Raw genomic sequence first — 49,815 nt, 5'->3', positions numbered from 1 at the left:
CCGCCGCCATCTGGCACAACAACAAAACCGGCGCACCCGTCACCCGATCCCTGATCGCCTACGACCACTGACCGATTTCGGAACTACTCGTCTAGCGACCCACACGTACGCGGTCGGCGGCGTACAGCTCGCGGGAGCCGGCGGCCCGGAAGACCACAAGCACCGGGACGCCTTCGCCGATCTCCAGCTCACGACGCTCAGCAGGCGTCGGCATCCGTGCCGAGGCGGTGTCGCCCTTGAGGAGGGTCACCGTCTCGGTCGGCTCACCTGCCCGGACGAAGGTGCCGCGCGGCGGTTCTACGATCACGAGCCCTTCCGACCGGAGTAGCGCTATCGCCTGTCGCACACTCGTGCGGCTCAGCCCGTGCTCCTGAGCCAGCCGCAGCTCACTCGGCAGCGACGCGCCGGGCGCGAGGTCGCCAGACGTGATCCGGTCTCGCAGGAGGTCTGCGAGCTGCCGGAACACGGCCCGATCCGAGCTGGGGTCGATCACGAATGTGACGCTACGTGTCCAACAGTTCTACATCTTATTGTATCTACAGTCCTACGTCGGTACGGTGAATGAGCAGGCGCGGCGGTCGGATGACCAGCTAAGGCCCGGCCGCCGCGCCGTCGACCCATGCCCGAGGGGAGATCCGGTGCCGCGCGTCTCGTACGAGGAGTACCTGATAGCCGTCGCGCTCACCCTCGCCCGCCGGCACCGGCCGGTCTGGTCCTGGCGAAAGTGGCGGCGGATCTGCCGCTGCGGAGCCGATCTGCCCTGCCACACCCGGCACCGCATCCCCATCAACCGCGGCCACTGGCCAGGAGAGGAGGCGCAGTGAAAGCCGACCAGGAGCACGTGATTCTGGCCGTACACGTCCGAGGGATCGACGGCATGTGCGTCGGCTGCCGCGCCTGGTGGTCGCGCCTGGCCCCGTACCCGTGCTGGCAGGTGGACTGGGCGACCCAGCCGGCAGGCCCGGACGATCACAACCCGCTTCCTCGGCGGTGTGCGGTGACCACCCACGGCCCCGTCATGCCGATCTGGAGCTGCGGCGGCTGCAACGCCGCCTGGCCCTGCCCGACCCGGCGGCGGGAACTACAGGCCGAGTTCGCCGACGCCCCGGTCTCCCTCGCCCTCTACCTCGGCTCCTACCTCGTCCAGGCCGCCGAAGACCTGACCTGGGTGCCGGCCGGCGCCCTGCACCGCAGGTTCCTCGGGTGGACACGGGAAACGGGCCGAACCCGCCAGCAGTACAGCAGCGCAGTACAGCAACCGTGCCAGCCGAACCCGACCGAGAAGCGCGCCAGCAGCCGGGATGACCTGCCGGCTCGCCGGCAATCCATGGGTTCAGGGTTCGAGTCCTGGCGGCTCACTCCATAACCCGACACGCGCCGGGGTTCGAACATCAGCACCCTCAAGGAGCTCCGGCCGAGGTCTGGACGCGACGTCGCCATTCGGGTTCTGTTCGTCTTTGATCCCTGGTCGCTGGCGGTGCTGTTGGTCGCCGGCAACAAGGCCGGAGACTGGACGCGGTGGTACGAGAAGGCGATCCCGATGGCCGAGGTTGCGTACGAGGGTTGGCTTGCCTTCGAGAGGAAACGGAGGGGAAGGCTGATGCCGAGGCATGGGTCAGCGCCTTCCACCTCGCCGAGGAGCGCAAGCGTCTCGGCCTCACCCGGCGTCAGGTGGCCGAGCTGATGGGGGGTCACGCCCGGACGGGTACGGCGGCGACCTCCGTCAGATCGCCTCGCATAGCCCCGCCTGGACCGGGCGGCCACGCTTGCGGCCGTCCGGGCACCTGCTGCTACCGTCGTCAGGGTGATCCTCGAGGAACACTGGTGGAATGGGGACGCGACGGCCCGAGGGCGCCGCGACGTCTATATCCGGACCGATGGTCAGCGCTGGGAAGTTCAGGCGCAAATCGGTGGCGCACAGGGCCGTTCAGAGGTGCTGGAGTGCTCCAGCCGCAGCTCAGCGAGCATCCTCGCGGGGGCTTGGCGCGGCGGCAGCCCGGGCTGGCGCGAACTGCCGCACTAGGCACCGGCAGGCGCTGCCGCCGTGGCCCACACTCAGCCGGCCTGCCGGACGGTGAGCGTCGCCGAGCCGGTCTCGGGTGCCACCGGATCGAGCACGAGGTGTACGCGCCGCCCTCGGCAACGGACCCGTCTCGAACCGAGCGGTCTCGCCGATGACGCAGCCGTTGCCCACGGTGTCGCCGTCCGGGCCGGTCAGCAGCAGGATCCCGCACCGGTCGGGCACGCTGGCGGCGGTCACCTCGACGGTGAGGCGTCGACCGGCGTCGGCGGTGAACCGCAGCCGGCTCACCGCGCCGGGGCGGCTGACGGTCATAGTGGCGGCCCGCCCGTCCGCGACCGTGTCGGCCTGCTCGTCGTGGGCGTCGCGGAAGTCACCTGTGCCTAACCCAACGCCGGCAGATCAGGTGCGCTGCGGACCGCGCGCCCGGTCCAGCACCTCCTCCACGGTGAGCGGGCTGCGCGGGTGGTGGCTCAGCGAGAGCGGCGTCCGAATCTTCCGCGGTGCGGCGCCCTCGGCGGCGAGATAGAACTCGCCCACGGTCAGCCGGGAGATGTCCGGCACGTCTCCCCCCTTGGCCCGGGCCATCTCGCGCGCCGCCTCGATCTGGATCGGGCTGTTCATCAGGCCGTACAGCTGGGTCGCCGCGTTGCCGGGGATGCGGTTGTGCAGTCCCTTCGGCGCCTGGGTGGCGAAGATCAGCCCGAGTCCGTACTTGCGTGCCTGGGCGGCCAGGGCCAGCGTGCTCTGGGTGCAGGCGGTCATCGCCCCGGACGGGGCGAACGTCTGGGCTTCGTCCATGATGAGCAGCCCCAGCAGCGGCCGGTCCCCGGCCGGGTTCCTCTTGATCCAGGCGAAGAGCGCCATCTGGAGCTGGTTGACGAAACTCTGGCGTACGTCGTCGGACGGCAGGCCCACCAGGCTGACGACCGAGACCCGGGCCCGCTTGCCGGGGGCGGGGGTGAGCAGCGCGCCGGGATCCATCGGCGTGCCCTCGCCCCCGAAGAGCGGGTCGTTCACCATGGCGGCGGTCAGGGTCTGCGCCAGGCCGAGACCGATCTTGTCGGCGTCTTCGAGGTCGATGATGCCGTCCGGCAGGTCGGCCAACGTGTCGACGAGGCCCTTCAGCCGGTGACCGCCACGCTGGCCGTAGTGCTCGACGGCCTTGCGCAGCACCGCCAGCCCCAGGTGCGCCCTGGTGGCCCGGCCGGTGACCATGGCGCGTGGCGCGAGGGCCGCGACGGCCGCCTCGACGGCCTCGCCGAACTCGTCCGGGTCGTCGCGCACGCTGGTGAAGTCGGGTAGCGGCTGGAAGCTCAGCGGGCGGCCCGCCGAGCGGCGCGGCGTCCAGACCACGACATCGGTGTGGGCCAGGTAGTCCGCTGCCCTGGCCGCGTCACCCGGTCGCCACTGTGCCGGTGGCTCGGGCCACCCCTCGCCGAGGCGGGCGAGGTCGTTGTTGGGGTCGAGCACGATGGCGGAAACCCCCGCGAGGGCGCACTCCTCGACGATGCGGCGGATGAGTACGGTCTTGCCGGAGCCCGAGCCGGCGAAGATTGTGGTGTGCTTCCGGAGTGCCTCGAGGGCCAGCGGGACCGGCGTCCCGTCGTCGTACCCGTATCCGACCACGAACGCCGGCTCGGTCGCGGCGGCGGTCGTCGGCTTGGCGGCGGCGGTGGGCGTTGCCGGCTCGGTCGGGGACGGGGTCGCCGAGACCGGAGCAGTGGCCGGCGGCGCCGGCTCGGTCGCCAGGGCCGGCGTGGGTTCCGGTGGCGGCCCGTCCGCCGTCCAGCGGTCGACGTCCGCCAGCGCGTGCTGGAGGAACTTCAGCTCCCGGGTGGGGCGGCGGTCGGTCAGCCACCCCTGCAGGTCCATCGTCGCTTCGGCGAGCATGACCCGCAGCGCCGAGAGGATACGCAGGTCCTCCTCGTCCAGGCCGATGGTCTGGCCGCCCGCCTCGGTGAACGTGCCGATGGTCTTCCGGGTGGCCGCGCTGGTCGACCACTCGCGGTTGCGCAGCAGGAAGAGCTTGCGTTTGGCCAGGCCGGTGTCGAGGGCGGAGGCCACGCACGCCTTCCGGAGCCGGGCCAGCGCCGCGTTGCCGTGGTGATTGTCGCTGATCGCCCGGAAACACCAGTGCACCTGGTCCTCGGTGCGCTCGTCCAGCGTCAGGCGCAACCGGGCGTGCAGCGGCGGGTCGGTGCTCGGGGGCGGGTCGACGCTGAACGCCGCCCCGGCGTCGCCCCGTTCCAGGATCCAGGCGGTGAGCCCGGCAGCGAGCAGCGGCGGCATCACCTCGTCCTCCGACGTCCGCTCGCGCGGGGTGGTGACGTTCGCAACGCGCCTCAGCTCGGCGAAACGGGCGTCGTAGCGGTCCAACTCCTCGGTGGTGGCGGCGGTGGGCGGGGTGGGCCGGGGCTCCCGGGGCTCCGCGGCGGGCGGCTCGCCGAGGCTGGTCAGCTCCCGGACCTCGTCGTCGGCGAGGCAGGCGCGGATGTGCCGGTCGATCTCGATGAGCAACTGGCGCGGGGTGAACGCTCCCGCCTCGGCGAAGGCGCGCGGGGACACCGGCCACGAGGGGTACGGCGGCGCGAACCCGACCTCCTGGTAGCGGAGGTTGAACCGCTTCTCGATGATCGCCCGGGCGAGGTCGGCATCGTCGATCCGGCGCAGCGGCGGCGCCTCCCGGAACCGGTCGGCAACCGTGTCGGCGGCGGTGGACCTGATGATGGTCCACGAGTTCGGTATGCAGGCGAGGAGGGTCAGCGTGCGCCGCGTCGTCTGCCGCAGCGACATGAGGCCGTCCGCCATCCGGGCCAGCATGAGCGCCTGCTCCGGACTCATCGCGGCGGCACCGACCAGCGAGGGGTCGCTCTGGATCGCCAACTGGGCGATCAGCGTGTCGATCTGGTCGATCGCCACGACCGACGGACCGGTGAGCGCCAGCAGCCAGGACAGGTCCTGCACGATCTGCTGGGCCGGGCGGGGAACCCGGCGCATCCCCCAGGTCGCGCGTTCGCCCGGAACGACCTCCTCGCCGGAGAGGAAGTAGTTCTCCGCCACGTCGCGGTGGGAGATGTCCTCGGAGGCGCTCAGCGCGAGTGCCCGCGCGGTCTCCTGGCACGTCCGGGCCGCGTGCCGGTCGAAGTCGCCGAGCCCCTCCAGGAACGCGTCGAGCGCCGCCCGGGTCAGTTCGGTGTCGCCCATGACGGCTCGGCGTGCCGTCCGGGGCGCGCCCACCAACGCCGACAACCGCCGCAGCAGCAGCTTGAGCTGGGTCTCGCGGCTGCCCGGCACCGGTCGGGCCAGGCCGTCCAGCATCGCGGCCAGCACACCGTCCCAGAAGCCCTCGGCGTCGAGCAGGCCGACCAGGAAGAAGTAGCCGCCCTTCTGCTGCACCTGCTGGCGGATCACGCCCAGCAGGTGGGTCTTGCCGGACCCCCGCTGGCCCTGGACGACCAGGCCGAGCGGGCTGCCGTGCGGGTTCGCCGTGGCCTCGTCCACGCCGGCGAGCACATCCCGGACGGCCGGGACGTGCAGGCCGTCGACGTGGAAGGGCAGCGGACGCCACACGTCGTCGGGAACCGGCGCCCAGTCGAACCGCAGGGCCGCCAGCGCGGTCCCTTCCGCCTCGTCCATCACACGCCGATCGCCAGCAGGTGGTTCTCCTGCCCGCCGAGCCGGAGCGCTGCCGTGATGTCCGCCTCGGTGAGCGTCTGCTGATTCGACTCCGGAGCGATGGTCACGCCGTCGGATCGGCTGAGCCGGCGCAGCGACTCGTCCAGGTCGTCCCGTGGCACGTCGGCGAAGAACGGGCGGAGTCGGCGCAGGCTGACCCACGCCCCGGGCTCGTCGGCGAGCGCCCGGTACGCGCTGACGATACGCGCCCGCAGCGACCCGGACGGGTCGGCGGCCGGGGCGGAAGCCGGCGCTCGTACGTCGGTCAGGGCGAAGAGTTCGGTCAGCGTGGCGCAGCCGCTGCGGGCCAGGACGCGATCCCGCAGGTTGGCCTGCAGAGCGGTCAGCGCGGCACCGAGCGCGGACGCGCCGCGCAGCGTGAAGTCGAGGTCGCTCTGCACCCGCACCCAGCCCTTGTCGTCCAACTGGAGGGCGTACGTCGATCCGCTCTTGCGGCTGGCGACGTAGTGCAGGCGGGTGAGCTTGTCGCGCTGCGGCTTGCGTACGTCCAGGTTGTAGCGCTCGCGGAGTTCGGTGTTCAGCACCTCCCGCGCCTCGGCCATGAGCACGACGAGGATCGCGCTCTCGGATGCGGTCAGCTCATCGCCGGCCATGATGCCGTCCTTCCGCCATGTCCCGGCGACGGGCCCGCAGATACGTACCGATCTGCTGGACCACGGCGCCGACGTCGTGGGTTACCCGGGCGTTGGTGAAGCGTAGGACGGCGTAGCCGTCCAGTTGCAGCTGGACGTCGCGCTGCCGGTCGGCCTCGAAGTGGACCGGACGGCAGTGCTCCGGCCCGTCGATCTCCACCACGCACCGTTCGTCCGGCCACAGTAGATCGAGCCGGACCGGCGCGGCCAAACCGTGGGACTGGTAGCTCTGGTTCCACCGCCGCCCGGCCGACCAGCTCTCGGCGGCGAGCGCCGCCTCCAGCCTCTTCTCGACGTCGCTCGCCGGATGCGGCCTGCCCACCACCGTTCCGGCGGCGGGGGGCACGTCGCGCGGCACGGGTGGCGACTCGATCCGGAACTCCGGGAGCCCTTCCAGCCCGGCCGCAGCGGCTCCGATCAGCCAGCCGGCCGGGCCGCCGTGCTGCCCGAGCCAGGCGGCGCCGGCCGCGACCACCGGGCCGTCACCGCCGGACGGTTCGACGAGCAGCACCATCCTCTGCCGGCCGAACGCGCCGGCCACGAGACGCGCCAGCGCGGCCGTCCGGGTACGCAACGGTAGTGGCGCGGCGGTGGCGCGGCGTCCGGTCACCGCGAAGACGGCCAGATCCGGCAGGAAGGTGCCGGGAAAGCGGTCGCGACGGGCCCGTGCGGCGGCTGCGGCCCGGATCGCCGCGAGCCCGGCCGTGTCGGGACGGACTCCTTCCACGGCCTCGGGCAGCCAGGCCGGCAGCAGCTCGACGGCGACCTGTTCGAGCCGGTCCAGCGCGGCGTGCACGAAGTCCACCGGCAGCGCGTGTCGGGCGGTCGGGCGGTGCACCACGGCGGCCAGTTCCGCATGGTTGCGGGCGATCAACATGGCCAGTGCGTCGATGTTCGCGTCGGGCAGGGCGACGACGCGATCGAACGGGACGTCGGCAAGGCTCCGGTTCAACAGCAGCGTCAGCCCCTCCTCACCGTCGGCCCGAGCCGTCCCGGAACAGAGTACGAATCTGCTTCGGGCAGCGCCAGACCGTACGCCGGTAGTGGAGAACGAGGGCCCGGCGCCGTGCCGCCATAGCGCTTCGTCAGGCGCGACACCTCGATCGTCCGGTGGTCGCCGGTCACGCCCCGGCCGCCATCGCCCGCCCGATCGCCTCCGCGAGGCCCGGCGCGGCGGGGGTGGAGAGCACGACCTCGTCGAACTCGCCGCCGGCCGCCGCCCGGTCCAGCACCAGGTGCAGTCCGGGCTCGCCCCGGCGGGCCGCCACGAGCTGCCGGGGGCCACCGTACAGACCCCAGACGCCGACCTTGGCGAAGCCGGACACGACGTATCCCCGTCGGGCGCCACGGGCCAGCCGGAGCGGGTTGTCCACTCCGGCGGCGTGCCGTACCGCACTGAGACGCAGTGCGAACCGCTCCCGCCCGACCCAGATCCGCTCCCATCCGGTGAACCGGATGTCGATCAGGTCACCGGTGACCGTTACCGCTGCCATCAGTCTCCCCCTTCTGTCGCGTCGGCGTCGTTCGCCGACCCCGGTTCCTGCTTGTCGCCGCCGGTGGCGGCCGGCCGGTCGGCCGGCATCAGCACGGTCGCCAGCAGTCGCGGTATCCGTCCGTCGCCGGGCTCGTTGCCGAGCAGCGGGCCGACCAGCGCGTTGAAACCGGCGGCGAACTCGCCCAGCTCGGCGTCCGTCAGGTGCAGCACGAGTTGCTGGTAGCCGACACCGTCGGCGACGAAGTCGATCCGCTCCCGGGCCAGGTAGCGGGAGAACTCCGACAGCAGACTGGACACGAACGCCGTGAAGTAGCGCGCGTGGTCCTCCGGCGTGGCCGTGGCCAGGGCCGCGGCGTTCAGCGTCGCGCCGTGCGCAGGCAGCGCATAGACCCGCTCGACCGCGCCGCGCACCTTGCGCTCCTCGACCACGTCGAGCAGCCCGGTCTTGACCAGCACCGCCAGGTGCCGGTAGAGGGTCGCGTGCGGGATGTCGGGCAGCAGCTCGACCAGGTCGTGTGTGGTCAGCCGGGAGCCCGCGACCGCTCGCAGGATCCGGATCCGCACCGGGTGCAGCGCCAGCTCGGCCCAACGCTCACTCGACATCCCCATGGCCCAACGGTATCACTATCGAGAGTGATAGCAATATCGCCGGGAAGCCTGCGGGCGGCAGGTTTGAAATACGCGGATATCGTCGCCCCTGCGCCGGATGGCGCGGACGCGCATGCTTGGTCTGTTCTGGCGAAGGTGGGGAATGCACGGAGAAAAGCAGGGCCAGCCTCGGGTACCGCGACGGCGGGGGCGACGGCCGACGCGCCCCGACCCGGATTCGGGACCGGTGGGCGCCTTCGCCGATCACCTGTTGCGATTGAAGGAGGAGGCGGGCGACCCCTCGTACGAGGAGATGTCGTTGCGCCTGGGCGCGGCCGCCTCGAAGTCGTCGCTGGCCGCCGCGGCGCAGGGTCGGAGCCTGCCCAGTTGGGAGACGACATGGGAGTTCGTGCGAGTGCTCGCCGTCGCCCGGCTGGGCCACGATCCGGTGGAGACCGAGCGGGCGTGGCGGGAACGCTGGGCGCACGCCAAGAAGGGAACGCCGCAACCCGAGACCAGCGCGATCGAGGAGACAAGGCCGGCCGGGGAAACCGGCCGAGCCGGCGACGACGCTGAGATGCGAGGTGCACCGGGGCCATCGGCAGCCGTTGAGCCTGCACCACCCCGGCTACGCGATCGGCGACATATCGCCATCACCGGCGTGGCTGCGGCGATGGCTGCCCTCACCGGCGCCGGAGCCGCCTTCGTCGTTCTCGATCGGCGGCGGGACGAGACCGACAGCGGCGTGACACCCGCGGTGGTCGCTCCACCCGTTCACGACGACTCCCGGTTCGAAGGCGACATCACCTACCCCGACGGGTCTCTGGTACCGCCGAACACCCCGTTCACGAAGATCTGGAGGATCCGCAACACGGGCGCAGTGATCTGGGCCAATCGCTTGCTGGTCCGGGTCAACGAAACACCGTGCCAGGCGCCGGCTTCGGTCACCATCCCGCAGACGATGCCGGGAGAGGCCGTCGACATCGAGGTGTCCGTCCGGACCCCCAGCGAGCCCGGGGGCTGCAAAATCTACTGGAAGATGGCCGACGAGGACGGGCGGATGTTCTTCCCGCTCAAGCGACCCGTCTTCCTGGACGTGCGGGTCGGTGGCTCGTGAGGTCCGCGCGGAGCCGCGCGGTCCTTCTCACCCACCGGTCCGGCTGGCACCGGAACCGCATCGTGAGGCGGCGAAGCCCTGCCGGTGCGGCATCGCGCCGGCAGGGCTTCCCCCGTCGATCCGCGTCGGGTGGAGCAGCTAGCCGTTCGGACGGATCAGCCGCAGTTGGTGCCGCGCTTGCCGCCTTCGGTGCCGCTGATCCGGCCCATCCAGTCCACGCACTTGTTCGCCGCCGACAGGTAGATCGGGCCGGCGTAGGACGTGAAGTAGTTGCCCTCGTAAGCCGGCCAGTGGCTGCCGACCGGGTTGATCCCCAGGCCCACCTCGATGAGCACGGCCGAGCCGGCGGTGTTCCGCTTGGCGATCGCGCAGTTCTTGCCCGTCGACGAGCTGTAGGTGAGGAACACGGTCCCCTTGGTGCCGATCGGGGCGCTGTTCACGACGCTGTAGCCGGACCCGCACTCGCCGCCGTAGGTGGCGGCGTACGCCGGGGTCGCCGCAGCCAACGCGCCGGCCATCGCGGTGGCGGTCAGGGCGACGGTTGCGGCGGTGGTCTTGACGAGCTTCATGGCATTCTCCTCGGATGCTTGCGGTCGTCTGCGGTCAGCCGCAGTTGGTGCCGGTGCGGGTCTTGGAGGCCGTCCCGATGGTGCCGCCCCAGTCGACACACGAGCCCGCCGCCGACACGTAGACCGGCCCCGCGTAGGTCGTGAAGTTGCCGCTGTCCTTCTCCCACTTCGTGGTGCCGGAACGGCGGAGGTACGCCTCCATGAGCGTGGCGGTGCCCGGCTTCTCCCGGATGGTGACGACGCAGTTCTTCCCGCTGGACGAGCTGTAGGTCAGGTAGACCGTGCCGCGGAGGTCGGGCAGGTCGATCAGGTTGACGACTCCGTAGCCGGAGCCGCACTGACCGCCGTAGAGCGCGGCGTACGCGGGTGAGGCATTGACCACGGCTCCCGCCGTCACGGCAGCTGCCGTGAGTCCCAGCGCGGCGATTCTCTGCCGAATGCGCATGAAGTTCCCTTCCACTGTGGATTGCCGGGAAGGACGCTGCCAGGCGGAGTCCGCCGACACCAAACGATCTTCGTCCAGTGATCTTCCAGTGGACTATTCAGAGAAATATCCCCCAGGTCAGCGGCTCGAACGAAGGGTGCGACGCGCGGCCCAGAAGGTGACCGGTCAGCCCAGCCGGTCGAGGAACTCCCGCGACCGCCGCAGCACCAGCTCCGCCGCCGCCGCGTCGTATGACGGCAGCGTGCGGTCGGTGAACAGGTGCCCGCCGCCCGGGTAGGTGAACACCTCCGCCAGCTCGGGCCCGGCGACCTCGACCAGCTCCCGAGCCGCGTCGAGGTCGCCCTCCAGCGCGAAGAACGGGTCCTTGTCCATCCCGTGGATCTGCACCGGTACCCCGGCGGGCCACGGGCCGACGGCCCACTCGCCGGTGACGGGGAGGCACGCCTCGTAGAGCAGCGCACCGCGGGCGCCGGGCCGGGTCTGGGCAAGCCGTTGGGCGATGGCGGCGCCCCAGGAGAAGCCGGCGTAGACCAGCGCGTCGGGCAGGTCGGCGGCGATCCGGTCGGCGCGCTCGTCGAGCACGTCGCTCCCGATCCGCTTGGTGATCGCGAAGCCGTCCTCGAGGCTCGCCGCCATCCCGCCGTCGAACAGGTCCGGCGTGTGCACGGCGTGCCCGCCGGCGCGCAGGTCGTCGGCGAACGCCCGGACGCCGTCGGTGAGCCCCTGCACGTGGTGGAACAGCACGACCTCGATCATCTCTACACTCCTGTTATCGGACCACGCCACTCGAATGAACCAGAATTCTAGAACGGTCGAAAAATGTCGGTCAACAGGCAGATCCCGGACTACGACCTCGACGACATGCTCGTCGTCACCGCCACCGAGCAACTGCGCGCCCTGGCCGATCCGCTCCGCGAGACCCTGCTGGAACTGCTGCTCGAACGGGCCGCCACGGTCACCGAGTTGGCCCGCGCCGTCGACCGGCCGAAGAGCAGCGTCGCGTACCACGTGAACCTGCTCGTCACCGCCGGGCTGCTCCGGGTGGTGCGCACCCGGCGGGTGCGCGCGATCGAGGAGCGCTACTACGGCCGGGTGGCCCGCACCTTCTACGTCGGCGCGCTCCACCAACCAGCGGACCGGCAGATCGTGGCCGGCATCAACGGCGTGGCCCAGGCGGCCGCCGAGTCCGCGGCCGCACACGCCGCCGACGACCTGCGGTGCACCCTCGTCCACGCCCGCATCCCCGTCGAGGAGGTACGCAACTTCTGGGCCGAGGTCCAGGAACTGGCCCGCCGCTTCGCCCAGATCCCCCGCTCCGGCGACCAGGTGTACGGCTTCGTCGCCGGCCTCTATCCCACCGACGCCCCCACCCTCCCCGAGGCCGAGGAGGGCCGGGCCGACTGAGCACGCGGCGGCACACCCTACCGGCGTACGCCCACCCCGCCGTAGCCGTGCGACACCCCGGCCTGCGGTTCCCCGTCGGGCCGCCACTGGGCGAGCTGGACCAGGCCGGGCGGGACCAACTCGTACCCGGCCAGGAAGCGCTCGGTCTCGGCGTACGTGCGGGGCGTCAGCGGCGCGCTGCTGCGCTGGTAGACCGCCTGCCCCTGCGCCGCGGCCACGGGCGGGACGCCGTCCAGGGTCAGGTGGGACAGCACCAGCATGCTGCCCGGCACGGTGGCGTCGCGCAGCCGGGCCACCGCCGCGTACGGATCGTCGGCGTCGGGCACGAAGTGCAGCACCGCGACCAGCAGCACCGCGACCGGCTCGCGCAGGTCGATCAGGCGGCCGACTTCCGGGTCGGCGAGGATCTCGCCGGGCCGGCGCAGGTCGCCCCGGATCGCCGCGGTGCGGTCGTCGCCGGGCAGCAACCGCCGGGCGTACGCCACGGCGACCTCGTCCGAGTCGACGTAGACCACCCGCGACTCCGGCGCCACCGCGCGCACCACCTCGTGCACGGTGCCCTGGGTGGGCAGGCCGGCTCCGACGTCGAGGAACTGGCGTACGCCCTGCTCGGCGGCGTACCGGACGGCCCGGCGGAGGAACGCCCGGTTGGTCTGCGCGGCCACCCCGGTGTCCGGAAAGATCTGCAGCACCCGCTCGGCGGCCTCCCGGTCGGCGGCGAAGTTGTGGCAGCCGCCGAGGTAGTAGTCGTACATCCGGGCGACGTTCGGCCGCGCCTGGGCGTCGGTCGGGCTGGTCGTCGGCTCATTGGACACGCGGGCTCCCTCCGGCACGCCACTGCTGGCGTCCCCTGTCTAGCACCGCCGGCGCCCCGCGCGCTGACCCGTACGTCACCGGGCCACCCCCGTGCCGTGCCGGCCGGCCCTGTCGTTGATCCGGCTGCACGGGCCGCGGGCCCCGGCCCACGGTGAGGGCACCGATCGTCGAGGAGGGATGCCGATGACCCGTCAGCGGGAGACCGTGGAGGTGGACCCGGCCCTGTTCAGGGCCGTGTACGACTCACCCGCCGCGCTGCCCGGCGCGCATCGCTGGACCACCGGCGAGCACGACGTACGCCGGATCGAGAAGCTGCTGAACATGCCGCCGGGCAGCATCGGCGCACCGCTGTGGGTCAGCGGTGACACCCCGGACTGCCCGAAGTGCGGCCGCCGGGTCAACTGGCTGGACATCGTCTCCTCGGCGCTGTCCGCGGTGCACGACCGGAACATGATCGCCACGGTGATCCTGGGCGACCGGAAGTACGTCAACACCGAGGTGCCGGACGCCATCGCCGGGGTGCACTGCGTCGACTGCCGCACCCGGATCGAGGGGCTGCGCAGCTTCAAGTGCCACAACTGGGCGTACGCCTTCGAGGCGCTGGAGGCGGTGCGGGAGCGGATGGCCGGCGGCCCGGTCCCGGCCTGACCTGCCACCCGCCCGCCGCGCCTCAACCCAGCAGGACGGCGGCGATCGTGCCGAGCACCAGGTACGGCCCGAACGGCAGGTGGCTGGACCAGCGCACCCGACGCGCCAGCAGCAGCGCCAGCGCGACCACCCCGGAGAGCACGCAGGCCAGCGCGGGCCCGACCACCAGCAGCGGCCAGCCGTACCAGCCGAGCAGCGCCCCCGCGCTCAGCGCGAGTTTCGCGTCGCCCAGGCCGAACCCGCGCGCACCCAGCAGCAATGTGGTGCTGGCGAAGAAGAGGGCGAGCAGGGCGGCGCCGGCCACCGCGCGCAGCCACGGCCCGGGACCGGGGCCGGTGGCCGCGGCGAGGCCGAGCAGCGCCCAGGTGCCGGCGGCGGCGGGCAGGGTCAGCCGGTCGGGCAGCCGGTGCACGGCGACGTCCACGAAGCAGAGCGGCACCGCCCAGCCGAGCCACCAGGCCAGCGCGAGCCGCCCGGCCGGCGGTCCGTCCGCGACGGCCACCACCGCCAGCGCCAGCACCAGGGCGGCCTCGACGGTCCACGGTGGCGCGCCGACCCGCCGCCGGCAGCCGGGGCAGCGGGCCGCCGGGCCGAGCGCCGGCCACGGCCGGTCCAGCCGGGTCGGCGCGCCGCAGCCGGCGCATCCCGCCCGGTCCGGCGACCCCGCGGGTACGGCGTACCGAGCGACCGCGAGCCGGCAGGCGGGGGCGACCGCCAGGGCGGCGAGCAGGGCGGTGGCCCGGCGGGTGGCCGGGGCGGGGGCCAGCGAGGTGGACACGGAAAGTAACCTCACGATCGCTCAGGTGTGGCGGATGGCGCGAGAAACGGCGCTCCGGGCGGCTTGGGTCGGCGGCGGCCGGGCGCCGTGGCCGCCGACCGTCGAGCCCGGCCGGCCGGGGTGACGGATCGGACCAACGCCATCGATCGACCCCATACCTCCGGCCGGTGACGGCGCGGTTCGCGGCAAACCGGCCCAACCTGCCGGACCGGGCCGCGACCGGCGGGGCGCAAGCCCGGAACGCCCGGTTCGCGCACCGCCCGCCACCACCTTTCATCACTCTGCGCATTCGAATGAATTGCCTCTGTTGCATCGGCGGACGTCAGCCTATGCTCGCCCCTTGGGTACGACGCAACCCCGACAACCGGCGTCGCGGACCACAGGAGACATCGACTTTCCACACCTGGCAGAAATTCCACAGCCGTAAATGCGGAGACGCGCCTTTCCGGCCCGGCCGACCCCATCCGGGCGCGCTTCCGCATGCCCGGAACCGCACCATCCCGCAGGTCGCCGGGCTGCCATCGAGGAGGACCGGCGTTGCGCGTACGGCATTCCCGCCACCGGGCGGCCTGCCTGGTCGTCATCGCCGCCGTCGGGATCACCGGCGGGTGCGGTGGTGCGCCGGAAAACGCCCCCGGCCCCGTGTCGGGCGCGGCGGCCGCGGCCCACCCCCCGGCCGACGCCGCCGCCGAGGCAGCCGCGGAAAAGGCAGCGCTCGCCGCCTACTCCGGATATCTGGCCGCCTCCGGCACGGCGAGCCGGCGCGGCGATCCCCGTCATCCGGAACTGACCCGCTTCCTGGCGGACCCGCTGCTCACCCGGGTCCGGCTGGCCATTCGTGAGGCGAAGGAGCACGGCGCGATGCGTACCGGAAAACTCGTCTCCGATTCCACCGTGACCTCGGTCGACCTGGCGGCGGAGCCCCCCACCGTGGAGATCCAGGACTGCCTGGACGCGACCGGCTGGCGGCTGGTCTACGCCCGGGACCGCAAGCCGGTGCCCGGCTCCCGGGGCGGCCGCTGGCTGTCCACCGCGACCGCGACCCGATTCCCGGACGGCCGCTGGCGGATCAGCGCCGGCCAGACGCACCAGGACCAGCCGTGCTGACCTGGGGAGGAAGAGGCGCCCCGGCTCGGCGGGTCAGGGCCGGGGCCGCCCGCCGCCCGGCGGCCGGCGCGCTGCTGGCGCTGCTGCTGATCCTCGGCGCGGCCGGCCCGGCGATGGCCCGGGCCGGCGGCCCGGACGTCAACTGCCCACCCACCCAGTACGACTGCGACATCTGGGACGACGACCCCGGTGACCCGGGCGGTCCCGGCGGGCCGGGTGGCGGTGGCAACGGCGGCGAGACCGGCGGCGGGGGCGGCCCGGCCGCGAAGTGCCAGTGGAACGGCCGGCCGCTGCCCTGCTACGACGAGTTCCTCGGCTGGTTCAACAACGGCGACGGCTGCTACTACAAGCTGGCCGAGCCGCAGCCCAGCGTGGTCGAGGGCAAGCAGTGGTACGTCCAGACCTGCAACGGCGGTGACCTCGGCGCCCAGGATCAGGTGCTGCTGGACGCCGCCCCGGCCGGCTTCGAGGCGCCGCCCGACCCGGCCGAGCTGGCCCGGCAGGCGCTGGCCTCGATCCGGCTGCTGCCGCCCCGGCTGAAGGTGGCCCCGCGCCGCAACACCGGCCCCGGGCTGGTCGGCCTGCCGGTCTGGATGTGGGCGAGTCCCGGGCCGAACTACTTCGGACCGCTGCACGGCAGCAAGAGCGACCGGGGGCTGACCGTCGAGATCAGCGCCAAGGTCGACCGGATCGTCTGGGACATGGGCAACGGCGACACGGTCACCTGCGACGGTCCCGGCACCCCGTACGAGGTGGACGGTCCACGGGCCGGGCTGACCTCGCCGGACTGCGGATACGACGACGGCTACCGGGCCACCGGCACGTACCGGATCAGCGCCACCACCCACTGGACGGTGAGCTGGTCCGGCGGCGGTGAGAGCCAGAGCTTCCCGCTCACCCGGACCAGCAACGCGGTGCCGATCGAGATCGACGAGCTCCAGGTGGTGACCGGGTGAGGAGCCCGGCCCGCCCGGCGGCGAACGGAGATGACGCGATGACCCTGGCGACGCAGCACAGCACCGGCCCGGTGGACGCGCCGGTCGCCCCGCCGAAGGTGCTCCGCCAGCGCCGGACCCGGCCCGGGCTGCTCGGCCTGGCCGTGCTGCTGATCGCGCTCGGCGGGCTGGGCGCGGCGTTCGCGGTCACCTCGGTCCGGGCCACCGGCAGCTACCTCGCGGTGGCCCGGCCGGTGGAGGTGGGCCGGGTGCTCGGCGCCGACGACCTGGTCCCGGTGCAGGTCGCGGGCGGGCAGGGCCTGGCGCCGGTGCCGGCGGCGCGGATCCGGGACGTGGTCGGCAAGCGGGCCGCGGTGTCCCTCGTCCCCGGCACCCTGCTGACCATGGGCCAGCTCACCGAGGCTCCGCTGCTCGGCCCCGGGCAGCAGCAACTGTCGCTGGGCCTCCCCCCGTCCCGGGTGCCGGCCCGCAAACTGCACCCCGGCGACAAGGTGCTGCTGGTCGCCACGCCGGCGAAGAACGACGACGGCGCCGCCCGGGCGACCACCCGGTTCCCGGGGACGGTGATCGACACGTACACCCCGAAGAGCGGCGACGTGGTGGTCTACCTGGCGCTCACCACCCGGGACGTGCCGGCGGTGGTGGCGCTCGCCGCCCAGGACCGGGTGGCGCTGGTGCTGACCGAGGCGGCCTGAGCATGGCGATCATCGCGCTGGTGTCGGCGAAGGGCTCGCCGGGCGTCACCACCTCGGCGCTGGCCTGCACCCTGAGCTGGCAGCGCCGCCTGGTGCTGGCCGAGTGCGACCCGGCCGGCGGGTCGATCCTGGCCGGCTACCTGGGCGGTGCGCTGGACGGGCCGCGCGGCATCGGCGAACTGGCCGTCGGCGAACTGCGCGACGGCAACCTGGAACAGGCGTTCTGGTCGCAACTGGTCGACCTGGACGCGCCGAAGCGGGAACGGCTGCTGCTGCCCGGCGTGGTCGACCCGGTCCAGGCCGGCAGCGTCACCCCGCTCTGGCAGCGGTTCACCGACTTCTTCGCCGACCTGGAAAAGGGCCACCCACCGTACGACGTGCTGGTCGACTGTGGCCGGTTGCCGGTGGTCGGGCCGCCGTGGCCGCTGCTGCGCGCCGCCGACGTGGTGCTGCTGGTGACCCGCGCCCAGTTGCCCGGCCTCTCCGACACCCGGGCGATGATCCGGACGATCGAGCGGGACTTCGCCGAGCACCGGGTGCCGCCCGGCACGCTGCGGCTGCTGGTGGTCGGGGACGGGCACGGCAACGCCGAGATCGCCAAGGCACTTGGCGTACCGGTGATCGCCCGGCTGCCGGCGGATCCGCGTACCGCGCAGGTGCTCAGCCTCGGTGGCACCGTACGCGCCGGGCGGCCCCTGCTGCGCGCGGCCGCCGCGCTGGAGACGCCGATCCGGTCGATCCTGGACCAGCGGCGGGCGCGGCTGGCCTGGCCGGCCGTCGCCCAAGGGGTGCCGGATGCGGTTTGAGCCGGTCTACCACGACCCGCGCGGGGAGCAGCCGGGCGCCGCGTCGATCGTGCCGCCGGTCAACGGCCGCTACCCGCACGCCACCGCGCCGATGCCCGGCCAGCCGGTCGCCGTGCTGCCGCCCGCCCCGCCCGAGGCGGCGCGACCCCGAGTGGACTTCGCGGTGGTCCGCGAGCTGCGCCGGGAGCTGAGCGAACGGCTCGCCCTGTGGCAGCGGGGCCGGGAGTTCGACCCGGACGAGGAGGAGGTCGAGCGGGCCCGGCTGGCGGTCGCGGTGGTCTCCGCGTACGCCGACTCGGTGCGCCGGGCCGGCACCCCGATGCCCGCCGGCGAGGAGCGGCTGCTGCTCGACCAGGTGACCGCCGAACTGGTCGGGCTGGGCCGGCTCCAGACGCTGCTGGTCGACGAGAGCATCGAGGAGGTGCACATCCTCGGCTGCGACCAGGTGCGCGTCACCCGGCACGGCGGCGGGGTGGACTGGCTCGAACCGATCGCCGACAGCGACGACGAGCTGGTGGAGATCCTCCAGGCGGCGGCCCGCCGGGCGGGGGCCACCGAGCGTTCGCTGTCCACCTCCAAGCCCACCCTGGACCTGCAGCTGCCCGACGGCAGCCGGCTGGCCGCCGTCTTCCTGGTCAGCCACCGCCCGTACGCGGTGATCCGCAAGCACAACACGCTGGACGTGAGCCTGGACGACATCGCCGGCGAGCGGCCCGACCTGGACGAGATGATCGACCCGCTGCTGCGCGACTTCCTCCGCGCGTCGCTGCGGGCCGGGCTGAACATCATGGTCGCCGGGCTGGCCGGGGCCGGGAAGACCACGGTCATCCGGGCACTGATGGACGAGATCCCCGCCGACGAGCCGTACGTGCTGCTGGAGGAGAGCCGGGAGCTGCTGCCCACCCGGCGCGGGCTCAAGCACCGGGCGGTGATGAGCTTCGAGGCCCGGGAGGGCCACGGCGAGCGCGGGGCGGACGGCCGGCCCGCCGGCGAGGTGAGCATCGCCGACCTGATCCCCGTCTCGCTGCGGATGGGCGTGCTGCGGATCATCGTCGGCGAGGTCCGCTCCCGGGAGATCGTGCCGATGCTCCAGGCGATGACCACCAGCCGCGGTTCGATGTGCACCATCCACGCCCGTACCCCGGCCGGGGTGAGCGAGCGGATCATCGAGCTGGCGCTGGCCCACGGCCGGGAGATGACGGTGGAGCAGGCCCGTCGGATGGCCGGCAACGCCCTGGATCTGATCGTCTACGTGACGGTCGAGGACGAGACCGCGATCGGCGGCCGCAAGCACCGCTTCGTCTCCCACCTAGAGGAGGTGATCGGCGTCGGCGAGGGCAACCGGATCACCACCACGACGGTCTTCGGCCCCGGGCCGGACGGCCGGGCCGTCCCCCGCCACCTGCCCGAGCGGGTCCGCGACCAACTGCTGCGGGTCGGCTACGACGCCCGACGGTTGACCCGGTTCATCGAGGCCGGGCAGGGCGCCTGGCGGCGTCCCCGGCGCAGCCGGCTGGCCGACCGGGGGGAGAGCCGATGACCAGCGACATCGAGCTGATCGCCATGGTCTCCGGCGCGGCCTGCGTGGCCGGTCTGGTGCTGGCGGTGGTGGCCCTGGTCGGCACCCGCCGGCCACCGGGTCCCCCGCCCGGGGCCCGGCGTCCGCTGCGCGGCCTGTGGTCGGGGCCCGGCGGCAACCCGCGCGAGCAGCGGCGGCACCGGCTGCTGGTCGGCGGCGCGCTGCTGGCCGGCGCGCTCGCCTTCCTGCTCACCGGGCTGCCGGTGGTGGGGCTGCTGGTGGCGGTCGCCGTGCCGGGCACCCCGTGGCTGCTCGGCGTGGGCAAGGCCGAGCAGCGGGCCATCGAACGGATCGAGGCGGTCGGCGAGTGGACCCGCCGGCTCAAGGACGTCTCCGCCACCGGGCAGGGCCTCCAACAGTCGATCGTCGGCACCATCAACACCGTGCCGGAGGAGATCCAGGACGAGGTACGCCTGCTCGCCGCCCGGCTCCAGGCCGGCTGGCTGGCCCGCTCCGCCCTGCTCGCCTTCGCCGACGAGATCGGTGACCCGGTCTGCGACCAGGTGGTGGCCGCGCTGATCCTGCACCTGACCGACCGGGGCGAGCGGCTCGGTGACGTGCTCGGCTCGATCGCCGCCGCCGCCGCAGCCGAGGTGGCCACCCGGCGGGAGATCGAGGCCAAGCGCACCCAACCCCGGTTCGCGGTCCGGTTCCTGACCGGGATGACCCTGGCCACCCTGGCGTACGGGCTGGTGAACACCGAGTACATCCGGCCGTACGGGACGCCGGTGGGGCAGCTCGTGATGACCTTCCTGGGGGCCGCCTTCGTCGGCCTGCTGGTGTGGGTGCGGTCGATGAGCCAGCCGCCCCGGCCGGCCCGCTTCCTGCCGACCCCCGACCCGGCGGAGGTGATTGCGTGAGCGCGAGGAGTGAGCTTGCGAGCCCCGCAGTCGCGAACGAAGGGGGGCTCGCGTGAGCGCGCTGTTGAACTGGCAGCTGAGCCTCGCCGTGGTCGGCGGCTCGGTGGTCGGGCTCGGGCTGTTCCTGCTGGTCCGGGAGGCGATGCCGGCGGCGCCGGCGCTCGGTCCCGCGCTACGCCGGCTGCACCAGCCACCGGGCGTCGGCCCGGTCGCCCCGACCGCGCGGCGGCTGGAGTGGCTGGGCGGGTTGTCCCGCTGGCTGCGCCCACCGCACCGCCAGCTCGCCCTGATCGACCGGACGCCCGAGCAGTACACCTTCTCGCTGCTGCTCTCCGCGCTGATCGGCCTGGCCACCCCGGCGGTGGCCGGGGCGGGACTGTTCCTGATGGGCGTCCGGCTGCCGGTGGCCGTGCCGGTGCTGGGCAGCCTCGGCATGGCGGCGTTCGCCGCCGTGCTGGCCCACCGCGCGGTACTGACCCGGGCCGACGCCGCCCGCGAGGAGTTCCGCCAGGCCGTCTGCACCTACCTGGACCTGGTGGCGTTGCAGCTCTCCGCCGCGCACGGCCCGGTGCAGGCCCTGGAGCGGGCGGCCACGGTCTGCGACGGCTGGGTCTTCGACCGGATTCGGGAGTCGCTGCGGATCGCCCAGATGCAGATGCACTCGCCGTGGGACGAGCTGCGCGACCTGGCCGACCGGATCGGCATCCCGGAGCTGGGCGACGTGGGCGCGATCATGCGCTCGTCGGGCAGCGAGGGCGCCCAGGTCCACGAGACGCTGCGCAGCCGCGCCGACTCGCTGCGGGACCAGATCCGCACCGACAACCTGGCCCGCGCCGAGGGCATCACCAGCCGGCTGGACATCCCCGGCGCGCTGCTGGTCTTCGTCCTGCTCGGCTTCGCCGTCTATCCGTTCATCGCCCGACTGTGAGCAACCCTGACAGAAGGAGTACGCCATGCACCTCTTCGCCTACCTGCACGCGGCGCTGAGCGCGCGGCTGGCCGAACTGCGCCACACGGGTGAGCGCGGCGACAGCCCGGTGCCGACCGCCGTCATCATCTTCGGCCTGGTCGCCGCGGCCATCGTGGTCACCGGCCTGGTCATGACCCGGGCCACCGACTGGATGGACTCGGTGCCGGAAGCCCCGGCCGGCCAGTAGGTACCGCACGATGCGCCGAGCCCTCCCCGCCGGCCCCGACCGGGCGACCACTGCCGGGCCGGTCAGTGCGCCTCGCGACGACCGGGGCGCCAACCCGGTGGAGCTGGCGGTGGTGATGCCGGTGGTCTTCGTGCTGCTCTTCGGCTCGATCCAGGTGGCCGCCTGGTTCGTGGCCCGGGCCACCGCGCTGAACGCGGCGCAGAGCGCGGTCACCGCGCAGCGGGTCTACCAGGCGCCGCCGGGCGCGGGTGAGCAACGGGCCGTGGCGTTCCTGACCGCCGCCGGGGACTGGCTGGTCGGCTGGCAGGATCCGGGGCCGGCCTGCGTCACCGAGGACAACCAGGTGACCTGCACGGTCACCGGGACGTCCCTGTCGGTCGTACCGGGGGTCAGCTTCGCCGTGCGGCAGACCGCGCACGGCACGGTCGAACGGTGGACCGTCCCGTGACGGGGCGCGCCGTACGCGGCTCGGTCTCCATCGAGGTGGCGGTACTCGCCCCGGCGTTCATCGCGCTGCTGGTGCTGGCCGGGGTGGCGGGGCGTACCGCGATCGCGCAGGAGGCGATCGGCTCGGCGGCGCACGACGCGGCCCGGGCGGCGTCGATCTCGCGGAACGCCGACGCGGCGCGGGACGCCGCGACCGAGGCGGTCCAGACGTCGCTGGACTGGCAGCGGCTGAGCTGCACGGGCGCGCCGCAGTTGGCCTTCAGCGGTTCGGTGGCCGGCATCCCGACCAGCTTCGACGCGGCGTTCGCCGGTGGCACGGGCACCGTCGCGACGGTCACCGTGCGGGTCAGCTGCGTCGTCTCGTACGCCGACATCCACCTGTCCACGGTGCCGGGGATGCCCGACGGCACCACCGTGTCAGCGACCTTCACCTCCCCACTGGACCGCTACCGGAGCCGGGGATGAGGCGGGCGGCCACGCCTGGCGGTGGGCCGGGCGCGGGTGACGCCGGCCGGATCAGTCTCTTCCTGGCCGCGGCGATGACCGGTGTCCTGGTGGTGATCGGGTTGGCGTTCGACGGGGCCGGTCAGCTCCGGTCCATGCAGCGCGCGGACAACCTCGCCGCCGAGGCGGCCCGTTCCGGCGGCCAGGCCATCGACCGGGCCCGGGCCATCGCGGGCGGCCCGAAGGAGATCGACGAGGACGCGGCGCGGGTGGCCGTGGCCGGCTACCTGACCGTCGCGGACGTCGACGCCCACACCGTTACGTTCCCGGTGGTGGACGGCGAGAAGCGGGTCCGGGTCCGGGTCACCGTGACCTACGACCGCTACCTGCTCGGCCTCTTCGGCTTCGGCAACACCGTCACCGTCTCGGGCGAGGCCACCGCCCGGACGATCACCGAGGAACCGTAGGAAGGAAGGCAGCCATGGCCGCATCCCGTGGTTCCGCCGTACGGCGGGTCGGGCAGGTCCTCACCGGGTTCGGCGCGCTGGTCGTGCTCTGTGCAGTGCTGGTCGGGGCGCCGGTGGCGCTGCTGGCCCTGGCCGGCAATCCGCTGCCCGACCACGTGCCCACCCTGGCGGAGATCGGCACCACGCTGACCAGTCGGGACGACGGCCAGCTCTTCCTGCGGGCGCTGGCGGTGCTGGGCTGGTTCGGCTGGGCGACGTTCGCCTTCTCCGTACTCGTGGAGCTGGTGGCGCAGGTGCTGCGCCGCCCGGCGCCGAAGCTGCCCGGGATGCGCCGCCAGCAGCGGGCGGCGGCGGCCCTGGTCGGCTCGGTCGCGCTGATCCTGGCCGCGGCCCCGGCGGCGGCGAGCGCGGCCACGGTGGCCGCCGCGCCCCACCCGGCCATGGCGTCGGCCGGTCCGGCCGTGGCATCGGCCCATTCGGCCCTGGCTGCTGCGGGTCCGGGCGTGGCGACGAGCGGACCGGGCGTGGCGGCGGGCGGGCCGATGGGCCGGTCGTTCGCCGGGCCTGCCGCCGCGGGCCTGCCGCCGCGTGCCGGCGCCCCGGATGGGCCGGCGACGACCCCGGTCTACCGGGTGGCGCGCGGCGACTACCTGGGCGAGGTGGCCGAGCGATACCTGGACGACTTCGAGCGCTACCGCGAGGTGGCGGCGCTGAACCAGCTCCCCGACGCGGACCGGATCCAGCCCGGCCAGTTGATCAGACTGCCCGCCCGCGCCGACGACGGCGGGGTACGCCGGCACGCCACCGGACACGTGATTCCGGCCGGCTCGACGCTGCGGAAGCCGTCGCCGGCCACGGAGTCGTCGCCGCCCCGGAAGCCGTCGCCGCACCCGCCGGCCGCCTCCCCGACCGCCCCGCGCACCGCGCCGACGCCGGACGAGCGGGCGGTGCCGGGCGAGACGACCCCTGGCGCCCCGACCGACGCGGGCGGAGCGACGAGCGTGGGTGGGCCGGCGAACACGGGTGGGCCGGCGAAGGACGGTAGGGCGGCGAACACGGGCGTCCCCGGCGGACACGCGGACCCGGCGGACCCGGGCGGGCAGCCAGCCGGCGCCCCACCGGCGATGGCAGCCGGGGCATCCCGAGCCGGCCAGGACGACGGGATGAACCGGCCGCTCGCGGTCAGCGCGGTACTGGCCGTGGCGAGCATCGTGGGCGCGCAGATCGGCGCGGTGCTCGGGTTGCGCCGCCGTCCCGGCCGCGCCCTGGCCAACGGTCGGCACCGCCGCGACTGAGCCCGGCCGAGTCCGGGCATCGCGATGCCGCCGGCCCGGTCACCCCCGCAGGCCGTTACGCCGGCCGGGCCACCTGCCCCATCAGTGGCCCGGCCGGCGTCACTCCGGCCGGTCACCTCGCGGGCCGGCCACCCGGCAAGCCGTCCCGCCGCCGGCCCGGTCACCTCGCCCGACGGTGGCCCCGCAAGCCGTCCCGCCGCCGGCCCGGTCACCCCGCCCGACGGTGGCCCGTAGGCAGCCACCCCGCTGACGGCCGGCCCGCCGGCCGGTGGGCACCCTTGTTCGCGCCCTACCAACTTGATGTCGTAAACGAATCACTGCACCGAGATTCGGGCGGAGCACCGCACGGGCGTGGCGGAATCAACGCTGGTGACGGCCTCGCATCGACCCCCGGCAGGAGGCATCGACCTCCGTCGTGATTCGTCTGTGACATCAAGTTGGTAGGCGCCGAGAAGCACTCCGTGGCCTCGGACCGGCTGTCCGCGGATCTCGGGTCGCGGCGGCCAGGGCAGGCGAAGGGCCAAGCGCGGAGGGCCAAGGGCGAAGGGCCAAGGGCAGAGAGCGAAGGGCGGCCACGCGAGGCCAGGGAAGGCCACGGACAGCCAGGCGAGGCCAGGGAAGGCCAGGGAAGGCCAGGCTCCGGACCGCCGTCCGAGATCCACCAGTGACGGCCGGCGGGCCAGCGGGGCAGGGCAGGCGGGTCAGGGCAGGCGGGTCAGGGCAGGCGGGTCTGGAGCACGCCGCCGACCACGCGGGTCGGCAGGACCTGCTGGTCGGTGCCGGACGGCCCGTGCACCACCTCGCCGCCGTTGAGCCGGAAGGCGCTGCCGTGCCACGGGCAGACCACGCAGGCGTGGCCGTCGATCTCCCGTACCTCGCCCTCGCCGAGCGGCCCGCTCTGGTGCGGGCAGCGTTCCAGCATCACGGTCACCTCGTCGCCGTGCCGGTAGAGGATCACCGAGACGTCACCGACCTCGCAGGTGACCAGCTCGCGCTGCGGCAGTGACGCCAGGTCGGCCACCGGCTGCCATTCGTCGCCCATCCGGTGCAGCTCGGAGACGCTCTGGCTGACCTGCGCCCCCTGCTTGTACGCCAGGTGCCCGCCGATGTACGCCCCCGCGCTCGCCGCACCCAACCCCAGGTACGCCAGCGCGCGGCCGGTCCCGTGCCGGCCGTTCAGCCGGGCGGCCAGCGAGCCGGCGTAGAGCGTCAGCCCGATCGCGTTGGCTGCGGCGTGAATCAGGCCGATTCGGCGCTGGTCCCGGGACAGGCCGGCCCAGTCGTTGAGGCCGGCGACGGCACTCGGCACCGCGCTGGCGGTGCCGAGCGCCACCAGCGTGGTGGCCGCGCGTCGCTGGCCGGGGAGCAGGTCGAGCACCGCGGCGCTGATCCAGGCGCCGACCGGCACCTGCACCATCGCCGGGTGCAGCGGGTGACCCAGCGGCACCCCGTGCAGCAGGTCGCGGACCCGCTGGCTGCGCAGGGTGGACTGGACCCGCCGCTGCAGCCGGTCGCCGATCCGGTCCAGCCGGCTGTCCTGTTCCAGTTTCGTCATCAGCGCTCGCACCTTCTCCGACTTCCCGACAGGAGCGGGCGCAAACCGGGCGACGGCGCCTTTCTCGCCCGTCACCCGATCGGGCACCAGCCGCGCGACACGCCCACAGCATCTGGTGTGGTGGCTTTTGGGACACCACTACATCTAGGATCGATTCACTGCTGGTGCGACCCGTCCGACGGGTCCGCCAGGCGCGGTGCCCGCCAGGCGTCCGCGCCGAACAGGGAACCCGGTGCGAGTCCGGGACTGCCCCGCAGCGGTGAGCGGGAACGACCGCCGTCACGAAGCACTGGGCCCGACGGGGCCCGGGAAGCGACGGCCAGTAGGCCACGCGTGCGAACGCGTACGCCCGCGAGTCCGAAGACCTGCCAGCAGGGCGCGCCCGCCGGGTGCGCGTTACCTCGGGGCCTCGTGGGAGGGCCGTCGAGCCGCAGTGGATCGTCGCCGGCACACCGACCGGCGGTGATCCGGCGTGCCGTCGTGCCCTGCCGCGGTCCACACCGACGACCCAGGAGAGCACGTGACGGCGTCATCCACCCTGCTCCACCGGCACCACCACGACCTGCCCGACACCGACCCCGAGCGGATCCTCGCGCTGGTCGCGTCGGGGCGTACCGCCCGGGCCGACGCGGCCGAACTGACCGAGCTGGCGATCTCGGCGGCGGCCGGACTGATCGCCGAGGAACCGGCGTACGCGAAGATCGCCGCGCGGCTGCTCGCCACGCGCCTCGCCGCCGAGACCGACGCCCAGGGCATCATGCGGTTCAGCGACAGCGTCGCCGCCGCGTACGCCGAGGGGTTGCTCGACCCGGACTTCGCCGGCTTCGTCGCGACGCACGCCGACGCCCTCGACGGCCTGGTCGACCACGCGGCCGACGACGCGTTCGAGTACTTCGGCCTGCGGACGGTTGCGGACCGCTACCTGCTGCGGCATCCCACCACCCGGGCGGTGCTGGAGCGCCCGCAGCACTTCTGGCTGCGGGTCGCCACCGGCCTGTCCGACACGGTCGCCGAGGCCGGCGCCCTCTACCGGCTGATGTCCCGGCTGGCCTACCTGCCCAGCTCGCCGACGCTGTTCAACGCCGGCGCCCGGCACCAGCAGCTCTCCTCCTGCTTCCTGGTCGACTCGCCGCGCGACGAGCTGGACTCGATCTACCAGCGGTACACCCAGATCGCCCGGCTGTCGAAGTTCGCCGGCGGGATCGGCGTCTCGTGGTCCCGGGTGCGTTCGCGGGGGTCGCTGATCCGGGGCACCAACGGCCGCTCCAACGGCATCGTGCCCTGGCTGCGCACCCTGGACGCCAGCGTGGCGGCGGTCAACCAGGGCGGCCGGCGCAAGGGCGCCGCCTGCGTCTACCTGGACACCTGGCACGCCGACATCGAGGAGTTCCTGGAGCTCAAGGACAACACCGGCGACGAGGCCCGGCGTACGCACAACCTGAACCTGGCCAACTGGGTGCCGGACGAGTTCATGCGCCGGGTCGAGACGGACGCGCAGTGGTCGCTGTTCGACCCGAAGGAGGTGCCCGAACTGGTCGACCTCTGGGGCGACGAGTTCGACGCCGCGTACCGGGCGGCCGAGGCCGCCGGCAAGGCCGTCCGCACCGTGGCGGCCCGCACCCTGTACGGGCGGATGATGCGCACCCTGGCGCAGACCGGCAACGGCTGGATGACGTTCTCCGACGCGGCGAACCGCACCTGCAACCAGGTCGGCAACGGCGGCGGGGTGGTGCACCACTCCAACCTGTGCACCGAGATCCTGGAGGTGACCAGCGACGACGAGACGGCCGTCTGCACCCTCGGGTCGATCAACCTGGCCGCGCACCTGACCCCGGACGGGGTCGACTTCGCCACGCTGGGCGGGACGGTGCGGTTGGCCGTGGGCGCGCTGGACCGGGCGATCGACCGGAACTGGTTCCCCACCGAGGAGGCGGGCACCGCGCACCGGCGCTGGCGACCGCTGGGGCTGGGCGTGATGGGGCTGGCCGACGTGTTCGCCGCGCTGCGGCTGCCGTTCGACTCGCCGGAGGCGCTGGCCCTGTCCACCCGGATCGCCGAGGAGATCGCGCTGGCCGCGTACGACGCGTCGGCCGACCTGGCCGCCGCGAAGGGGGCACACCCGGCGTACCCGCTGACCCGGGCGGCCGGCGGGGTGCTGCACCCGGACCACTGGCCGGACGCCCGGCCGACCCGCCCCGACGCGTGGGCCGCGGTCCGGGAGAAGATCGCGCGGCACGGGCTGCGCAACTCGCTGCTGGTGGCGATCGCCCCGACCGCCACCATCGCCTCGATCGCCGGCTGCGCCGAGTGCGTGGAGCCGCTGGTGTCCAACCTGTTCAAGCGGGAGACGCTGTCCGGGGAGTTCCTCCAGGTCAACCGGCATCTGGTGGCGGACCTGAAGCGGCTGGGCCGGTGGGACGCGGCGACCCGGGAGGCGATCAAGCAAGCCGACGGCTCGGTGCAGGACCTGGACCTGCCGGCGGAGCTGAAGGCGCTGCACCGCACCGCGTGGGAGCTGCCGCAGAAGGCGCTGATCGACCTGGCCGCGGCCCGCGCGCCGTACGTGGACCAGTCGCAGTCGCTGAACCTGTTCCAGGCCAACCCGACCATCGGCCGGCTCTCCTCGATGTACGCGTACGCCTGGCGGGCCGGCCTGAAGACGACCTACTACCTGCGGTCCCGCCCCGCCACCCGCATCACCCAGACCACGGTAAGGAAGGGCCCCTTCTTAACGCCTCCGGTAGAGCAGGGGCCCCCTATCAACAACTTGATCTCGCTCGGGGCGAGCGAGATCGAAGCGAGCGACGACGACGCGGTCGCCTGTTCGTTGGAGAACCCGGAGATCTGCGAGGCCTGCCAGTGACCATGCTCCTCGACCCCGGTATGGACCTGACCCTGCGACCGATGCGCTACCCGGACTTCTACGAGCGGTTCCGGGCCGCCATCCGCAACACCTGGACGGTGGAGGAGGTGGACCTGGCCTCCGACGTACCCGATCTGGCGAAGCTCTCGCCCGGCGAGCGGCACCTGGTGCACCGCTTGGTGGCGTTCTTCGCCACCGGCGACTCGATCGTGGCGAACAACCTGGTGCTCAACCTCTACCAGCACGTCAACGCGCCCGAGGCCCGGCTGTACCTGTCCCGCCAGCTCTTCGAGGAGGCGGTGCACGTCCAGTTCTACCTGACCCTGCTGGACACCTATCTGCCCGACCACGAGGAGCGGGCGAAGGCGTTCGCGGCGGTCGAGCACATCCCGTCCATCCGGGACAAGGCGGAGTTCTGCTTCCGCTGGATCGACTCGATCGGGTCGCTGGACCGGCTGGCGACCCGCGCCGACCGGCGGGCGTTCCTGCTCAACCTGATCTGCTTCGCCGCGTGTGTGGAGGGGCTGTTCTTCTACGGCGCCTTCGCGTACGTCTACTGGCTGCGCTCGCGCGGCCTGCTCCCCGGCCTGGCCACCGGCACCAATTGGGTGTTCCGGGACGAGTCGATGCACATGGAGTTCGCCTTCTCGGTGGTGGACACGGTCCGCGCCGAGGAGCCGTCGCTGTTCGACGCGGAGCTGACCGCCCAGGTGCGGACCATGCTGGACGAGGCCGTCGCGGCGGAGCTGGCCTTCGCCCGCGACCTCTGCGGGGACGGGCTGCCGGGGATGAACACCGCCGACATGCGCCGCTACCTGGAGTACGTCGCGGACGCGCGGCTCGCCCGGCTCGGCCTGCCCCCGGCGTACGGGTCGGCCAACCCGTTCCCGTTCATGGAGCTTCAGGACGTGCAGGAGCTGACCAACTTCTTCGAGCGCCGGGTGTCGGCGTACCAGGTGGCGGTCGAGGGGACGGTGGCGCTGGACGAGGCGTTCTGAGGCCGGCGGGTGTCCCTGGAGCCGACCCCGGGGACACCCGCCTCGCGCCCTACCAACTTGATGTCGTGAACGAATCACCGGGCGCGGGCCCAGGCCAGGAACCGCTCGGTCAGGTTCGCCGGCACGACGTGCCCGTTGAGCTGGGCGAGCTGCCCACCGGCCTCCGCCATCAGGGTGCTCAGATAGACCAGCAGAGCGGTCCGGTCCGCCCGGTACTCGACCAGCAGCGCGAGCCGCGCCGGTTGGCACGGCCACTCCGCGCCGCACGCCCGGCACCGCCACAACGGCCGCATGGGTACGTGCGGACGGGCCGGCCGGCTCACCGGAGGCCGCCGTTGCGGCGCCACCCACCGGCCCGCCAGCGCTGCGCCGGGGTGAGGTTGCCGGCGCGCCCGGGGCCGAGGGTCGGGAAGACCTCGGTGGGCTGGGCCGACCAGCTCGGCCCCTCGTTGTGCGGGCTTCGCGGACGCGGAATGTGGACGGACGCGACGGGCGTGCGCCGCCGCCAGAACCAGAAACTCACCGAGCCTCCTTCGGGAGTTGGGGGGGCCGCCCCGACTCACCGGGGCGGCCCCGCTGCTGACGCCGGCCGCCGGGCTTCGCCTCCACCGGCCGCGCCGCCTCATCAACACCCTCGCGCGGGTGATGGAACAAACACACAGCGTTGCGGTAGGTTCGGCAGACGTTCGGGACGTCCATATGGGAGGCAGGATGAACCACGGGCTTATCGCGGCAATGGCGGAGGCGGGCGAGACTGCCGAGTCGCTTGCAGGTCAGGTGGGTGTTGATCCCAAGACGGCGCAGCGGTGGGTGAACCCGGGACGCGTGCCGCAACCCCGTCACCGTTCCCAGGTCGCGGCAATCCTTCACCGGGACGTAAAGGACCTCTGGCCGGACGTCTTGAAGCGGCGAGAGCCGGCGTGGTTCCGCCCCTGGGCGGACATCGAACGGGAGGCGGTCGCGCTACGGGCCTACCAGCTCGCCTGGGTGCCGGGCCTGCTTCAGACGGAGGCGTACGCCCGAGCCACCCTCACCGGAGAGGCGCTGACCGCCCAAGAGGTGGACGAACTGGTGGCGGCCCGGCTGGACCGTCAGTCGATCCTGCGCCGTGATCGCCCGCCGCTGCTGATCGCCGTCATCGACGAGTCGGTCCTTCGCCGAAGTGCCTACGGTGACCGGGGACTCATGTCTGAGCAGTGCACGTTCCTTGCCGAGTGCGCCGAGCTTCCGTCGGTGCAGGTGCACATCGTGCCGGTTGACGTCGGCATGTACTCGGGACTGGGTGGCCCATTCACCATTGCCGAACTGGAGGGCGGCGGCCGGGTCGCGCACGTCGACAGTCAGGCGCAGGCGCAGATCCTGGAGCAGAGCGCGGAGTTTGCTAACCTCGATCGACGGTGGGAACGCATCCGAGGCGAGGCCCTGCCCCGCGGACGTTCCCTGGATCTGCTCAGGGAAGCGGCAAGATCATGGACCTGACCGGCGCGCGTTGGCGGAAGAGCACGAGGAGCGGCAACAACGGCGGCGACTGTGTAGAGGTCGCCGACAACCTGCCCGGCACCGTCGCGGTCCGCGACTCCAAGGACCCCGCCGGACCCGTACTCACCTTCCGCCCGGCCGCCTGGCGCGCCTTCCTCACCGAGCTGCCGACCGATTCGTCTACGTCATCAAGTTCATAGGCGCGAAAGCACGGAGCCGAGGCCCAGGCCGACCGCGGACGGCGGCGGGTAGCCGCCGCGCCGGGCACCCGCCATGCTGGGCGGATGAGCGTACGGGTGGAGCGCGCCGGGCCGGTGACCACGGTGATCCTGGACCGGCCGGCGGCCCGCAACGCCGTCGACGGCCCGACCGCACGAGCGCTGGCCGACGCGTTCCGCGCCTTCGACGCCGACCCGGCGGCGGCGGTCGCGGTGCTCTGGGGCGCCGGCGGCACCTTCTGCGCGGGCGCCGACCTCAAGGCGATCGGCACGCCCAGCGGCAACCGGGTCGAACCGGAGGGCGACGGCCCGATGGGCCCCACCCGGATGACACTGTCCAAACCGGTCGTCGCCGCGATCTCCGGGTACGCGGTGGCCGGCGGCCTGGAGTTGGCGCTCTGGTGCGACCTGCGGGTGGCCGAGTCCGATGCCACGCTCGGGGTCTTCTGCCGGCGGTGGGGCGTGCCGCTGATCGACGGCGGGACGGTCCGCCTGCCGAGGCTGATCGGCCAGAGCCGGGCGATGGACCTGATCCTCACCGGCCGGCCCGTCGCGGCCGACGAGGCGTACGCGATGGGGTTGGTGAACCGGCTGGTCGCGCCGGGTGCGGCGCGGGCGGCGGCCGAGCGGCTCGCCGCCGAGATCGCCCGGCATCCGCAGGCCTGCCTGCGCAACGACCGGGCCGCGATGCTCGCCACCACCGGCCGGCCCGAGCCGGAGGCCCTCGCGGTCGAGCTGGCCTACGGCCTGGAGTCGCTGGCCGCGGACGCGGCGGACGGCGCGGCCCGGTTCGCGGCGGGCGCCGGCCGACACGGCGGGACCATCGGTTAGAAGCAGGCAATACATTTACGACGAGCACGCCGCCGCTGACAGCGCAATAGATCGGTCAACTAGGCGACAATTCAGCAGCGGTCGACCTCTATTACCTTCTAGTCCCACTAGAGTCGCTTCAGTGCCCGGTGACCCTGTGCTTCTTTCCGTCGTCAACTCTTGGGGGCCGCCGATACTGTTGGCGTTCACGGCAGTCGCCCTAGCCATTCCTATCAGTAGGCGATTGGCCGACTATCGCAGGTCGCCCTCCCCAACAGCTAACGCCTGGAACGACACGCGCGCGGACCAGCTGGAGCAAATCGTCAGAATCGCCGCGAGCATGAACAGCTACAGCGTCCATGCACGACAAGATCCGCGGGTACGCCTCCAAGCACCACACGAGATAACGGGTAGAGAATTTGAGTCTGCAGCTCGCGAGGCGTCTGAGGCGCTTCGGTCGGGCAACGTCGTCACGATCGACCTCCGAATGCTACCCCCGAACGACGCGGTCCATTTGGTGAATTTCTGCAGCGGGATGGCCTCCATTTCAAGGGGGTGGATTTTCCGAGTAACAGCTGACGTCATTGTCGTGACACCAAAGTCCTAGCTTTAATATGCAAACAAGGAAGGCACCTTGGCCACCACAAGGGAGCAACTACTCACCCTCAACCACCAAGTGCGCGAAACCGAACACGATTTGAACGTTGCACGGCGTCGCCATCGATGGTCGAACCTTTCTCTAGTATTCGGACCTCTCCTAGCACTACTCCTGTACTCACTGCTCTGGATTCCCGGCATTAGCGATAACATCCTGCTCGCGATCTGCATCCCAGCGATACCAGTCGCAATCTCTTTCTGCGTCGCCTCCTACAGGCTGAAGCGCCAACCCGGAGGCCCTGCAGATGAAGGCGGAAAGAGGTTAACCGAGGGCGAGTTGGAATTACAACTCGCACGCCTTCGCGAGTTTAGAAAAGATCTCTTGGCGAACGCCGACGTACCCGCCAAGGTCCGGCGCATCACCTACAAGGAAGATGCCTACGCCGACATTGACCAACTGAGGTCCGAAAGCAAACACTATCGCCGGATCAATAACTTCCTGCAGGGATTCCTAATTATCGGCTCGCTAGCAGCCACCGGCGCCTCCGGGGTTGCTACGGAACTTACGCAAGTACGTTGGCTGATTCTGGTGATTACCTTCGCAGTCGGCATCTCAAGTGGATTTATGGGGTACTTCAAGTACAAGGAGCGCAGCTTCTATCTACAGCAAACCGCCGACGCGATTGAACACGAGTGGGAGGCGGTAGAAATTGGGGTGGGGCGTTACAAGCGTATCGAAAACGAAGATGAGGCACTCGCAGAGTTCGTAGAGGAAGTCCACCGGCTGAAGTCCGAACAGAAGAAGCGCCAACAAAACCTGGAACAGCCACCTGAATCTCGCAGTCCTACCGATTAAAGCAGACGCCTAGCACTAGGATATACGCGATAGGTCTACTTCAAATTGTGCAGCGCGTCCTCGATGGCCCGGTGGAACGTCGGGTACGCGTAGATCATGTGCCGGAGCTGGCTGACCGGCACCGCCGCGTGCACCGCCACCACCAGCCCGGAGAGCACCTCGCCGCCGGCCGGGCCGACGGAGGTGGCGCCGACCAGCACGCCCTGGTCGGCGTCGGCGACCAGCTTGATGAACCCGTCGGCCCGGTGGATCCAGCCCCGGGTCGACGAGGACAGCTCGGTGAAGCCCACCTGCACGTTGATGCCGCGCTCGCGGGCCTGCTGCTCGGTGAGGCCGACCGCGCCCACCTCCGGGTCGGTGAAGGTGACCCGGGGCAGCGCCCGGTAGTCGGCCACCGGGACGCTGCCCGGCGCGACGCTCGACCCGCCGGCGCTCATCGCCCCGCCGACCGCGCTGACCACCCCGGCCGCGCCGCCGACCACGCTGGCCGTGCCGCTGGCGTCCGGGCCGCCCCGGGTACGCCGCACGTGGTCGAGCACGTCGGCGACCACGATGGCCGCCTGGTACATGGCGATGTGGGTGAACGCGCCCTCACCGGTGAGGTCGCCGACCGCCCAGAGCCCGTCGGCGGCGTGCATCCGGCCGTTCACCGGCAGGTAGCGCTGCGAGCAGTCGATGCCCACGGTGTCCAGGCCCAGCTCGTCCAGGTGTGCCCGGCGGCCGGTGACCACCAGCAGCTGGTCGCCGGTGAACTCCCGCCCGTCGGCGTGCACGGTGAACGCGGAACCGTCGTGGCTGACCCGCTCCGCCCGCACCCCGGTCTCGATGGTGACGCCGTCGGCGCGCAGCGCCTTCGCGGCGACCTCGGACGCCTCCGGCTCCTCGACGGCGAGCACCCGCTCCGCCGCCTCCACCACGGTCACCCGCACCCCGAACCGGGCGAAGACCTGGGCCAGCTCCAGCCCGATCGCGCCGCCGCCCAGCACCAGCAGCGAGCCGGGCAGCTCCTCGACCTCGATCGCCTGGTGGTTCGTCCAGTACGGGGTGTCGGCCAGCCCGTCGATCGGCGGGACGGACGGGCGGGTGCCGGTGCCGACCACGATCCCGTACCGGGCCTGGAACATCTGGTCGCCGACGCGTACCCGGCCGGGGCCGTCGAGCCGGCCGGCGCCCCGGACGAACCGGCCGCCCTTGCCGGTGAACCGGTCCACCGCGGCCCGGTCGTTCCAGGTGTCGGTGGCCTCCTCGCGGATCCGCTTCGCCACCGGCGCCCAGTCCGGCCGCACCTGCGCGGTGCCGGCCAGCTCGTTGACCCGGTGCGCCTCGGCCACCGCGTTCGCCGCGCGGATCATCATCTTGCTGGGAATGCAGCCCCAGTAGGGGCACTCGCCGCCGACCAGGCCCCGCTCGATCCCGACGACGGTGAGGCCCGCCTCGGCCAACCGCCCGGCCACCTCCTCGCCGCCGACCCCGAGCCCGACCACGACCACGTCCACCAGCTCCGGCTCCGCCATGCCGCCAGCATTCCGTACCGGGCCGCCCGGCGCGACCGCTCGGCGCGGCAATTCCCGCCGCCGGCGACCGGTCCGATCGCCTAGGGTGTCCGCGTGCAGTCACGGTTCGCCCCGGTGCGGGACACCTTCCACGACCTCTTCGCCGCCGGCCGGGAGACCGGCGCGGCGCTGGCCGTCTGGTACGACGGCACGCCCGTGGTGGACCTGGTCGGCGGCACCCGCGCGGCGGTTCCAACCGGCGCGACCGTGCCGGCCGTCGGGGCGGACCACCCGTGGCAGCCGGACACGCTGGTGAACGTCTACTCGGTGGGCAAGCCGGTGGCCGCGCTCTGCCTGCTGATGCTGGTGGACCGAGGCCGGGTCGGCCTCGACGCGCCGGTGTCGGCGTACTGGCCGGGGTTCCGCGCCCCGGCCACCGTCCGGCAGGTGCTCAGCCACACCGCCGGCCTGCCCGCGTTCCCGGTGCCCCGGCCCGCCGAGGCCGTCACCGACTGGGGGTTGCTCTGCGCCGACCTGGCCGCCGCCGACCCGGAGTGGGAGCCGGGGTCCGTCGCGGGCGAGCACGCCTGGACGTACGGGCATCTGGTGGGCGAGCTGGTCCGGCGGGTGGACGGGCGGACGGTGGGGCGGTTCCTGGCCGAGGAGATCGCCGGGCCGTGGCGGCTCGACCTGGCCTTCGGGCTGGGCGCGGCCGACCAGCGGCGGTGCGCCGACCTGTCGTACGCCGATCCGGGCTGGCCGGACGCGACGGCGGGTGAGCCGGGGTCGCTGCGCGCCCGGGCGCTGGACAACCCGCCCGGCGGGCGCGACGTGGCGGTGGTGAACGGGCCGTCGTGGCGCTCCGCCGAGATCCCGGCGGTGAACCTGCACGCCACCGCCGCCGCGCTGGCCCGGCTCTACGCGGGCCTGCTGGCCGGCGGCACGCTCGACGGGGTACGCCTGTTCGACCCGGACCTGGTCGCCGAGGCGACCCGGGTGCAGTACGACGGCCCCGACCTGGTGCTGGACCGGGCGGCGCACTGGACGCTCGGCATGCAGTGGGAGCCGGACGGCAGCTGGGGCATGGGCGGGATCGGCGGCAGCAGCGCCTGGGCCGATCCGGAGCGCGGCTACACCTTCGCCTACGTGACGTCCCGGCTGGGCGCCCACGACCGGGTCGACGAGTTGGTGGAGGCGCTGCACTCCTGCCTGTGACGGCTCAGGCTGTCCGGGTGGTGTCGACGCAGCGTAACTTTTCGCGACGCCTACCCCTAGTTACCGTGAGTCACGGCCAACGCCGGACCCGGCCCCCTCCTCCGTGCCTTTGCTCTGAGCGCATGCGCCCGGGGCAGCGGGATGGTCACGCTCCGAGCGTCGTACGCTCGCTCGCGGGTCCGCCTTCCCCGCGCTCAGCGGGCGGGCCGGGGGCAGGATGGCCGGGCCGGGCACCGCGACCGGCGTGCCGGCCGGGGTGAGCAGGGCGCGTGCGGCCACCGCCAGCCGCTTCCGCCGGGGTACGACGGCGCGCCGCGCGAACACGTCGTGGCCCTGGTCGGCCACCTCGTCGAGGATGCCGGCGTAGAGGGCGTACGCGGTGCGCATGCAGGACTGCGAGGCGGGGCTGAGCAGCGGGATGCCCGGTGCGGCGGCCAGGTAGTGGGCCTGGGCGCGGGTCACCTCGTACTCGATCAGCTCGCGGATGGCCGGCGTGGCGCGGCCGGCGGCCTTCGCGGCGAGCAGGTCCGCGCGGGTGACGTCGAACTTGGCCAGGTCCTCGTCGGGCAGGTACGTGCGGCCCCGGTCGAGGTCCTCGGCGACGTCCCGGATGAAGTTGGTGAGCTGGAAGGCGAAGCCGAGCTGGCGGGCCGGTTCCCGGGCGGCGGCCGGGTCGGAGCTGCCCAGGATCGGCAGCATCATCGTGCCGATGACGGCGGCGGAGCCCTCCATGTAGTCGAGCAGGTCGTCGTAGGCCCGGTACGACGCGACGGTCAGGTCCATCGCCATGCTGCGCAGGAACGACGCGAAGTCCTCGCGGTCCAGGTCGAAGACGGCGATGGTGTGCAGCACGGCCGGCAGGAGCGGGTCGTCGGCGGGCTCCCCGTGCAGGCCGGCGAGGAAGCTGGACGCCCACTGGTCGAGGCGGGCGGCACGGGCGGCGGGTGGCAGCTCCTCGGTCCGGTCCACGATCTCGTCGGCGTACCGGGTGAACCCGTACAAAGCATGCACATGCCGCCTTTTCCAAGCGGGCAGCAGCCGGGTGGCGAGATAGTAGGTGCGGCCGTGTTGTCTGTGCAGCTCACGGCAGCGGCCATAGGCAGCGGCGAGGTCGATGTCCACCGGCCCTCCTCCAGAATCGACGCACCAATCGACGCAACTTCCGTACCCTAGGGTACGCTCACCGACATGGCCAACGACGCAGTTGCGGGCGATGCGCTCCAGGTGGCCCCGACCGGCACCGGAGACGGGGACGACCCGGTCGGCGGCGTACTGGCCGCCTTCACCCACGACCTGGTCACCGCGGTCGACGGGACCCTCGCCGACTTCCTGGCCACCGAGATCGCCGCGCTCCACGAGATCGACGCGGCGATGGGCGGGTTCGCCACCACCGCCCGGGACTGCGTGCTGGCCGGCGGGAAACGGGTCCGCCCCACGTTCGCGTACTGGGGTTGGCGGGGCGTGGTGGGTGGCGACGAGCCGCTGCCCCCGGTGCTGCCGGCGCTGGCCGCGCTGGAACTGCTGCACACCTTCGCCCTGGTGCACGACGACGTGATGGACGCCTCCGACACCCGCCGGGGCCTGCCCACCGCGCACCGGGCCGCCGCCGCCCGGCACCGCACCGCCGGGCACGCCGGCGACCCCGAGCGGTACGGCGAGGCGGTCGCCGTGCTGATCGGCGACCTCTGCATGATCTGGGCCGACCGCCTGCTCGGCCAGGCCGCCCTGCCGCCCGCCCGGATGCTGGACCTGCGGCGCTGCTACGACCAGATGCGCGTCGAGACGGTGGCCGGGCAGTTCCTCGACGTGCTCGGCGAGCACGACGCGGCGAACTGGTCGGTCGACCGGGCCCTGCGGGTGGCCCGCTACAAGACCGCCAGCTACACCGTGCAGCGGCCCCTGCTCTTCGGCGCCTGCCTGGCCGGCGTCGCCGCGGACGCGCCGCCGGCCGCCGCGTACACCCGCTACGGCCTGGCCGTCGGCGAGGCGTTCCAGCTCTGCGACGACCTGCTCGGCGTCTACGGCGACCCGGCGACCACCGGCAAGCCGGCCGGCGACGACCTGCGCACCGGCAAGCCCACCGCACTGCTGATGCTGGCCCGGGAGCTGGCCACCCCGGTCCAGCGACGGGCCCTGGCGCGGACCGGCGCGGGCCTCACCGATTCGGATGTGGCCGAGCTGGCCGAACTGGTCGCCGACACCGGCGCGGTCGACCGGGTCGACCTCATGATCGACGACCGGGTCGCGGAGGCGTTGGCCGCGCTGGAGTCCGCGCCGATCGACGAGACCGCGCGCACCGCGCTCACCGGTCTCGCCGCCGCCGCCACCCGGCGGCGGGCCTGATGAGTGACGTCGTGAAGGAGGTGGTCAGGTGCGGACCGTGAACGGGCGTACGGACCGGGTGGTGGTCGTGGGCGCGGGCCTCGGTGGGCTGGCGTGCGCGCTGCACCTGGCCGGCAGCGGCCGCCAGGTGACCGTCCTGGAGCGGGAGCCGGTGCCCGGCGGGCGCGCCGGCCGGCTCGGCGTCGACGGGTACGAGTTCGACACCGGGCCGACCGTGCTCACCATGCCGGACCTGATCGCCGAGGCGCTCGGCGCGGTCGGCGAGGAGCTGGACGACTGGCTCGACCTGACCCCGCTCGACCCCGCCTACCGGGCGTACTACCCGGACGGGTCGACGCTGGACGTCATCACCGACACCACCCGGATGGCCGCCGAGATCGCCCGGGTCTGCGGGCCTCGGGAGGCGGACGGCTACCTGCGCTTCGTCGACTACACCCGCAAGCTGTGGCAATGGGAGCGGGCCGACTTCATCGAGCGCAACCTGGACGCCCCGACCGACCTGCTCACCGCCAACCTGGTGCGGCTGCTGGCCAACGGCGCGTTCCGACGCCTCCAGACGAAGATCAACCAGTTCTTTCGCGACCCCCGTACCCAGCGGATCTTCTCCTTCCAGGCGATGTACGCCGGCCTCGCCCCGCACGACGCGCTGGCCATCTACAGCGTCATCGCGTACCTCGACTCGGTGGCCGGGGTCTACTTCCCACGCGGCGGCATCCACGCGGTCTCCCGCGGAATGGCCGGCGCCGCCGAGAAGCACGGCGTGCAGATCCGGTACGGCACCACGGTGACCCGGGTGGAGACCGCCAACGGGCGGGCCACCGGCGTGCGCACCGCCGACGGCGAGCTGATCCCGGCCGACGTGGTGGTGCTCAACCCGGACCTGCCGGTCGCCTACCGGGACCTGCTGCCCGAGGGCCGGGCCCGGAAGCTGACGTACTCGCCCTCCTGCGTGGTGCTGCACGTCGGGTCGACGCAGGGCTACACGAAGATCGCCCACCACAACATCCACTTCGGCCGGCAGTGGCAGGGCACCTTCGACGAGGTGATCCGGCGCGGCGAGCTGATGACCGACCCGTCGCTGCTGGTCACGAACCCGAGCCGGACCGACCCGTCGGTCGCCCCGCCCGGCCGGCACACCTACTACGTGCTGGCCCCGGTGCCCAACCTGCACCGGGCGCCCCTCGACTGGCGGGGCGACCTCACCCGCCGCTACGCCGACCGGCTGATCGGCACCCTCGAGGAACGCGGCTACGTCGGCTTCGGCGACGGCGTCGAGGTGCTGCGTACGATCACCCCGGCCGAGTGGGAGGAGCAGGGCATGGCCGCCGGTACGCCGTTCGCCGCCGCGCACACCTTCCTTCAGACCGGCCCGTTCCGGCCGTCGAACCTGCACCGCCGGCTACCGAACGTGGTCTTCACCGGCTCCGGCACGCAGCCCGGCGTCGGGGTGCCGATGGTGTTGATCTCCGGCAAGCTCGCCGCCAACCGCATCACGGGGGTCGTCAAATGACTGCACGGGAGTCCCACCTGGTCGAGCTGGTCGACGACGCCGGGCGGCCGCTCGGCCAGGCGACCGTCTCCGCCGCCCACCAGCCGCCCGGCCGGCTGCACCGGGCGTTCTCGGTGCTGCTGGTCGCGCCCGACGGCCGGGTGCTGCTGCAACGCCGGGCCGCGGTGAAGACCCGCTTCCCGCTGCGCTGGGCCAACTCGTGCTGCGGTCATCCGGCGCCGGGCGAGTCGCTGGCCGACGCGGCCAACCGGCGCCTGGGCGAGGAGTTGGGCGCCGCGCCGGTCGCGCTGACCGAGGTCGGGGTGTACGCCTACTACGCCGAGGACCCGGCGACCGGCCGGGTCGAGTTCGAGTACGACCACGTGCTGCGCGCCGACGTGCCGGCCGACGTGCCGGTCCGGCCGGACCCCGACGAGGTGGCCGAGCTGCGCTGGGCCGACCCCGCCCGGCTGATGACGGAGATCGACACGGATCCCCGCTCGTACGCGCCATGGCTGGGCGGTGTGGTGAGCCGGCTGCTGCGCGTCGGCGAGCCGGCCGGCAGCACCACGCCGGCCGGTGCCCGGGTGGACGACGACGCCTCGGAGCGGCCGGGTGGCCGATGAGGCGCTGAGCGCGGGGGCCGTGGCACGCCGACTCGGCGTGGCGGTCACCACGTTGCGCACCTGGCACCAGCGCTACGGCCTCGGCCCCAGCCAGCATGTCCCCGGTCACCACCGGCGCTACACACCGGCCGACCTGGCGCGTCTGGAGATCATGCGCAGGCTCACCGTGGAGGGTGTCACCCCGGCGGAGGCCGCCCGCTGGGCCCGGCAGGCGCCCCCGTCCGGTGGCATCGGGCTGGCCGGGTCGGGGCGGGCGCGCACCGGCCGGGCCGGCGGCGGGCTCGCCATTCCGGTGGGCCGGGCCGGGCCGGCGGCTCGTGGCCTGGCCCGGGCCGCCATGCGGCTGGACTCGGCGGCCATCGGGGAGACCATCTCGCACGCGCTGGCCGTCAACGGGGTGATCGCCACCTGGGACGGGCTGGTCCGCCCGGTGCTCGCCGGGATCGGCGAGCGGCACGCCGCCACCGCCGGCCTGATCGAGGTGGAGCACCTGATGTCCCGGTGCGTCACCGAGGCGCTGGCGGCCGTCCCCCGTACGGCCACCGGCCCGGGCCGCCTCCTGCTCTCCTGCGCCGACGAGGAGCAGCACAGCCTGCCGCTGGAGGCGCTCGCCGCCGCCCTCGCCGAGCGTGATGTGGCCTATCGCATGCTCGGTGCCCGGGTGCCGGTTTCGGCCTTGGTCGAGGCGGTCAACCGGACCGGTCCGGCCGCCGTCGTGATCTGGTCGCACACCCGGGCCACGGCCGACCCGGCACAGCTCGCCGCCCTGCTCGCCGCAGATCGCCGGCCGCTGCTGGTGCTCGCGGCGGGCCCCGGTTGGCGGGCCGACGCGCTGCCCTCGGGGGTGGTCCGGCCGGTGGATCTGGCCGAGGCCGTGTCGCTGTCCCTGGCCGTCCGCGAGTCCATCGACCAGTCCGCGACAGGCTGAGGGTCTTCCGATTGTCACGCTCCGTCCTCTAACGTCTGGTGGTCTGCGTACCGCCACCCCTCGGAGCGACGATGAATTTCCGCGCCGTACTGGCGATCGGCCTCGGCCTGGTGCTCGCGCTGAGCGGCTGCGGCGACCCCGCGCGCCGCGCCGCGGGCGTCGGCGGCGGTGCCGGCAGCCCGGCCCCGGTGGCCTCCGGCGTCCCGGAGCCCGACGGGTCGTCGCCGCCGAAGCCGAAGCCGAAGCCGAAGCCGAGCGCGTCGTCCCGCCCCGACCGCCCCACCCACACCACCCCGCCGCGGCCCCGCCTGCGGCCGCTGCCGAAGACCCTCCCGGCCGGCCTGCGCCGGACCACCGGCACCCACGCGGTGGCGCTGACCTTCGACGACGGGCCGAGCCCGGCCTGGACGCCGAAGGTCCTCGACCAGTTGCGCGCCGCCGGGGTCAAGGCGACCTTCTGCCTGGTCGGCATCGAGGTCAAGCAGCACCCGCAACTGGTGGCCCGGATCGTCCGGGAGGGCCACCAGCTCTGCAACCACAGCTGGCGGCACGACATGGACCTGGGCCGCCGGCCGGTCGCCGAGATCCGGGCCGATCTGGTACGCACCAACCGGGCCATCCAGGCGGCGGCGCCGGGGGCCAAGGTGTCCTTCTTCCGCCAGCCGGGCGGCCGGTGGACCGCGGAGGAGGTGGCGGTGGCCCGCCAGCTCGGCATGCAGTCCCTGCACTGGACGGTCGACCCGCAGGACTGGGCGAAGCCGGCCCCGCCGCTGATCACCCGGCGGGTGCAGGCGGCCACCCGGCCCGGAGCGGTGGTGCTGATGCACGACGGGGGCGGGAACCGGGCCGCCACGCTGGCCGCCTGCCGCTTCCTGATCCCCGACCTGAAGCGCCGGTACGGCGTCACCCGGCTTCACTAACCCCTTCTGACCTGCGCTTTTACGCCGCCGCGTGGGCGATGCCATACCGGTTTGGTCCACCGGCCGATCATCACGTAAGCTATCCAAGCCTCCGGCGGGGCCGGATGGGAGCAAGTCCGCTTGAAGTTGCGAGTGTGCAATGATGGCGGGGCCGCCCTCATCGTCTAGCGGCCCAGGACGTCGCCCTTTCAAGGCGGTAGCACGGGTTCGAATCCCGTTGGGGGCACGGTCCGGCTCAGGCCGGAGGCAACAGAGCAAGGTCCTGTGGAGCAGTTGGAGTGCTCGCCGCCCTGTCAAGGCGGAGGTCGCGGGTTCAAGTCCCGTCAGGACCGCAAGCGCTGACGCCGCGCGATGGTTGCGCGGCGTTCTGCGTATCGGAGCAGGCCACCCTCCGGGTAGTATGTTCCGAGTGCCCGGCCAGGTAGCTCAGTTGGTACGAGCGTCCGACTGAAAATCGGAAGGTCGGCGGTTCGACCCCGCCCCTGGCCACATAGCCTTTCGCCGGGCTACAGAGATCCCCACCAGCGGAAACGCGGGTGGGGATCTTGCTTTTGAGTGGTTAGCGCCTAAGCACCATGAACCACCCCACCGCGGTCAGGACGAGGAGCAGTGCCAGCGCGAACATGGCACGCCCGACGGCGACGGACACCGGTGCGAGGAACGGTGCCTGCTGGGCGAGCAGGCCCGCACCGAGCAGGGCGACGAAACCGCCACGGCGGACGGGCTGGGATCGCTGGCTCACCGTCAAGCGCGCACCCCGCACCCAAGCCGTAGGAAACCGACGCGTCATCGCGACACGGACGCCAAGCGTGACCATGGCAAGGCCAAGCACCACGACGATGAGGCGCAGGGCGAACCCCACCGGGTCCAGGTCATCCACACTCATGCGACCCAATGATTCACACGGTGTCAACGTGGCCCGTCCTGGCCACCACTGCCGGGAAACCCCGGACGCCGGTCCGGGGCCAGGAACCCGGCAGCCGGGCGGAGATCATCGCCGGCAACGGTCCGAAAACGGAAGCTGCACACCCGGGCATGAGCCGGTATCGTCCGGGCCTATGGGACAGGAGATGGCCGGCCCCAACGGTCTCCGGCAGGACAGTGACCGCTTCTCCCTGCGGACGGTTCTCCTCGCCCCAGCGCCCACCGAGCAGGCGTTCGCCGTCTTCACCGGCGCGCTGACCGACTGGTGGGTCCACGAGTACACCTGGTCCGGGCCGCAGGCGCTGGCCGAGCTGGGGATGGAACCCCGCGCCGGCGGCATGCTCTACGAGATCGGGCCGTACGGTTTCCGCGCCGACTGGGGGCGGGTGCTCACCTGGGATCCGCCCCGGCGGCTGGTCTTCACCTGGCAGATCGGCCCGGACCGGGCACCGCTGCCCGACCCGGCGCGGGCCAGCGAGGTCGAGGTGATCTTCGAGCCCGACGGGGACGGGCGGACCCGGGTGGAGGTGGAGCACCGGCACTTCGACCGGCACGGCGAGGCCGCCGAGGGTTACCGGCAGGCGCTCACCGCCGGCTGGGCCGAGCTGCTCTCCCGCTACCTCGACACGCTCACCACGCTGAGCCGCCAGTCCTGACCGGCCGCGCGCCGTCAGCGCGGCAGGGGGCGGGCGGCGGTCCGCCCGGGGACCGACGGATCGCCCAGGTCCGCGCGGCGGCCGGCGGCCGCACCGACGCCGAAGCCGCCGCCGGCCAGCCGCCGGCGTGCCGCCGTACGAACCCGGGGGTACGCCTCGGCGAGCCGGCGGGCCACCCGGTCCGAGCGGTCGGCCAGGACCAGCGCCGTCGAGGCGGTCCCCGCGTCGGCCACCGCCGCCGCCTCGGCCGCCCGTAGCCGCTCCCCGATCGCCTGGGCGAAGCCGGCCAGCCAGGAGCGGCGGAACGCGGCCGGGTGCTCCCCGGCGGGCACCGGCGTGGCGGCCAGGCCGTGTGCCGCCTGCACCAGCAGCGAGGTGAAGAGCAGTTCCACCCGCTCCAGGTCGCTGGCGAACCCGAACAGGTGCAGCACGAACCCGTCGCCCTGCTGCCGGCGTACGCAGCGGCAGCGCAGCGGGTCCGCCACCGCGACGAGCAGGCCGGCCTTGTCCCGGGCGTACGGGGCGACCACGTCGACCAGCCGGTCGCCGACCGGGTCGCTGGCCGGGTCCCGGGCGGCGAGCAGCGCCCGGTCCACGCCGTACCGGGCGATCAGCTCGGTCGCCTTCGCGGTGAACAGCGCCGACTCCGCCGGCGTGCAGGCCGGGTCCTCGGCCTTGGCCAGCAGCTTGCGCACCTTGCTGAGCATGGCCTCGGACATGCCACCAGAGCTACCACACGCCCGGACGTCCGCGCCCCGCCCCCCGGCCGCCGCGGGTCAGCGGGTGCCGCGGCTGCGCAGCGTCGCCACCGTCGAGCCGGCGAGGGTGAGCAGGCAGTCCGGCAGCAGCCCGTCGGCCACCGCCGCCCCGAACAGCGCCTCCCCGGTGGCCGCGTCGTGGTTGGCGTACGCGCTGACGAACCGGGCCACCCAGCGGGTGTCGTAGCCGACCTGGTCGATGTCGGGGAAGTCCAGCGCGCAGGCGCCGGAGGCGGGCGGGTCACCCACCATCGTCGCGGCCAGGCACCAGGCGACCCCGTACGCCCCGGCGAGACCGGACCGGTCGACCACCTCGTCGAAGGTGCCGACGACGGCGTCGCCGTCACCGTCCAGCGCCGAGCGGAGCACCGCGGTCGCGTCGTGGAGGGTCTGCTGTAGCTGGTCGGTCACGAGGCGCACAGTACGCACACCGGTCAACCGGTGACCCGTACGCGCTCTTCGGTGACGGTGGGTGTCGGAGCTCTGTCGAGCAGCCGACTGAGCACCCTCCTCGATCCCACCGGTCGGGCGGGCACGCTAATGTGCCAGCGGACGTGCGCCGGAGGAAGGACGACCATGCTCGTAACACGCGGCTCGCGGGCCGGTGCCCTGGTGGCCTGCGCGGCGCTCCTGCTCGGTGCCGGCGCGTGCGGGACCGACGGTCCCGAGGAGGAGAAGAGCGGCCCTCCGCAGGTGCGGCTCTACGGCACCGACGGCAACATGCTCAACTCCTACCCTGCGGAGTTGCAGGAGCGGGCCGACCTGGTCGACGGCATGAAGGGCACCACCCCGCTCACGCCGCTGCCCGAGGACTTCAAGAAGCGGCTGCGCTCCGTCGACCCGAAACTGACCGACTTCCTCTACGCGGCCGAGTCGTACGACGCGGTGGCGATCAGCGTGCTGGCCGCGCAGCTCGCCGGCACCACCGACCCGCGGGCGATCGCCAAGCAGATCGTCGGCGTGACCAACAACGGGCAGCGCTGCGAGACGGTGTCGGCCTGCCTGCGGCTGGCCCGCGAGGGCAAGGACATCGAGTACCGCAGCGTCTCGGTCAACCGGGCCGGGTTCACCGACGCCGGTGAGCCGGCCACCGCCAGCTACGCCACGCTGCACTTCGACGGGCAGCAGCTGAACGACGCCAAGACCGAGTTCGTCGGCGCCGGGGACGAGTCGGCCGCCAGCACCACGGCGCCGCCGAAGCCGAGGAAGCAGCGCGGCCCGGCGGCGGACGCCCCGCTGGTCCTCGGCGGCCTGCTGCCGCAGACCGGTGACCTGGCCCTGGCGAACCCGCCGCTGGCCGCCGGCGCCGCCCTGGCGGTGCGGGACGTGAACGCGGCCGGCGGGGTGCTCGGCAAGCCGGTGACCTGGCTCCCCGGCGACGACGGCACCAACCCCGACATCGCCCGGGCCACCGTGAAGAAGCACATCCAGGCCGGCGTGCACGTCATCATCGGCGCCGGCGCGTCGAGCATCTCCCGGGCGGTGCTGCCGGACGTGGTGGCCGCCAACCGGGTGCTCTTCTCGCCGTCCAACACGGACGCCGGGCTGACCACGGTGGACGACAAGGGGCTCTACTTCCGTACCGCCCCGCCGGACGGCCTGCAGGGTCGGGCGCTGGCCGACGTGATCCTGCGCGACGGCCCGCACAAGATCGCCCTGGTGGCCCGGAAGGACAGCTACGGCGAAGGCCTGCAGGAGAGCGTCCGGGCCGAGCTGGAGCGGGCCGGCATCGGCGCCGACCGGCTGAGGCTGCTGACCTACGAGCCACCGGCCGACGCGAAGGCGACCCCGGTCGACTTCGCCGCCGGCGCGCAGGAGATCAAGGCCTTCGAGGCGGAGGCTGTGCTGCTGATCGGCTTCAGCGAGTCGGCCGCGGTGATCCGCGCGCTGGCCGACGCCGAGGTGCCGATCCGGCACTGAACGACGCCGAGAGGGCCGCACCGGGGCGTACCGGTGCGGCCCTCGTCGCGCCGGGGGCGGTCAGCGGGACCGGCGGCGCTCCAGGAACTCGGTCATCCGGCGGTGCTTCTCCTCGTCCTCGAAGAGCACCGCCTGACTCAGCAGGTCGAGCTGCGGGTGCGCGGCGGGCGGGGCGTCCACCGCCAACTTGGTCAACCGCACCGCCAGCGCGGAACCCTTGGCGATCTCGTCGAGCAGCGCGTGCGCGGCGGCCAGCAGGCCGGCCGGCTCGACCACCCGGTTGACCAGGCCGATCCGCAGCGCCTCGGCGGCGTCGACTCGCCGGCCGGTGAAGAGCAGTTCCTTGGCCCGGGCCTCGCCGATCAGCGCCGGCAGCCGGTGGGTGGCGCCCGCGCCGGCCAGGATGCCCAACCGCACCTCCGGCTGGCCGAACACCGCGCGGTCCGTGCAGACCCGCAGGTCGCAGGCGTACGCCAGCTCGGCGCCGCCGCCCAGCGCCGGCCCGTCCACGGCGGCCACGGTGGGCATGGGCAGCGCCCGGATCCGGGCGAAGGCGGCCTGGTTGATGGCGGCGAGGGCGTCGAGCCGGCCGCGCTCGCGGAGCTGGCCGATGTCCGCCCCGCCGGCGAAGATGCCCTCCGCGCCGCCGGTGAGCAGCAGCAGCCGGGGCCGGGCCTCCAGTTCGGCGCAGACCTCGTGCAGCTCGCCGATCAGGTCGGCGTCGATGGCGTTGCGCTTCTCCGGCCGGTCCAGCGTGACGACCAGCCGGTCGGGCCGCTCCTCGATCCGCAGCCCGGTCACCGCCCTGCCTCCGCCGCGTCCCGGCGCCCGTCCACCCAGCGGTAGAAGCCCTGGCCGGACTTCTTGCCGAGCTTGCCGGCGGCGACCATCTCCACCAGCAGCGGCGGCGGGGCGAACCGGTCGCCGTAGGCGGCCTGGAGGGTGCGCGCGATGTCCAGCCGCACGTCCAGCCCGACCAGGTCGGTCAGCTCCAGCGGGCCGACCGGGTGCCGGTAGCCCAGCACCATCGCCTTGTCGATGTCCGCCGGGCTGGCCACCCCGTCGGCGACCATCCGGATCGCCTCCAAACCGAGGGTGACCCCGAGCCGCGAGGTGGCGAAGCCGGGCATGTCGCGTACGACGACGGGGTCCTTGCCCAGCCGGCCGGCGAGCGCGACGGCCGCGTCGGTGGTCTCCGGGGCGGTGGCCGGGCCCACCACGATCTCCAGCAGCGCCATCGCCCAGACCGGGTTGAAGAAGTGCAGGCCCACGAACTCGGCCGGCCGGTCCAGCCCGGCGGCCAGCTCGGCGATCGGGATGCTGGAGGTGTTGCTGCCCAGCAGCGCGGGGCGCAGCCCCTCGGCCTCGCGCAGCACCGCCCGCTTCAGGTCGAGCCGTTCCGGCACCGCCTCGACGATCACCTCGGGCGCCGGGTCCACCTCGGCCAGCCCGGTACGCAGGCTGAGCCGGCCGCGGTTGGCCGCCGCCTCGTCGGCGGTCAGCTTGCCCCGCTGCACGCCGCGTTCCCACAGCTCGCCGAGGCGTGCCTCGGCGGCGGCCCCGCGCGCCGGGTCCACCTCGACCAGCTCGACGCGATATCCCGCGCCGGCCGCCACGTACGCGATGCCCAGCCCCATCGTGCCGGCCCCGACGACGACAAAACGACCACTCATGACGCTCCCTCGCTGCGGGCGCGGTGCACGGGGTCTCCGGCACGCGGCCGCTCGCTCCTGGGTGCGACCCTATGCAGCAGCACGCCGGGCGGCATGCGTGGGGGCCGACCGGATCGGGTACTGACGGCCGTCAACCGAGGGAAGGAACCAGTCGACATGAGCCAGGCACCGGAGAGCCTCGACAGCACCGCGACGGTGGCGGGGAGCGAGACCGTGGAGACTCGCGGCGACGAGCGGGTGGACCTGCTGCGCGCGGACACCAACCACGACGGGAAGACGGACGTCTGGGTGGTCGACACGGACGGCGACGGCAAGGCGGACCTGTTCCAGTTCGACACCGACGGTGACGGCAAGGTGGACATCACCATGGTCGACATCGACGAGGACGGCACCCCGGACGAGGTCGTCGACGGCGACGGTGGCCTGCCGCCCGAGCAGCTCCCCCCGACCGTCCAGGTCTGAGCTTTTTAGGCGGGGGCCCTTCCTCTCGCGTAGGCGATAGGGAGGGGCTCCGCCTAACGCCTGAGGGTGAGGGTGGCCAGGTAGTACGGGGCGTCGGTGTCGTCGACGTCCGTCAGGCGCCAGGGGGTGCCGTGCACCAGCTCGGCGAACTCCGCCACCGAGCAGACCAGGTAGTCGAACCACTCGGTGCCCAGCTCCCGGTAGCGCAGCCGCAGCCGCAGTTGCCCGCCGAGCCGTCCGCGCCGGCGGTTGAGCTCGTGGTAGCCGACGTGCACGGGATCGGTGGTGCCGTACGGGTCGGTGCCGTGCGCGATGATCCGCGCGCCGGGGCGGGCCAGCGCCGCCAGCGCGGCGAGGAAGGCCGGTGCCCGCTCCCGCCCCTCGAAGAGGCCGACGTTGTTGCCGAGCAGCAGGAACGTGTCGTACCGAGGGCCATCGGCGGCGTGTTCGTCGACCGTGCCGTGCACCAGGTCGCGCAGCCCGCGGTGCCGGCACACCCGCAGCGCCCCGAGCGAGGTGTCCAGGCCGGTCACCGGCACCCCGCGCTCCTGCAGGTGCAGCGCGATCCGGCCGCCGCCCACCCCGACGTCGAGGGTCCGGCCGTGGACCCGGTCCACCGCCCGGCGGTCGTACGGCTGCCAGTCCGCCGGGCCGGCCAGGTAGTGCTCGGTGGGCGCGCCGTTGACCAGCCCGTCATCACGCTCGATGATCTCGATGACCGGGCGGGGCAGCCGCCCACCGACCAGCGGCCGGGGACCGACCCCGGTCGCCACCGCGTACGCGTCCCGGATCATCTCGCCGAACACGTCGCCGAGCCGCGGTTCCCCGATCACGGCGCTTTCTCTGTTCGCGACTGCGGGGCTCGCAAACCCGGCTCACTCCTCGCGCTCACGGCGCTGTCTCTGTTCGCGGCTGCGGGGCTCGCAAACCCGGCTCACTCCTCGCGCTCACGGCGCTGTCTCTGTTCGCGGCTGCGGGGCTCGCAAACCCGGCTCACTCCTCGCGCTC

At 73.0% G+C, this 49,815-nt stretch carries 55 protein-coding genes, 3 tRNA genes, 2 pseudogenes and 1 riboswitch; of the genes and pseudogenes, 38 read left to right on the top strand and 22 right to left on the bottom strand.

What is annotated here, in order from left to right:
- Positions 1-91: 91 nt before the first annotated feature.
- Complete coding sequence (locus AB0H57_RS16980) at positions 92-493, bottom strand: winged helix-turn-helix domain-containing protein (RefSeq protein ID WP_357507312.1); 402 nt, start codon at positions 491-493, stop codon at positions 92-94.
- A gap of 126 nt (positions 494-619) precedes the next feature.
- Here AB0H57_RS16980 and AB0H57_RS16975 point away from each other — a divergent pair.
- From AB0H57_RS16975 to AB0H57_RS16960, 4 genes and pseudogenes are all read left to right on the top strand, one after another.
- A pseudogene (locus tag AB0H57_RS16975) lies at positions 620-1,001 on the top strand (hypothetical protein).
- A pseudogene (locus AB0H57_RS16970) lies at positions 998-1,305 on the top strand (hypothetical protein). Before AB0H57_RS16975 ends, AB0H57_RS16970 begins: the two co-directional pseudogenes overlap by 4 nt.
- Before the next feature lie 85 nt (positions 1,306-1,390).
- The gene (locus tag AB0H57_RS16965) at positions 1,391-1,684 is read left to right on the top strand and encodes a type II toxin-antitoxin system RelE/ParE family toxin (RefSeq protein WP_357507328.1); all 294 of its coding nucleotides are present in this window, start codon (positions 1,391-1,393) and stop codon (positions 1,682-1,684) included.
- A 120-nt stretch (positions 1,685-1,804) separates the two neighbouring features.
- Positions 1,805-2,023, top strand: coding sequence for a hypothetical protein (locus AB0H57_RS16960; RefSeq protein ID WP_357507310.1), 219 nt, complete (start codon positions 1,805-1,807; stop codon positions 2,021-2,023).
- 399 nt (positions 2,024-2,422) lie between these two features.
- Here the strand turns inward: AB0H57_RS16960 and AB0H57_RS16955 are convergent, their stop codons facing one another.
- The 5 genes from AB0H57_RS16955 to AB0H57_RS16935 all read right to left on the bottom strand — a co-directional run bounded on the left by AB0H57_RS16955 (position 2,423) and on the right by AB0H57_RS16935 (position 8,455).
- Complete coding sequence (locus tag AB0H57_RS16955; RefSeq protein ID WP_357507308.1) at positions 2,423-5,659, bottom strand: DUF87 domain-containing protein; 3,237 nt, start codon at positions 5,657-5,659, stop codon at positions 2,423-2,425.
- Entirely contained in the window at positions 5,659-6,312 is a 654-nt protein-coding gene (locus AB0H57_RS16950) for a hypothetical protein (RefSeq protein WP_357507306.1), read from the bottom strand. Before AB0H57_RS16950 ends, AB0H57_RS16955 begins: the two co-directional genes overlap by 1 nt.
- On the bottom strand, positions 6,299-7,303 hold the full coding sequence (locus AB0H57_RS16945; RefSeq protein ID WP_357507304.1) for a DUF559 domain-containing protein: 1,005 nt from the start codon (positions 7,301-7,303) through the stop codon (positions 6,299-6,301). The genes AB0H57_RS16950 and AB0H57_RS16945 overlap by 14 nt, the downstream gene beginning before the upstream one ends.
- 169 nt (positions 7,304-7,472) lie before the next feature.
- Complete coding sequence (locus tag AB0H57_RS16940) at positions 7,473-7,844, bottom strand: hypothetical protein (RefSeq protein ID WP_357507302.1); 372 nt, start codon at positions 7,842-7,844, stop codon at positions 7,473-7,475.
- Positions 7,844-8,455: a helix-turn-helix domain-containing protein gene (locus AB0H57_RS16935; protein WP_357507300.1), complete on the bottom strand. Its 612-nt coding sequence runs from the start codon at positions 8,453-8,455 to the stop codon at positions 7,844-7,846. The genes AB0H57_RS16940 and AB0H57_RS16935 overlap by 1 nt, the downstream gene beginning before the upstream one ends.
- A 226-nt stretch (positions 8,456-8,681) precedes the next feature.
- Between AB0H57_RS16935 and AB0H57_RS16930 the strand changes: the two genes are divergently transcribed.
- The gene (locus AB0H57_RS16930; RefSeq protein WP_357507298.1) at positions 8,682-9,551 is read left to right on the top strand and encodes an NBR1-Ig-like domain-containing protein; all 870 of its coding nucleotides are present in this window, start codon (positions 8,682-8,684) and stop codon (positions 9,549-9,551) included.
- Positions 9,552-9,706: 155 nt separating this feature from the next.
- Here the strand turns inward: AB0H57_RS16930 and AB0H57_RS16925 are convergent, their stop codons facing one another.
- From AB0H57_RS16925 to AB0H57_RS16915, 3 genes are all read right to left on the bottom strand, one after another.
- Positions 9,707-10,120: a spore-associated protein A gene (locus AB0H57_RS16925; protein WP_357507296.1), complete on the bottom strand. Its 414-nt coding sequence runs from the start codon at positions 10,118-10,120 to the stop codon at positions 9,707-9,709.
- 34 nt (positions 10,121-10,154) lie between these two features.
- A complete protein-coding gene (locus tag AB0H57_RS16920) occupies positions 10,155-10,517 on the bottom strand; it encodes a spore-associated protein A (protein WP_357507294.1) in 363 nt (120 codons plus the stop codon).
- 213 nt (positions 10,518-10,730) lie between these two features.
- Positions 10,731-11,321, bottom strand: coding sequence for a dienelactone hydrolase family protein (locus AB0H57_RS16915; protein WP_357507292.1), 591 nt, complete (start codon positions 11,319-11,321; stop codon positions 10,731-10,733).
- A 63-nt stretch (positions 11,322-11,384) separates the two neighbouring features.
- On the opposite strand from AB0H57_RS16915, the gene AB0H57_RS16910 reads away from it, so the two are divergent.
- Positions 11,385-11,969: a helix-turn-helix domain-containing protein gene (locus AB0H57_RS16910; RefSeq protein ID WP_357507290.1), complete on the top strand. Its 585-nt coding sequence runs from the start codon at positions 11,385-11,387 to the stop codon at positions 11,967-11,969.
- A gap of 17 nt (positions 11,970-11,986) precedes the next feature.
- Here AB0H57_RS16910 and AB0H57_RS16905 read toward each other — a convergent pair whose 3' ends face one another.
- A complete protein-coding gene (locus AB0H57_RS16905) occupies positions 11,987-12,784 on the bottom strand; it encodes an SAM-dependent methyltransferase (protein ID WP_357507288.1) in 798 nt (265 codons plus the stop codon).
- 184 nt (positions 12,785-12,968) lie between these two features.
- Here AB0H57_RS16905 and AB0H57_RS16900 point away from each other — a divergent pair, with 184 nt between their 5' ends.
- Positions 12,969-13,433 carry a hypothetical protein gene (locus AB0H57_RS16900; protein ID WP_357507286.1) on the top strand — a complete coding sequence of 155 codons (465 nt, stop codon included), beginning with the start codon at positions 12,969-12,971 and terminating at the stop codon, positions 13,431-13,433.
- A gap of 22 nt (positions 13,434-13,455) precedes the next feature.
- On the opposite strand, the gene AB0H57_RS16895 is transcribed toward AB0H57_RS16900, so the two are convergent.
- A complete protein-coding gene (locus tag AB0H57_RS16895; protein WP_357507284.1) occupies positions 13,456-14,211 on the bottom strand; it encodes an A24 family peptidase in 756 nt (251 codons plus the stop codon).
- A 537-nt stretch (positions 14,212-14,748) separates the two neighbouring features.
- On the opposite strand from AB0H57_RS16895, the gene AB0H57_RS16890 reads away from it, so the two are divergent.
- The 12 genes from AB0H57_RS16890 to AB0H57_RS16835 all read left to right on the top strand — a co-directional run bounded on the left by AB0H57_RS16890 (position 14,749) and on the right by AB0H57_RS16835 (position 24,024).
- On the top strand, positions 14,749-15,318 hold the full coding sequence (locus tag AB0H57_RS16890; protein ID WP_357507282.1) for a hypothetical protein: 570 nt from the start codon (positions 14,749-14,751) through the stop codon (positions 15,316-15,318).
- A gap of 113 nt (positions 15,319-15,431) precedes the next feature.
- Positions 15,432-16,274 (top strand): hypothetical protein, encoded by an 843-nt coding sequence (locus AB0H57_RS16885; protein ID WP_357507326.1) that lies wholly within the window; start codon positions 15,432-15,434, stop codon positions 16,272-16,274.
- A 38-nt stretch (positions 16,275-16,312) separates the two neighbouring features.
- On the top strand, positions 16,313-16,969 hold the full coding sequence (locus AB0H57_RS16880) for an SAF domain-containing protein (protein WP_357507280.1): 657 nt from the start codon (positions 16,313-16,315) through the stop codon (positions 16,967-16,969).
- 2 nt (positions 16,970-16,971) lie between these two features.
- Complete coding sequence (locus AB0H57_RS16875) at positions 16,972-17,775, top strand: ParA family protein (protein ID WP_357507278.1); 804 nt, start codon at positions 16,972-16,974, stop codon at positions 17,773-17,775.
- Positions 17,765-19,315: a CpaF/VirB11 family protein gene (locus AB0H57_RS16870; RefSeq protein ID WP_357507276.1), complete on the top strand. Its 1,551-nt coding sequence runs from the start codon at positions 17,765-17,767 to the stop codon at positions 19,313-19,315. The genes AB0H57_RS16875 and AB0H57_RS16870 overlap by 11 nt, the downstream gene beginning before the upstream one ends.
- Positions 19,312-20,214 (top strand): type II secretion system F family protein, encoded by a 903-nt coding sequence (locus AB0H57_RS16865; protein ID WP_357507274.1) that lies wholly within the window; start codon positions 19,312-19,314, stop codon positions 20,212-20,214. The genes AB0H57_RS16870 and AB0H57_RS16865 overlap by 4 nt, the downstream gene beginning before the upstream one ends.
- Positions 20,215-20,275: 61 nt before the next feature.
- Positions 20,276-21,142 (top strand): type II secretion system F family protein, encoded by an 867-nt coding sequence (locus AB0H57_RS16860; RefSeq protein WP_357507324.1) that lies wholly within the window; start codon positions 20,276-20,278, stop codon positions 21,140-21,142.
- Positions 21,143-21,167: 25 nt separating this feature from the next.
- Positions 21,168-21,371 (top strand): hypothetical protein, encoded by a 204-nt coding sequence (locus tag AB0H57_RS16855; RefSeq protein ID WP_357507272.1) that lies wholly within the window; start codon positions 21,168-21,170, stop codon positions 21,369-21,371.
- A 10-nt stretch (positions 21,372-21,381) separates the two neighbouring features.
- On the top strand, positions 21,382-21,819 hold the full coding sequence (locus AB0H57_RS16850) for a TadE/TadG family type IV pilus assembly protein (protein WP_357507270.1): 438 nt from the start codon (positions 21,382-21,384) through the stop codon (positions 21,817-21,819).
- Positions 21,804-22,283: a TadE/TadG family type IV pilus assembly protein gene (locus tag AB0H57_RS16845; protein ID WP_357507268.1), complete on the top strand. Its 480-nt coding sequence runs from the start codon at positions 21,804-21,806 to the stop codon at positions 22,281-22,283. Before AB0H57_RS16850 ends, AB0H57_RS16845 begins: the two co-directional genes overlap by 16 nt.
- The gene (locus AB0H57_RS16840; RefSeq protein WP_357507266.1) at positions 22,280-22,729 is read left to right on the top strand and encodes a hypothetical protein; all 450 of its coding nucleotides are present in this window, start codon (positions 22,280-22,282) and stop codon (positions 22,727-22,729) included. The genes AB0H57_RS16845 and AB0H57_RS16840 overlap by 4 nt, the downstream gene beginning before the upstream one ends.
- A 14-nt stretch (positions 22,730-22,743) precedes the next feature.
- Positions 22,744-24,024 (top strand): LysM peptidoglycan-binding domain-containing protein, encoded by a 1,281-nt coding sequence (locus tag AB0H57_RS16835; RefSeq protein ID WP_357507264.1) that lies wholly within the window; start codon positions 22,744-22,746, stop codon positions 24,022-24,024.
- 715 nt (positions 24,025-24,739) lie between these two features.
- Here AB0H57_RS16835 and AB0H57_RS16830 read toward each other — a convergent pair.
- Positions 24,740-25,579 (bottom strand): Rieske 2Fe-2S domain-containing protein, encoded by an 840-nt coding sequence (locus AB0H57_RS16830; RefSeq protein ID WP_357507262.1) that lies wholly within the window; start codon positions 25,577-25,579, stop codon positions 24,740-24,742.
- Positions 25,580-25,798: 219 nt separating this feature from the next.
- Positions 25,799-25,946: riboswitch (cobalamin riboswitch) on the top strand.
- Positions 25,947-26,099: 153 nt separating this feature from the next.
- Here AB0H57_RS16830 and AB0H57_RS16825 point away from each other — a divergent pair.
- Both AB0H57_RS16825 and AB0H57_RS16820 read left to right on the top strand, forming a co-directional pair.
- The gene (locus AB0H57_RS16825; RefSeq protein ID WP_357507260.1) at positions 26,100-28,442 is read left to right on the top strand and encodes a ribonucleoside-diphosphate reductase subunit alpha; all 2,343 of its coding nucleotides are present in this window, start codon (positions 26,100-26,102) and stop codon (positions 28,440-28,442) included.
- A gap of 2 nt (positions 28,443-28,444) precedes the next feature.
- On the top strand, positions 28,445-29,440 hold the full coding sequence (locus AB0H57_RS16820) for a ribonucleotide-diphosphate reductase subunit beta (RefSeq protein ID WP_357507322.1): 996 nt from the start codon (positions 28,445-28,447) through the stop codon (positions 29,438-29,440).
- Positions 29,441-29,514: 74 nt separating this feature from the next.
- On the opposite strand, the gene AB0H57_RS16815 is transcribed toward AB0H57_RS16820, so the two are convergent.
- Both AB0H57_RS16815 and AB0H57_RS16810 read right to left on the bottom strand, forming a co-directional pair.
- Positions 29,515-29,733 carry a flavin reductase gene (locus AB0H57_RS16815; protein ID WP_357507258.1) on the bottom strand — a complete coding sequence of 73 codons (219 nt, stop codon included), beginning with the start codon at positions 29,731-29,733 and terminating at the stop codon, positions 29,515-29,517.
- A gap of 26 nt (positions 29,734-29,759) precedes the next feature.
- On the bottom strand, positions 29,760-29,963 hold the full coding sequence (locus AB0H57_RS16810; RefSeq protein WP_357507256.1) for a hypothetical protein: 204 nt from the start codon (positions 29,961-29,963) through the stop codon (positions 29,760-29,762).
- Between the two features lie 188 nt (positions 29,964-30,151).
- Between AB0H57_RS16810 and AB0H57_RS16805 the strand changes: the two genes are divergently transcribed.
- The 5 genes from AB0H57_RS16805 to AB0H57_RS16785 all read left to right on the top strand — a co-directional run bounded on the left by AB0H57_RS16805 (position 30,152) and on the right by AB0H57_RS16785 (position 33,400).
- The gene (locus AB0H57_RS16805) at positions 30,152-30,919 is read left to right on the top strand and encodes a DUF5753 domain-containing protein (protein WP_357507254.1); all 768 of its coding nucleotides are present in this window, start codon (positions 30,152-30,154) and stop codon (positions 30,917-30,919) included.
- Positions 30,910-31,119, top strand: a complete 210-nt coding sequence (locus AB0H57_RS16800; protein WP_357507252.1) for a DUF397 domain-containing protein — start codon at positions 30,910-30,912, stop codon at positions 31,117-31,119. The genes AB0H57_RS16805 and AB0H57_RS16800 overlap by 10 nt, the downstream gene beginning before the upstream one ends.
- A gap of 84 nt (positions 31,120-31,203) precedes the next feature.
- Entirely contained in the window at positions 31,204-31,968 is a 765-nt protein-coding gene (locus AB0H57_RS16795; RefSeq protein WP_357507250.1) for a crotonase/enoyl-CoA hydratase family protein, read from the top strand.
- 319 nt (positions 31,969-32,287) lie between these two features.
- Positions 32,288-32,554, top strand: a complete 267-nt coding sequence (sepF, locus tag AB0H57_RS16790; RefSeq protein WP_357507248.1) for a cell division protein SepF — start codon at positions 32,288-32,290, stop codon at positions 32,552-32,554.
- A 27-nt stretch (positions 32,555-32,581) separates the two neighbouring features.
- Positions 32,582-33,400: a DUF4231 domain-containing protein gene (locus AB0H57_RS16785; protein ID WP_357507246.1), complete on the top strand. Its 819-nt coding sequence runs from the start codon at positions 32,582-32,584 to the stop codon at positions 33,398-33,400.
- A gap of 35 nt (positions 33,401-33,435) precedes the next feature.
- Here AB0H57_RS16785 and AB0H57_RS16780 read toward each other — a convergent pair whose 3' ends face one another.
- Positions 33,436-34,914: an FAD-dependent oxidoreductase gene (locus AB0H57_RS16780; RefSeq protein ID WP_357507244.1), complete on the bottom strand. Its 1,479-nt coding sequence runs from the start codon at positions 34,912-34,914 to the stop codon at positions 33,436-33,438.
- Positions 34,915-35,007: 93 nt separating this feature from the next.
- On the opposite strand from AB0H57_RS16780, the gene AB0H57_RS16775 reads away from it, so the two are divergent.
- Complete coding sequence (locus tag AB0H57_RS16775; RefSeq protein ID WP_357507242.1) at positions 35,008-36,108, top strand: serine hydrolase domain-containing protein; 1,101 nt, start codon at positions 35,008-35,010, stop codon at positions 36,106-36,108.
- A 60-nt stretch (positions 36,109-36,168) separates the two neighbouring features.
- On the opposite strand, the gene AB0H57_RS16770 is transcribed toward AB0H57_RS16775, so the two are convergent.
- Positions 36,169-37,230, bottom strand: a complete 1,062-nt coding sequence (locus tag AB0H57_RS16770; protein WP_357507240.1) for a phytoene/squalene synthase family protein — start codon at positions 37,228-37,230, stop codon at positions 36,169-36,171.
- Positions 37,231-37,296: 66 nt separating this feature from the next.
- On the opposite strand from AB0H57_RS16770, the gene AB0H57_RS16765 reads away from it, so the two are divergent.
- The 8 genes from AB0H57_RS16765 to AB0H57_RS16730 all read left to right on the top strand — a co-directional run bounded on the left by AB0H57_RS16765 (position 37,297) and on the right by AB0H57_RS16730 (position 42,903).
- The gene (locus AB0H57_RS16765) at positions 37,297-38,451 is read left to right on the top strand and encodes a polyprenyl synthetase family protein (RefSeq protein WP_357507238.1); all 1,155 of its coding nucleotides are present in this window, start codon (positions 37,297-37,299) and stop codon (positions 38,449-38,451) included.
- Positions 38,452-38,479: 28 nt separating this feature from the next.
- Entirely contained in the window at positions 38,480-39,961 is a 1,482-nt protein-coding gene (gene crtI / locus AB0H57_RS16760; protein ID WP_357507236.1) for a phytoene desaturase family protein, read from the top strand.
- Positions 39,958-40,566 (top strand): isopentenyl-diphosphate Delta-isomerase, encoded by a 609-nt coding sequence (idi, locus tag AB0H57_RS16755; protein WP_357507234.1) that lies wholly within the window; start codon positions 39,958-39,960, stop codon positions 40,564-40,566. Before crtI ends, idi begins: the two co-directional genes overlap by 4 nt.
- Positions 40,556-41,494: a MerR family transcriptional regulator gene (locus AB0H57_RS16750; RefSeq protein WP_357507232.1), complete on the top strand. Its 939-nt coding sequence runs from the start codon at positions 40,556-40,558 to the stop codon at positions 41,492-41,494. The genes idi and AB0H57_RS16750 overlap by 11 nt, the downstream gene beginning before the upstream one ends.
- 71 nt (positions 41,495-41,565) lie before the next feature.
- A complete protein-coding gene (locus AB0H57_RS16745) occupies positions 41,566-42,414 on the top strand; it encodes a polysaccharide deacetylase family protein (protein ID WP_357507230.1) in 849 nt (282 codons plus the stop codon).
- A 153-nt stretch (positions 42,415-42,567) separates the two neighbouring features.
- Positions 42,568-42,640: transfer RNA gene (locus AB0H57_RS16740), tRNA-Glu, on the top strand.
- Positions 42,641-42,672: 32 nt separating this feature from the next.
- Positions 42,673-42,746: transfer RNA gene (locus tag AB0H57_RS16735), tRNA-Asp, on the top strand.
- Positions 42,747-42,829: 83 nt separating this feature from the next.
- Positions 42,830-42,903 (top strand) — tRNA-Phe (locus tag AB0H57_RS16730).
- A 70-nt stretch (positions 42,904-42,973) separates the two neighbouring features.
- On the opposite strand, the gene AB0H57_RS16725 is transcribed toward AB0H57_RS16730, so the two are convergent.
- The gene (locus AB0H57_RS16725) at positions 42,974-43,300 is read right to left on the bottom strand and encodes a hypothetical protein (RefSeq protein ID WP_357507228.1); all 327 of its coding nucleotides are present in this window, start codon (positions 43,298-43,300) and stop codon (positions 42,974-42,976) included.
- Positions 43,301-43,472: 172 nt separating this feature from the next.
- On the opposite strand from AB0H57_RS16725, the gene AB0H57_RS16720 reads away from it, so the two are divergent.
- Positions 43,473-43,994 carry an SRPBCC family protein gene (locus AB0H57_RS16720; protein ID WP_357507226.1) on the top strand — a complete coding sequence of 174 codons (522 nt, stop codon included), beginning with the start codon at positions 43,473-43,475 and terminating at the stop codon, positions 43,992-43,994.
- A 14-nt stretch (positions 43,995-44,008) separates the two neighbouring features.
- Here the strand turns inward: AB0H57_RS16720 and AB0H57_RS16715 are convergent, their stop codons facing one another.
- Positions 44,009-44,713, bottom strand: coding sequence for a DUF2786 domain-containing protein (locus tag AB0H57_RS16715; protein WP_357507224.1), 705 nt, complete (start codon positions 44,711-44,713; stop codon positions 44,009-44,011).
- Positions 44,714-44,770: 57 nt separating this feature from the next.
- Positions 44,771-45,163, bottom strand: coding sequence for a hypothetical protein (locus tag AB0H57_RS16710; protein WP_357507222.1), 393 nt, complete (start codon positions 45,161-45,163; stop codon positions 44,771-44,773).
- 165 nt (positions 45,164-45,328) lie between these two features.
- Here AB0H57_RS16710 and AB0H57_RS16705 point away from each other — a divergent pair, with 165 nt between their 5' ends.
- The gene (locus AB0H57_RS16705) at positions 45,329-46,672 is read left to right on the top strand and encodes an ABC transporter substrate-binding protein (protein ID WP_357507220.1); all 1,344 of its coding nucleotides are present in this window, start codon (positions 45,329-45,331) and stop codon (positions 46,670-46,672) included.
- A 60-nt stretch (positions 46,673-46,732) separates the two neighbouring features.
- Here the strand turns inward: AB0H57_RS16705 and AB0H57_RS16700 are convergent, their stop codons facing one another.
- Positions 46,733-47,473, bottom strand: coding sequence for an enoyl-CoA hydratase/isomerase family protein (locus AB0H57_RS16700; protein ID WP_357507218.1), 741 nt, complete (start codon positions 47,471-47,473; stop codon positions 46,733-46,735).
- Positions 47,470-48,345: a 3-hydroxyacyl-CoA dehydrogenase family protein gene (locus AB0H57_RS16695; protein WP_357507216.1), complete on the bottom strand. Its 876-nt coding sequence runs from the start codon at positions 48,343-48,345 to the stop codon at positions 47,470-47,472. Before AB0H57_RS16695 ends, AB0H57_RS16700 begins: the two co-directional genes overlap by 4 nt.
- 156 nt (positions 48,346-48,501) lie before the next feature.
- On the opposite strand from AB0H57_RS16695, the gene AB0H57_RS16690 reads away from it, so the two are divergent.
- Positions 48,502-48,807 (top strand): hypothetical protein, encoded by a 306-nt coding sequence (locus tag AB0H57_RS16690; protein ID WP_357507214.1) that lies wholly within the window; start codon positions 48,502-48,504, stop codon positions 48,805-48,807.
- A gap of 53 nt (positions 48,808-48,860) precedes the next feature.
- Here AB0H57_RS16690 and AB0H57_RS16685 read toward each other — a convergent pair whose 3' ends face one another.
- Positions 48,861-49,640, bottom strand: a complete 780-nt coding sequence (locus AB0H57_RS16685; RefSeq protein WP_357507212.1) for a methyltransferase domain-containing protein — start codon at positions 49,638-49,640, stop codon at positions 48,861-48,863.
- Positions 49,641-49,815 lie beyond the last annotated feature (175 nt).

The sequence above is a fragment of the Micromonospora sp. NPDC050686 genome, assembly GCF_040654475.1.
GTDB lineage: Bacteria > Actinomycetota > Actinomycetes > Mycobacteriales > Micromonosporaceae > Micromonospora.
This window is presented reverse-complemented; position numbering and strand designations above follow the sequence as displayed.

Coding starts and splice junctions, on each gene's coding strand:
- AB0H57_RS16955 (WP_357507308.1), bottom strand. CDS start 5,659: ATGGACGAGGCGGAAGGGACCGCGCTGGCGGCCCTGCGGTTCGACTGG.
- AB0H57_RS16950 (WP_357507306.1), bottom strand. CDS start 6,312: ATGGCCGGCGATGAGCTGACCGCATCCGAGAGCGCGATCCTCGTCGTG.
- AB0H57_RS16940 (WP_357507302.1), bottom strand. CDS start 7,844: ATGGCAGCGGTAACGGTCACCGGTGACCTGATCGACATCCGGTTCACC.
- AB0H57_RS16935 (WP_357507300.1), bottom strand. CDS start 8,455: ATGGGGATGTCGAGTGAGCGTTGGGCCGAGCTGGCGCTGCACCCGGTG.
- AB0H57_RS16925 (WP_357507296.1), bottom strand. CDS start 10,120: ATGAAGCTCGTCAAGACCACCGCCGCAACCGTCGCCCTGACCGCCACC.
- AB0H57_RS16915 (WP_357507292.1), bottom strand. CDS start 11,321: ATGATCGAGGTCGTGCTGTTCCACCACGTGCAGGGGCTCACCGACGGC.
- AB0H57_RS16910 (WP_357507290.1), top strand. CDS start 11,385: ATGTCGGTCAACAGGCAGATCCCGGACTACGACCTCGACGACATGCTC.
- AB0H57_RS16900 (WP_357507286.1), top strand. CDS start 12,969: ATGACCCGTCAGCGGGAGACCGTGGAGGTGGACCCGGCCCTGTTCAGG.
- AB0H57_RS16885 (WP_357507326.1), top strand. CDS start 15,432: ATGGCCCGGGCCGGCGGCCCGGACGTCAACTGCCCACCCACCCAGTAC.
- AB0H57_RS16880 (WP_357507280.1), top strand. CDS start 16,313: ATGACCCTGGCGACGCAGCACAGCACCGGCCCGGTGGACGCGCCGGTC.
- AB0H57_RS16875 (WP_357507278.1), top strand. CDS start 16,972: ATGGCGATCATCGCGCTGGTGTCGGCGAAGGGCTCGCCGGGCGTCACC.
- AB0H57_RS16870 (WP_357507276.1), top strand. CDS start 17,765: ATGCGGTTTGAGCCGGTCTACCACGACCCGCGCGGGGAGCAGCCGGGC.
- AB0H57_RS16865 (WP_357507274.1), top strand. CDS start 19,312: ATGACCAGCGACATCGAGCTGATCGCCATGGTCTCCGGCGCGGCCTGC.
- AB0H57_RS16855 (WP_357507272.1), top strand. CDS start 21,168: ATGCACCTCTTCGCCTACCTGCACGCGGCGCTGAGCGCGCGGCTGGCC.
- AB0H57_RS16850 (WP_357507270.1), top strand. CDS start 21,382: ATGCGCCGAGCCCTCCCCGCCGGCCCCGACCGGGCGACCACTGCCGGG.
- AB0H57_RS16840 (WP_357507266.1), top strand. CDS start 22,280: ATGAGGCGGGCGGCCACGCCTGGCGGTGGGCCGGGCGCGGGTGACGCC.
- AB0H57_RS16835 (WP_357507264.1), top strand. CDS start 22,744: ATGGCCGCATCCCGTGGTTCCGCCGTACGGCGGGTCGGGCAGGTCCTC.
- AB0H57_RS16830 (WP_357507262.1), bottom strand. CDS start 25,579: ATGACGAAACTGGAACAGGACAGCCGGCTGGACCGGATCGGCGACCGG.
- AB0H57_RS16820 (WP_357507322.1), top strand. CDS start 28,445: ATGCTCCTCGACCCCGGTATGGACCTGACCCTGCGACCGATGCGCTAC.
- AB0H57_RS16815 (WP_357507258.1), bottom strand. CDS start 29,733: ATGCGGCCGTTGTGGCGGTGCCGGGCGTGCGGCGCGGAGTGGCCGTGC.
- AB0H57_RS16805 (WP_357507254.1), top strand. CDS start 30,152: ATGAACCACGGGCTTATCGCGGCAATGGCGGAGGCGGGCGAGACTGCC.
- AB0H57_RS16800 (WP_357507252.1), top strand. CDS start 30,910: ATGGACCTGACCGGCGCGCGTTGGCGGAAGAGCACGAGGAGCGGCAAC.
- AB0H57_RS16795 (WP_357507250.1), top strand. CDS start 31,204: ATGAGCGTACGGGTGGAGCGCGCCGGGCCGGTGACCACGGTGATCCTG.
- sepF (WP_357507248.1), top strand. CDS start 32,288: ATGAACAGCTACAGCGTCCATGCACGACAAGATCCGCGGGTACGCCTC.
- AB0H57_RS16780 (WP_357507244.1), bottom strand. CDS start 34,914: ATGGCGGAGCCGGAGCTGGTGGACGTGGTCGTGGTCGGGCTCGGGGTC.
- AB0H57_RS16765 (WP_357507238.1), top strand. CDS start 37,297: ATGGCCAACGACGCAGTTGCGGGCGATGCGCTCCAGGTGGCCCCGACC.
- idi (WP_357507234.1), top strand. CDS start 39,958: ATGACTGCACGGGAGTCCCACCTGGTCGAGCTGGTCGACGACGCCGGG.
- AB0H57_RS16745 (WP_357507230.1), top strand. CDS start 41,566: ATGAATTTCCGCGCCGTACTGGCGATCGGCCTCGGCCTGGTGCTCGCG.
- AB0H57_RS16725 (WP_357507228.1), bottom strand. CDS start 43,300: ATGAGTGTGGATGACCTGGACCCGGTGGGGTTCGCCCTGCGCCTCATC.
- AB0H57_RS16720 (WP_357507226.1), top strand. CDS start 43,473: ATGGGACAGGAGATGGCCGGCCCCAACGGTCTCCGGCAGGACAGTGAC.
- AB0H57_RS16715 (WP_357507224.1), bottom strand. CDS start 44,713: ATGTCCGAGGCCATGCTCAGCAAGGTGCGCAAGCTGCTGGCCAAGGCC.
- AB0H57_RS16705 (WP_357507220.1), top strand. CDS start 45,329: ATGCTCGTAACACGCGGCTCGCGGGCCGGTGCCCTGGTGGCCTGCGCG.
- AB0H57_RS16695 (WP_357507216.1), bottom strand. CDS start 48,345: ATGAGTGGTCGTTTTGTCGTCGTCGGGGCCGGCACGATGGGGCTGGGC.
- AB0H57_RS16690 (WP_357507214.1), top strand. CDS start 48,502: ATGAGCCAGGCACCGGAGAGCCTCGACAGCACCGCGACGGTGGCGGGG.